Annotated in this window: 49 protein-coding genes, 1 pseudogene and 2 riboswitches (2 of these 52 cut by a window edge); of the genes and pseudogenes, 22 read left to right on the plus strand and 28 right to left on the minus strand. The window is 67.6% G+C overall.

What is annotated here, in order from left to right:
• The 6 genes and pseudogenes from siaA to CAL26_RS24040 form a co-directional block, all read right to left on the minus strand.
• Positions 1-1,733 carry the 5' portion of a biofilm regulation protein phosphatase SiaA gene (gene siaA, locus CAL26_RS24020; protein WP_094849182.1) on the minus strand. Its footprint begins 262 nt before the window's first position, so the window shows 1,733 of its 1,995 coding nt (coding positions 1-1,733); it begins with the start codon at positions 1,731-1,733; its stop codon lies off the left edge, out of view.
• 298 nt (positions 1,734-2,031) lie between these two features.
• The gene (locus CAL26_RS24025; protein ID WP_373454524.1) at positions 2,032-2,739 is read right to left on the minus strand and encodes an ABC transporter ATP-binding protein; all 708 of its coding nucleotides are present in this window, start codon (positions 2,737-2,739) and stop codon (positions 2,032-2,034) included.
• Positions 2,740-2,786: 47 nt separating this feature from the next.
• Positions 2,787-3,548, minus strand: coding sequence for an ABC transporter ATP-binding protein (locus tag CAL26_RS24030; protein ID WP_256988681.1), 762 nt, complete (start codon positions 3,546-3,548; stop codon positions 2,787-2,789).
• A gap of 114 nt (positions 3,549-3,662) precedes the next feature.
• A pseudogene (locus tag CAL26_RS28750) lies at positions 3,663-4,604 on the minus strand (branched-chain amino acid ABC transporter permease); the annotation flags it as partial.
• Positions 4,605-4,606: 2 nt separating this feature from the next.
• Entirely contained in the window at positions 4,607-5,527 is a 921-nt protein-coding gene (locus CAL26_RS24035) for a branched-chain amino acid ABC transporter permease (RefSeq protein ID WP_086067076.1), read from the minus strand.
• A gap of 7 nt (positions 5,528-5,534) precedes the next feature.
• Positions 5,535-6,698: an ABC transporter substrate-binding protein gene (locus CAL26_RS24040; RefSeq protein ID WP_094849183.1), complete on the minus strand. Its 1,164-nt coding sequence runs from the start codon at positions 6,696-6,698 to the stop codon at positions 5,535-5,537.
• Between the two features lie 162 nt (positions 6,699-6,860).
• On the opposite strand from CAL26_RS24040, the gene CAL26_RS24045 reads away from it, so the two are divergent.
• From CAL26_RS24045 to CAL26_RS24070, 6 genes are all read left to right on the plus strand, one after another.
• A complete protein-coding gene (locus tag CAL26_RS24045) occupies positions 6,861-7,814 on the plus strand; it encodes an alpha/beta hydrolase (RefSeq protein ID WP_094849184.1) in 954 nt (317 codons plus the stop codon).
• Positions 7,811-8,308: a MarR family winged helix-turn-helix transcriptional regulator gene (locus tag CAL26_RS24050; RefSeq protein ID WP_086067079.1), complete on the plus strand. Its 498-nt coding sequence runs from the start codon at positions 7,811-7,813 to the stop codon at positions 8,306-8,308. Before CAL26_RS24045 ends, CAL26_RS24050 begins: the two co-directional genes overlap by 4 nt.
• 27 nt (positions 8,309-8,335) lie before the next feature.
• Complete coding sequence (locus CAL26_RS24055; protein WP_094849185.1) at positions 8,336-9,379, plus strand: hypothetical protein; 1,044 nt, start codon at positions 8,336-8,338, stop codon at positions 9,377-9,379.
• 148 nt (positions 9,380-9,527) lie between these two features.
• Positions 9,528-10,754 (plus strand): bifunctional glutamate N-acetyltransferase/amino-acid acetyltransferase ArgJ, encoded by a 1,227-nt coding sequence (gene argJ, locus CAL26_RS24060; protein WP_094850061.1) that lies wholly within the window; start codon positions 9,528-9,530, stop codon positions 10,752-10,754.
• 23 nt (positions 10,755-10,777) lie between these two features.
• Positions 10,778-11,647, plus strand: a complete 870-nt coding sequence (locus tag CAL26_RS24065) for an ATP-binding protein (protein ID WP_094849186.1) — start codon at positions 10,778-10,780, stop codon at positions 11,645-11,647.
• On the plus strand, positions 11,640-12,614 hold the full coding sequence (locus CAL26_RS24070; RefSeq protein WP_094849187.1) for a Nudix family hydrolase: 975 nt from the start codon (positions 11,640-11,642) through the stop codon (positions 12,612-12,614). Before CAL26_RS24065 ends, CAL26_RS24070 begins: the two co-directional genes overlap by 8 nt.
• On the opposite strand, the gene CAL26_RS24075 is transcribed toward CAL26_RS24070, so the two are convergent.
• The 7 genes from CAL26_RS24075 to CAL26_RS24105 form a co-directional block, all read right to left on the minus strand.
• Positions 12,586-14,145: an efflux transporter outer membrane subunit gene (locus tag CAL26_RS24075; RefSeq protein WP_143277514.1), complete on the minus strand. Its 1,560-nt coding sequence runs from the start codon at positions 14,143-14,145 to the stop codon at positions 12,586-12,588. The genes CAL26_RS24070 and CAL26_RS24075 overlap by 29 nt on opposite strands.
• A gap of 122 nt (positions 14,146-14,267) precedes the next feature.
• Positions 14,268-17,435 (minus strand): efflux RND transporter permease subunit, encoded by a 3,168-nt coding sequence (locus CAL26_RS24080; protein WP_094849189.1) that lies wholly within the window; start codon positions 17,433-17,435, stop codon positions 14,268-14,270.
• Complete coding sequence (locus CAL26_RS24085; protein WP_094849190.1) at positions 17,432-20,611, minus strand: efflux RND transporter permease subunit; 3,180 nt, start codon at positions 20,609-20,611, stop codon at positions 17,432-17,434. Before CAL26_RS24085 ends, CAL26_RS24080 begins: the two co-directional genes overlap by 4 nt.
• Before the next feature lie 24 nt (positions 20,612-20,635).
• Entirely contained in the window at positions 20,636-21,973 is a 1,338-nt protein-coding gene (locus CAL26_RS24090; RefSeq protein WP_094849191.1) for an MdtA/MuxA family multidrug efflux RND transporter periplasmic adaptor subunit, read from the minus strand.
• A gap of 120 nt (positions 21,974-22,093) precedes the next feature.
• Positions 22,094-22,843, minus strand: coding sequence for a cell division protein ZapD (gene zapD / locus CAL26_RS24095; protein WP_094849192.1), 750 nt, complete (start codon positions 22,841-22,843; stop codon positions 22,094-22,096).
• A 73-nt stretch (positions 22,844-22,916) separates the two neighbouring features.
• A complete protein-coding gene (gene coaE, locus CAL26_RS24100; protein WP_094849193.1) occupies positions 22,917-23,555 on the minus strand; it encodes a dephospho-CoA kinase in 639 nt (212 codons plus the stop codon).
• Between the two features lie 19 nt (positions 23,556-23,574).
• Positions 23,575-24,456: a prepilin peptidase gene (locus tag CAL26_RS24105; protein WP_094849194.1), complete on the minus strand. Its 882-nt coding sequence runs from the start codon at positions 24,454-24,456 to the stop codon at positions 23,575-23,577.
• A 291-nt stretch (positions 24,457-24,747) separates the two neighbouring features.
• Here CAL26_RS24105 and CAL26_RS24110 point away from each other — a divergent pair, with 291 nt between their 5' ends.
• The gene (locus CAL26_RS24110) at positions 24,748-25,548 is read left to right on the plus strand and encodes a copper resistance protein NlpE N-terminal domain-containing protein (protein WP_094849195.1); all 801 of its coding nucleotides are present in this window, start codon (positions 24,748-24,750) and stop codon (positions 25,546-25,548) included.
• 22 nt (positions 25,549-25,570) lie between these two features.
• Here CAL26_RS24110 and CAL26_RS24115 read toward each other — a convergent pair whose 3' ends face one another.
• The 4 genes from CAL26_RS24115 to CAL26_RS24130 all read right to left on the minus strand — a co-directional run bounded on the left by CAL26_RS24115 (position 25,571) and on the right by CAL26_RS24130 (position 27,901).
• Positions 25,571-25,768 (minus strand): response regulator transcription factor, encoded by a 198-nt coding sequence (locus tag CAL26_RS24115; protein WP_232464632.1) that lies wholly within the window; start codon positions 25,766-25,768, stop codon positions 25,571-25,573.
• Between the two features lie 150 nt (positions 25,769-25,918).
• Positions 25,919-26,761, minus strand: a complete 843-nt coding sequence (panC, locus tag CAL26_RS24120; protein ID WP_094849196.1) for a pantoate--beta-alanine ligase — start codon at positions 26,759-26,761, stop codon at positions 25,919-25,921.
• Positions 26,762-26,804: 43 nt separating this feature from the next.
• Complete coding sequence (locus CAL26_RS24125; RefSeq protein ID WP_094849197.1) at positions 26,805-27,695, minus strand: segregation and condensation protein A; 891 nt, start codon at positions 27,693-27,695, stop codon at positions 26,805-26,807.
• A 17-nt stretch (positions 27,696-27,712) separates the two neighbouring features.
• Entirely contained in the window at positions 27,713-27,901 is a 189-nt protein-coding gene (locus tag CAL26_RS24130) for a DUF3460 family protein (protein WP_086067093.1), read from the minus strand.
• A gap of 167 nt (positions 27,902-28,068) precedes the next feature.
• Here CAL26_RS24130 and CAL26_RS24135 point away from each other — a divergent pair, with 167 nt between their 5' ends.
• The 3 genes from CAL26_RS24135 to CAL26_RS24145 are packed head-to-tail and all read left to right on the plus strand — an operon-like array spanning position 28,069 to position 31,895.
• The gene (locus tag CAL26_RS24135; RefSeq protein WP_094850062.1) at positions 28,069-29,451 is read left to right on the plus strand and encodes a DHA2 family efflux MFS transporter permease subunit; all 1,383 of its coding nucleotides are present in this window, start codon (positions 28,069-28,071) and stop codon (positions 29,449-29,451) included.
• Entirely contained in the window at positions 29,441-30,991 is a 1,551-nt protein-coding gene (glpK, locus tag CAL26_RS24140; RefSeq protein WP_094849198.1) for a glycerol kinase GlpK, read from the plus strand. The genes CAL26_RS24135 and glpK overlap by 11 nt, the downstream gene beginning before the upstream one ends.
• A gap of 7 nt (positions 30,992-30,998) precedes the next feature.
• Complete coding sequence (locus CAL26_RS24145; protein ID WP_094849199.1) at positions 30,999-31,895, plus strand: LysR family transcriptional regulator; 897 nt, start codon at positions 30,999-31,001, stop codon at positions 31,893-31,895.
• An 83-nt stretch (positions 31,896-31,978) separates the two neighbouring features.
• Here the strand turns inward: CAL26_RS24145 and CAL26_RS24150 are convergent, their stop codons facing one another.
• Positions 31,979-33,211: a D-amino acid dehydrogenase gene (locus CAL26_RS24150; protein ID WP_094849200.1), complete on the minus strand. Its 1,233-nt coding sequence runs from the start codon at positions 33,209-33,211 to the stop codon at positions 31,979-31,981.
• 53 nt (positions 33,212-33,264) lie between these two features.
• Positions 33,265-33,358, minus strand: a riboswitch (glycine riboswitch).
• Between the two features lie 2 nt (positions 33,359-33,360).
• A riboswitch (glycine riboswitch) is annotated at positions 33,361-33,450 on the minus strand.
• A 134-nt stretch (positions 33,451-33,584) separates the two neighbouring features.
• Here CAL26_RS24150 and CAL26_RS24155 point away from each other — a divergent pair.
• From CAL26_RS24155 to CAL26_RS24165, 3 genes are all read left to right on the plus strand, one after another.
• On the plus strand, positions 33,585-34,280 hold the full coding sequence (locus CAL26_RS24155; RefSeq protein ID WP_094849201.1) for a glutathione S-transferase N-terminal domain-containing protein: 696 nt from the start codon (positions 33,585-33,587) through the stop codon (positions 34,278-34,280).
• 164 nt (positions 34,281-34,444) lie between these two features.
• Positions 34,445-35,638, plus strand: coding sequence for a CaiB/BaiF CoA transferase family protein (locus tag CAL26_RS24160; RefSeq protein WP_094849202.1), 1,194 nt, complete (start codon positions 34,445-34,447; stop codon positions 35,636-35,638).
• 90 nt (positions 35,639-35,728) lie between these two features.
• Positions 35,729-36,721: a Bug family tripartite tricarboxylate transporter substrate binding protein gene (locus CAL26_RS24165; RefSeq protein ID WP_094849203.1), complete on the plus strand. Its 993-nt coding sequence runs from the start codon at positions 35,729-35,731 to the stop codon at positions 36,719-36,721.
• Positions 36,722-36,811: 90 nt separating this feature from the next.
• Here CAL26_RS24165 and CAL26_RS24170 read toward each other — a convergent pair whose 3' ends face one another.
• Positions 36,812-37,732 (minus strand): LysR family transcriptional regulator, encoded by a 921-nt coding sequence (locus CAL26_RS24170; protein ID WP_094849204.1) that lies wholly within the window; start codon positions 37,730-37,732, stop codon positions 36,812-36,814.
• A 182-nt stretch (positions 37,733-37,914) separates the two neighbouring features.
• On the opposite strand from CAL26_RS24170, the gene gtdA reads away from it, so the two are divergent.
• From gtdA to maiA, 5 genes are all read left to right on the plus strand, one after another.
• Positions 37,915-38,961: a gentisate 1,2-dioxygenase gene (gtdA, locus tag CAL26_RS24175; RefSeq protein ID WP_094849205.1), complete on the plus strand. Its 1,047-nt coding sequence runs from the start codon at positions 37,915-37,917 to the stop codon at positions 38,959-38,961.
• Positions 38,962-39,195: 234 nt separating this feature from the next.
• On the plus strand, positions 39,196-39,894 hold the full coding sequence (locus CAL26_RS24180; protein ID WP_094849206.1) for a fumarylacetoacetate hydrolase family protein: 699 nt from the start codon (positions 39,196-39,198) through the stop codon (positions 39,892-39,894).
• 3 nt (positions 39,895-39,897) lie between these two features.
• On the plus strand, positions 39,898-41,154 hold the full coding sequence (locus tag CAL26_RS24185; protein WP_094849207.1) for a flavin-dependent oxidoreductase: 1,257 nt from the start codon (positions 39,898-39,900) through the stop codon (positions 41,152-41,154).
• A gap of 59 nt (positions 41,155-41,213) precedes the next feature.
• Positions 41,214-42,179, plus strand: a complete 966-nt coding sequence (locus CAL26_RS24190; protein ID WP_094849208.1) for a tripartite tricarboxylate transporter substrate binding protein — start codon at positions 41,214-41,216, stop codon at positions 42,177-42,179.
• Between the two features lie 3 nt (positions 42,180-42,182).
• Positions 42,183-42,821: a maleylacetoacetate isomerase gene (maiA, locus tag CAL26_RS24195; protein ID WP_094849209.1), complete on the plus strand. Its 639-nt coding sequence runs from the start codon at positions 42,183-42,185 to the stop codon at positions 42,819-42,821.
• Between the two features lie 26 nt (positions 42,822-42,847).
• Here the strand turns inward: maiA and CAL26_RS24200 are convergent, their stop codons facing one another.
• From CAL26_RS24200 to CAL26_RS24215, 4 genes are all read right to left on the minus strand, one after another.
• Entirely contained in the window at positions 42,848-43,855 is a 1,008-nt protein-coding gene (locus tag CAL26_RS24200; protein WP_094849210.1) for a Bug family tripartite tricarboxylate transporter substrate binding protein, read from the minus strand.
• Positions 43,856-44,037: 182 nt separating this feature from the next.
• Positions 44,038-44,808, minus strand: coding sequence for an SDR family oxidoreductase (locus tag CAL26_RS24205; RefSeq protein WP_094849211.1), 771 nt, complete (start codon positions 44,806-44,808; stop codon positions 44,038-44,040).
• 23 nt (positions 44,809-44,831) lie between these two features.
• Complete coding sequence (locus CAL26_RS24210) at positions 44,832-45,806, minus strand: zinc-binding alcohol dehydrogenase family protein (RefSeq protein ID WP_094849212.1); 975 nt, start codon at positions 45,804-45,806, stop codon at positions 44,832-44,834.
• Between the two features lie 28 nt (positions 45,807-45,834).
• The gene (locus tag CAL26_RS24215) at positions 45,835-46,695 is read right to left on the minus strand and encodes an alpha/beta fold hydrolase (protein ID WP_094849213.1); all 861 of its coding nucleotides are present in this window, start codon (positions 46,693-46,695) and stop codon (positions 45,835-45,837) included.
• A gap of 180 nt (positions 46,696-46,875) precedes the next feature.
• Here CAL26_RS24215 and CAL26_RS24220 point away from each other — a divergent pair, with 180 nt between their 5' ends.
• Positions 46,876-47,499: a CGNR zinc finger domain-containing protein gene (locus CAL26_RS24220; protein WP_094849214.1), complete on the plus strand. Its 624-nt coding sequence runs from the start codon at positions 46,876-46,878 to the stop codon at positions 47,497-47,499.
• 85 nt (positions 47,500-47,584) lie between these two features.
• Here the strand turns inward: CAL26_RS24220 and CAL26_RS24225 are convergent, their stop codons facing one another.
• The 4 genes from CAL26_RS24225 to CAL26_RS24240 form a co-directional block, all read right to left on the minus strand.
• Complete coding sequence (locus CAL26_RS24225) at positions 47,585-48,325, minus strand: amino acid ABC transporter ATP-binding protein (protein ID WP_086067111.1); 741 nt, start codon at positions 48,323-48,325, stop codon at positions 47,585-47,587.
• Between the two features lie 24 nt (positions 48,326-48,349).
• Entirely contained in the window at positions 48,350-49,540 is a 1,191-nt protein-coding gene (locus tag CAL26_RS24230; RefSeq protein ID WP_094849215.1) for an amino acid ABC transporter permease, read from the minus strand.
• 1 nt (position 49,541) lies between these two features.
• Positions 49,542-50,732: an amino acid ABC transporter permease gene (locus CAL26_RS24235; protein ID WP_094849216.1), complete on the minus strand. Its 1,191-nt coding sequence runs from the start codon at positions 50,730-50,732 to the stop codon at positions 49,542-49,544.
• Between the two features lie 76 nt (positions 50,733-50,808).
• Positions 50,809-51,825 (minus strand): amino acid ABC transporter substrate-binding protein, encoded by a 1,017-nt coding sequence (locus tag CAL26_RS24240; RefSeq protein ID WP_094849217.1) that lies wholly within the window; start codon positions 51,823-51,825, stop codon positions 50,809-50,811.
• 249 nt (positions 51,826-52,074) lie between these two features.
• Here CAL26_RS24240 and CAL26_RS24245 point away from each other — a divergent pair, with 249 nt between their 5' ends.
• The 3 genes from CAL26_RS24245 to cheD all read left to right on the plus strand — a co-directional run bounded on the left by CAL26_RS24245 (position 52,075) and on the right by cheD (position 54,520).
• Positions 52,075-52,749 carry a cell division ATP-binding protein FtsE gene (locus tag CAL26_RS24245; protein WP_094849218.1) on the plus strand — a complete coding sequence of 225 codons (675 nt, stop codon included), beginning with the start codon at positions 52,075-52,077 and terminating at the stop codon, positions 52,747-52,749.
• Positions 52,746-53,654, plus strand: coding sequence for a cell division protein FtsX (locus CAL26_RS24250; RefSeq protein ID WP_094849219.1), 909 nt, complete (start codon positions 52,746-52,748; stop codon positions 53,652-53,654). The genes CAL26_RS24245 and CAL26_RS24250 overlap by 4 nt, the downstream gene beginning before the upstream one ends.
• Positions 53,655-53,878: 224 nt before the next feature.
• Entirely contained in the window at positions 53,879-54,520 is a 642-nt protein-coding gene (gene cheD / locus CAL26_RS24255; RefSeq protein ID WP_086067116.1) for a chemoreceptor glutamine deamidase CheD, read from the plus strand.
• A gap of 15 nt (positions 54,521-54,535) precedes the next feature.
• Here the strand turns inward: cheD and CAL26_RS24260 are convergent, their stop codons facing one another.
• Positions 54,536-57,369 carry the 3' portion of an indolepyruvate ferredoxin oxidoreductase family protein gene (locus CAL26_RS24260; RefSeq protein WP_094849220.1) on the minus strand. It continues 883 nt past the right edge of the window, so the window shows 2,834 of its 3,717 coding nt (coding positions 884-3,717); the start codon falls outside the window, past its right edge — the gene reads right to left on this strand; the stop codon is at positions 54,536-54,538.

Here is a 57,369-nt window from a genome sequence, read left to right on the forward strand (position 1 = left end):
TTGTCCCCCAGCGCGCGGCGCGCCCCGCGATATTCGCGGCACTCGACCCCGTCGCTTTCGTATAGCGAAATCTTGGCGCCGGAAAACAACACATGGCCGGCAGCGCGGTCAATATAAACGAGTCCGGCGTCGGTGTTGGTGGCCAGGGCGTTGGGCAGCTGCATATCGGCCAGCATGCCCCGGATGGCGGCGTCGGTGCGCGTCAGGATGCCGGCCGGGTCGGACGGCCCGGCTTCGGCGATCGCCACGTCCACGGCGGCCCGCACCAGCATGGTCATGAGCGCGCCCGGCACGCCGTGGCCGGCGCAATCCATGACGCCCAGCAGGCAGTTGTCGCCGTCGGCCTGGAAGACATAGAAATCCCCGCCCACCACGTCGCGCGGTTTCCACATGACGAAGTGGCGCGCGCCCAGGGACTGGGCCATCTGCCGCCGCGGCAGGATGGCCTGCTGGATCAGGCTGGCATAGTCGATGGAATCGCCGATCTTCTTGTTGGCGCTGGCCATGGCCTGGTTGGCGGCTTCCAGCGCCCGGGTGCGCTCGCGCACCTTGCTTTCCAGTTCCTGGGTATGGGTGCGGACCTTTTCGGCCATGACGCCGAACGCGCGGCTGAGGTCGCCGATCTCGTCGGCGCCTCCCGTCGGCAGGCGCACGTCGTAGCGTCCATCGGCGATGGCCCGCGCCGACTGCTGCAGGTTGCGGATGGGCCGCAGCACCAGGCGGTTGACGGCGTAACCGAAGGCGGCCAGCAGGCCGCCGATCAGGAGGACCAGCGCGGCCGCCGCGGGCCACAGCCCGGCGGTATCGACGATACGCGCGGCGTGCAGGTCGACGGCCGCCAGCACGTACCAGTGCAATTCGGGGACGTAGGAGACCGACATCAGCTGGCGCTTGCCCTGCATGCGCACCCAGATGTTCTGGGCGAGATCCGGCGTTTTCGGCGCGTCGCGCAGCGCCTGCTCCATCGCCGCCCGGCCGGCGTCATCCTGGATCAGGGTGAACACCCGGCCACGCTTTTCCGCGCCGCCGGCCGCCACCCCCGAATTGAAATCGATCAGCGTGGGGTCGGGGTGAGCCTGGATGTTGCCCTGCTCATCAATGATCATCGGGGTCACGCCAGGCTCGCCGCTGCCGACGAATTCCCGCAGGAACTCGCTCAGGTCCAGGCTGGCGCCGCCGATGGCCAGCGGCTGGCCGTCATGGCGCAGGATGACGTTGAACCAGACCCGCGTCAGCTTGAGCTTGGCGTCCGGATTGACGTTGATGTTGTAACCGGCCGGCGCCTTCAGGCTGTCGTAGAACCAGCGGTCTTCCGGATCGTTGGGCCGCAGCTGATAGCGCGGCGCGTCGGAAAACGGCTTGTCCGCTTCGTTGAAGTAGTACTTGCCGCTGGCGGCGTTGATCAGGAAATAGGCATGCGAACGCAAGGCGCCGCGATAGCCTTCGGCCTCCTTGAAGAAGCGCGCGCGCTTGGCGGCGTTGTCTTCGTCCAGCATCCACTCGGTGGTCAACTGCGAATCGACCAGCCGCTGCGACAGCGCCAGCTCGCGCGTGATCGGCGCCAGGATGCGCTGGCGGCTCAGCAAGGCGAAATTGTCGGCATAGGCCCGGCCGAAGTGCTCGCGCACCTGCTCCATGGCGTGCCAGCCCAGCAAAACGGTGGGGATCAGCGCCAGCAGGCATGCCAGCACCAGGGCGAGCAAGGACTTTGCTCGCAAACCTAACTTCGCCATGAACTTTTCCTTCCACCAGGCCGCTACTGCACGATGCATCGACACGGCTGTGGTGTCCGACCGGCGCCGCGCCCCCGCGGGGCCACGTACGGTCGAGTCTAAGTGTAGAGGGCCGATCCTTGCGGATTACCCCTGAAAAAAAGGCAATTATGGCCGCTCCAAGCGGCTTAGCGGGCGGACTTGTGTCGTGGCGGCGCAAAAGAGCGACCGTGTACGCCTTAATGTCGTTTCTTTACGTCGCCGGGAAAAAACGCCTGCGCGCCGCCCGGGGGCGAACCTGGCCAGGCGCGAAGGCGGATCACACCCCGAGGTAACGCGTCCACAGGCCGCGATCCGCGTCCAGCGCGCCGGAATCGCCGGTCCAGACGATGCGGCCGCGCTCCAGGATGACGTGGCGGTCGGCCAGGGCCAGCAACCTGTCCACGTATTTATCGATGACCAGGATGGTCTGGCCGGCCGCGCGCAGGCGCGCCAGGCAGGCCCAGATTTCCTCGCGCACCTTGGGGGCCAGGCCCTCCGTGGCCTCGTCGAGTATGAGCAGGCGCGGGTTGGTGACCAGCGCCCGCCCGATGGCCAGCATCTGCTGTTCGCCGCCGGACAACTGGTTGCCCATGTGGCCGGCGCGTTCGGCCAGTCGCGGAAACATGGCGCAGACCCGCTCGGGCGTCCAGCTCGCCGCATCGGCGGGCGCGGCAAGGCGGCCGCGCCGGGTAGCGAAGGCGGTCAGGTGTTCGCGCACGGTCAGGTTGGGAAAGCATTGCCGCCCTTCCGGCACGATGGCGATGCCGGCGCGGGCGATGCGGTCGGTGGCCCAGCCGCCGATCTCCTGGCCGCCGAAACCGATGCGGCCGGATTTCAGCGGCAGTTGCCCGTACAGCGTGCGCAGCAGCGTGGTCTTGCCCATGCCGTTGCGCCCCAGCAGCGTGACGACTTCGCCGGCGCCGATGGACAGGTCCACGCCGAACAGCACCTGGCTGGCGCCATAGCCGCTCTGCACGCCGTGCATTTCCAGCAGCGGCGCGCCGTCCGCCGGGCGGCGATCGGCGCCGGAGGTCATGCCGCGGCGAGCGGGCTTGCGTCCATCTCGTCTCCAAGGTAGGCCTGGCGCACGGCCGGATCGTTGCGGATCTGGTCCGGCGTTCCCGTGGCGATGATGCGGCCGTAGACCAGCACCGAAATGCGGTCGGCCAGGCGGAATACGGCTTCCATGTCGTGTTCGACCAGCAGCATGGCGGCGCGCCCGCGCATGGTTTCGATCAGGTCGGTCAGCCGGGCGGTTTCATCCGGCCCCATGCCGGCCATCGGCTCGTCCAGCAGCAGCACGCTGGGCCGCGCGGCCAGCGCCAAGGCGAATTCCAGCTTGCGCTGCTCGCCGTGCGGCAGGGTGCCGGCCACCCGGTCCAGCTGGCCCGGCTCCAGGCCGCATTCCCGCGCCAGCGCCTGCGCGGCGGCGTACAGGGCGCGGTCGTCCGCGCGCGGGCGCCAGCCGCCCAGGCCGCCGCCGTCATGGGCCTGGACGGCCAGCAGCAGATTGTCCCGGACCGGTAAGCGCTTGAAAACGTTGGTGATCTGGTAGGAACGCGACAGGCCGGCGGCCACGCGGCGATGCGCCGGCATGCGCGTGGTGTCCACGCCATTCAGCAGCAGCACGCCGGCATCCAGCGGCAGCGTGCCGGACAGCAGATGGATCAGGGTGGATTTGCCGGCGCCATTCGGGCCGATCACCGCGTGTATCTCGCCCGGCAACAGGGTCAGCGACAGGGAGTCGGTCGCCACCAGGGCGCCGAAGCGCTTCACCAGCCCCTGGGCCTGCAGCGCCGGGGTCGCGGCGTCGGCGGACGGGACCGCCGCGGTCGGCCTGCCCGCCGTGACATGGGTCGCGGGCGTGGGCGGCGCCGCGGCCCGCGGCGGCGCCTCGTCGGCATCCGGCGCATGGCCGCGCGCGCGGAACCATGGCGCCAACAGCCCCGCCAGGCCGCGCGGCGCGGCGAAGACCACCAGCAGCAGCACCAGCCCCAGCGGCAAATGCCAGTACTCCGTCCACATCCGCAGCACTTCTTCCAGCGTCAGCATCAGCGCCGCGCCGGCCAGGCCGCCATAGCGGTACCCCATGCCCCCCACCAGCACCATGATCAGCAGATTGGCCGACTGGGTCCAATGCATCAGGTTGGGCGATACGAACAGATTGTTGTTGGCGAGCAAGGCGCCGGCCAGGCCGGCGACCGCGCCGCCGATGACGAAGGCCGTCAGCTTGATGCGATAGACCGGGTAGCCCAGGGCCGCCATGCGAGACTCGTTTTCGCGCACGCCTTGCAGGGCGGCGCCGAAACGCGAAGCCACCAGCCGGTTCAGCAGCGCCGACAGCGCCACGAACAGCAGCAGCACCGTGTAGTAGAACGGCACGTCGGCGCCCAGGTCGACGCCCGGCAAGGCGACCGGCCCCGGCAGGTTCAGGCCATCCTCGCCGCCATACTGGCGCAACGAAATGAAGACGTAGAACAACATCTGCGCGAAGGCCAGCGTGATCATGATGAAGTACACGCCACGCGTGCGCAGCGAGATCGCGCCTATGATCCACGCCAGCAGGCCTGCCAGCGCGACGGCCGCCGGCCAGACCACAAAGGCGGAGCGCACGCCGGCCACGCCCAGCATCGCGGCCGCGTAGGCCCCCGCCCCGAAAAAGGCGGCATGCCCCAGGGCGACCATGCCGCCATAGCCCAGCACCAGATTCAAGCCCGCCACCGCCAGCGCGAAAATCAGCACGCGCCGGACGAAGGAAATATAGAAGTCCAGGCCCACCATCGGCGCCACCAGCGGGAACAAGGCCAGTACCGCCACACCCGCCACCGCCCACAGCCATGTATGCCGCATGATCAACCGCGCGCGGGAAACAGGCCGGCGGGCCGGAACACCAGGACCACCGCCATCAACAGGTAAATGGACAGCGCGGCCAGCGTCGGGCCGACGCTGCCGGCCACCGATGGCGCGAAGACCTGCCGCAACAGCAGCGGCAGAAAGGCGCGCCCGGCGGTATCCACCATGCCGACCAGCAAGGCGCCGACGAACGCGCCGCGTATGGAGCCGATGCCGCCGATCACGATGCACACCAGGACCAGGATCAGGATGTCTTCGCCCATGCCCACCTGGACGGCCGTCAGGGGCCCCAGCAGCGCGCCGGCCACCGCGGCCAGCATGGCGCCCAGGCAGAAAACGCCCAGGAAAAGCAGGGGCACACGCACGCCCATCAAGGTGGCCATCTGGCGATTGGACGCCCCCGCGCGCACCAGCACGCCGGCGCGGGTGCGGGTGACGAAGGCATACAGGCCCAGCGCCACCAGCAGTCCCACGGCGATGATCATCAGCCTGTAGGAGGAATACATCAGGTCGGGCAACAGCCGCACCGGCCCGCTCAGCGCGGCCGGCGTGGCCAGCATCACGGGCGCGGGCCCCCAGATCATCTTGACCAGGTCGCCGGCGATCAGGATCACCGCGTACGTGCCCAGCACCTGCGCCAGGTGGTCGCGCACCGCCAGCCGGCGTATCAGCACCAGTTCCAGCAGCGCGCCGATGATCCCTGTGGCCACCGCGGCCACGCACACGGCGGCCAGGAAAGAGCCGGTGCGCTGCATCGTTTCCGCGGCGACATAGGCGCCCGCCATGTAAAGCGAACCGTGGGCCAGGTTCAGGATGTCCATGATCCCGAACACCAGCGTCAGTCCGGCGGCGATCAGGAACAGCATCAACCCGAACTGCAGGCCGTTCAGCAGCTGCTCCAGAACCAGCGTGTATCCCATGGCGCCGTCAGAGCTTGCACTGGCCGACGTAGACGTCCTGGTAATGATCCACGGTCTTGCCCACCAGCTTGTTGGTCACGCGGCCGCTGCCGTCCTTGTCCACCACGCGCGTGTAGTACGCCTGGATGGGATAGTGGTTGACGCCGTAGGTGAACTTGCCGCGCACCGACGGGAAGTCCGCCTTGGCCAGCGCCGCGATGATGGCCTGGCGATCCGACGCCTTGCCGCCGCTCTGGCGCACCGCCGCGTCCATGGCCATGATCACGTCGTAGGCCTGCGCCGCGTACAGCGAGGGATAGCGGCCGTTGTATTCCTTGCGGAAGGCGGCGACGAAGTCCTTGTTGGCCGGCACGTCCAGGTCATGCGCCCATTGCGCGGTGTTGTACATGCCCACCATGTCGGCGCCCACGGCCTGGATCACGTCCTCGTCGGCGGAAAACCCCGGGCCGACCAGTGCGATACCGTTCTTCAGCCCCGCGCCGACGAACTGCTTGATGAAGTTGATGCCCATGCCGCCGGGCAGGAAGATGTAGACGGCATCCGGCTTGGCGGCGCGCACCTGCGCCAGTTCTGCGGCATAGTCCAGCTGGCCCAGCTTGGTGTAGATCTCGTCGGCCACCGGCGCCTTGTAGCCGCGCTTGAAGCCGGTCAAGGCATCGCGGCCCGCGGGGTAATCGGGCGCGATGATCAGCATCTTCTTGTAGCCGCGATCGGCCGCCATCTTGCCGGCGACCTCATGGAAGGCGTCGTTCTGGTAGGCCGTGCCGAACCAGTAGGCGTTGCATTGCTCGCCGGCATACTGGCTGGGACCGGGATTGTTGGACAGATAGGGCACCTTGGCGGCGAACAGCGCGGGGCCGACGGCCAGCGCCACGTTCGAGCCTATCGGCCCGGTGAAGAAATCGACCTTTTCACGCTGGATGTAGCGGGTCACCAGCTGGCGCGCCTGGTCCGGATTGCCGCCCATGTCGGTCTGCAGGAATTCGGCGGGCTGGCCGCCCAGCTTGCCGCCCAGTTGCTTGATGGCCAGGTTGAAGCCATCACGCGCTTCGGCGCCCAGGGCCGAGAACGGGCCGGAAATGTCATTGGCGATGCCGACCTTGATGGCGTCCGCGGAAGCGATGCCGGGCAGCAGCGCGATGGCCGCGAGTAGAGACGGGATGAAACGCATGCGATGCTCCTGGCGCGAGCCGCGCCGGCCGGTTCTTGAAAGTGTGGGATGCGATTCCAGAGACCGCCGGCGCTCGAAATTTCCCCCTGCGCGCTGGCGTCCGACATAGTTTAGGTTTAAAGTAATGTGCGGAACAAGTCTAGGGTTTTTACCAATACCCCCATGGCCACTCTCTATCGCGACTACGATCGCGCCGCGCTGGACGACCAGTACAACGCACGCGCCACGGTACCGGATTTCAGCGCCATCACGCGCCAGTATGCCGAAGAAAGCGCGCGGGCGCGCGCCACGCTGCCCTGCGTGCTGGACGTGGCCTATGGCGATCATCCGGACGAAACGCTGGATATCTTCCCCGCCGCCAACGCCGCCAACGGTGAAACCGCGTCCGGATGCCCGACGCCGGTCTTCGTCTTCCTGCACGGCGGCTATTGGCGCCTGCTGTCCAAGGACGATTCCAGCGGCATGGCGCCCGCCTTCACGCGCGCCGGCGCCATGCTGGTGGCGGTGAACTATTCGCTGGCGCCGGCGGTCACGCTGGACCATATCGTCGACCAGATACGCCGCGCCATGGCCTGGCTGCACCGCAACGTCGCCGCCCATGGCGGCGATCCCGCCCGCATCCACGTCGGCGGCAGTTCGGCCGGCGGCCACCTGACCGGCATGCTGCTGACCGACGACTGGCAGGCCCGCTATGGCGTGCCCGCCGATATCGTGCGTGGCGCCGCGCCGCTGTCCGGACTCTTCGACCTGACGCCGCTGGTGCATACGCACATCAATGACTGGATGCGCCTGACGCCGGAAGACGCCGCCCGCAACAGCCCGATGCTGCACCTGCCGGCCAGGCCCTGTCCGCTGGTCGCCAGCCATGGCGCGAACGAAACCGACGAGTTCAAGCGGCAGACCCGCGATTACGTGGACGCGCTGCGCGCCCGCGGGGGCGACGCCCGTTACGTGGCGACCCCGGGCAGCAACCACTTCGACATCGTGCTGCGCCTGAACGACCCGGACGCGCCGATCACCCGCGCCATCTTCGCCCAGATGGGATTGTCCGCGCCAGGCCCGGACGCGGCGGCGCAACCGGCCCGGCCGACCCACGGCGCCGCGCCGCAGCCATGACCCAGGCCCCCGACCTGGAGTCGCGCGCCGCGCCGGACGACCATCACGCGCTGCGCCTCTGGCTGCGCCTGCTGACCTGCGCCAATCTGGTGGAAGGCGAAATCCGCGGCCGCCTGCGCGCCGAGTTCGACACCACCCTGCCGCGCTTCGACCTGATGGCGCAACTGCAGCGCGCGCCCAAGGGCATGAAGATGGGCGAGCTGTCGCGCCACATGATGGTGACCAACGGCAATATCACCGGCATCACCGATCAGCTGGAAAAGGAAGGCCTGGTCATGCGCACCAAGGTGGCCTCCGACCGCCGCAGCTCGCTGATCAAGCTGACCCCCCTGGGACGCAGGACCTTCGCCCGCATGGCGCGGGCGCACGAGGCCTGGGTCAAGGATTTATTGTCGGGTTTACCGGAAAGCAGCCGCCACGCGCTCTTTCAGACGCTCGGAGAGCTTAAACTCCAGGTCGTGGCCAGCCGCGCCCGCGCGCGGCCGTCCACCTGACTTCCTCAACGATCCGTCAAAACCCCGATGATTCCGGTCGCGCTGCCCGGCGGCAACTTCTATCCCATGCTGGCCGTTTCGCTGGTCTGCCTGGCGACGTTGCTGACGTGGATCGCCGTGCTCTGCACCAACCGGCAGGCCCGGCTGCGCCTGCGCGCCCGGCCGCGCAGCAACGCGGTGGCGATGCTGGCCCTGGCCGTGATCGGCGGCATCTTCCCGGCGCGCCTCGCGCTGCACTGGATCGACGGCCGCGAGGCCGCCGCGGAAGAAGCCGCCCACACCATGGTCCTGGACGGCCCGCGCACGCTGGCGGGCATCGATATGCCGGCCGGCACGCGCCTGCTGGTGCGAGTGGCCGGACAAGCCGACACCTTCGAAATGGCGCGCTTTCCGCGCCCGGTGCCCGTCGCCGGCATGCCCGTGATCGGCCTGCAGCGCTACCTGGCCAAGGCCGGCGCGCGGGAATACCGCGCCACCGGCGCGTCCGGCACCTTGCCGGTGGACGAAGCCGCCGACGGCTGGCGCTGCACGCGCGGGCACAAGGTGGAATTCAAGCCGGGCGAAGACGGCGCCCTGCGCTTCAGCAGCTGCCACCTGGCGGCGGGCAACCAGCTGGATGGACAGCCCTTGCCGGCCGGCACCTGGGTCGCGCTGCGCCAGGGCGCCCGCCCGGCCAGCGACTTCCAGCATGTGGACGGCTGGCTGCTGCGTACCGATGGCAGCGAAGCTTCCTCGATCGCCGGCATGCCGCTGCTCAAGGCGGACCTGCGGCTGGACCGCGCGCGCAAGCTGGTGTGGTTCGAAGGCAGCCTGGCCCGGGAGTACGTGCTGGGACCGTTGACCTATCCCGCCGGCACGCGGGTGGCGACGGCCGGCGCGGCGGTGGCCGGCGCCAAGCCGGGCGACCTGGTCTTCAGCCCTTCGCGCGGCCGCTCCGCCGGACGCGACGACGGCGACGATGTGCCGTCGGGCAAATCGGTGCTGCAGGCGCCGGACGGCACGGTGCGCGGCGTGATGAGCAACCGCGCCGCCGGCGTGCTGGACGTCGCGGCCATCGGCACCACGCCTTAGCACGGGTTAACAGTCCTGGCGCAAAAGGCTGGGATAATAGGCGACTTTTCCGCCGCTTACGCGCGCCGTCGCGGGCATGCACGCCCGACGCAAGGGGCGGCGATTCGTCCACCGCCGGTCCGCCGCGACCGCCACAGAGACCGCATACATGGCCGTCAACCTGAAGATCCCTTCCGAATCCGAAATTTTTCCCGTGGCCGGCGTCGAGATCGGCGTCGCCGAAGCCGGCATCCGCAAGGCCGGACGGCGGGACCTGACCGTATTCCGCCTGGCCGGCGGCGCGACCGTGGCGGGGGTGTTCACGCGCAACCGCTTCCGCGCCGCGCCCGTTCAGGTGTGCGAAAGCCATCTGGCGAGCGGCGACGCCATCACTGCGCTGGTGATCAATACCGGCAATGCCAATGCGGGCACGGGGGCGGACGGCCTCGCCCGCACGCACGAAACCTGCAAGGCGCTGGCCGGCCTGCTGAACATCAAGCCGACCCAGGTCCTGCCCTTTTCCACCGGGGTGATCCTGGAGCCCCTGCCGGTCGACCGCCTGGTCGCCGGCCTGCCGCGCGCCATTGCGGCGCTGGGGCCGGACAACTGGATGAATGCCGCGCATGGCATCATGACCACCGACACCCTGCCCAAGATCGCCTCTTCGCGCAGGACCATCGGCGGCAAGACGGTCACCATCACGGGCATCAGCAAGGGCGCCGGCATGATTCGGCCGAATATGGCGACGATGCTGGGCTTCCTGGCGACCGACGCCGGCTTCGCGCGCCCCTTGCTGGAGAAGCTGACGCGCCAGATCGCCGATCGGTCCTTCAACCGCATCACCGTCGACGGCGATACCTCCACCAACGATTCCTTCATCGTGATCGCCACCGGCCAGTCGGGCCTGCGCGTGGACAGCGAAAACGATCCGCACTATGCGGAACTGGCCAAGGCCCTGGGCGACGCCGCCGCCGAACTGGCGCAGAAGATCGTGCGCGACGCCGAAGGCGCCACCAAGTTCATCACCATCCGCGTGGAAGAAGCCGGCACCACCGAAGAAGCGCTGAAGGTCGCCTACTCCGTGGCCCATTCGCCGCTGGTCAAGACGGCGTTCTATGCATCCGATCCCAACCTGGGCCGCATCCTGGCGGCGGTGGGCTATGCCGGCATCGACGATCTGGACGTCAGCCATCTGCGCCTGTGGCTGGACGACGTGCTGGTCGCCACGCAGGGCGGCCGCAACCCCGACTACCAGGAAGAAGACGGCCAGCGGGTGATGAAGCAGGCCGAGATCCTGGTGCGCATCGCGCTTGGCCGCGGCCAGGTCGCCGACACCGTGTACACCTGCGACTTCTCGCACGAGTACGTCAGCATCAACGCGGACTACCGGTCCTGATCGAAGCACTTGGAATCACGCTCGTGAACGCTGCTCCCGACTTCACCACCCTGATCGCCCGCGCCGAGCGCGTGCTGGCGCAACTCGAAGCCTATCTTCCCCCCGCGCCGCCGGAGATCGACTGGAACGCGCACGCCTTCCGCTGGCGCAAGCGCGGCTCGCGCGGCTGGCTGGACGCCGTGCGGCACGTCGCCCGCATCGATCTGGAAGACCTGCAGCACATCGAGCGCCAGAAGGCCATCATCGATCGCAATACCCAGCAGTTCCTGGACAGGAAGCCCGCCAACAACGTGCTGATGACCGGCGCGCGCGGCACCGGCAAGAGCTCCCTGGTCAAGGCCATGCTGGCCGCGTACGCGCCGCGCGGCCTGCGCCTGATCGAGGTCGACAAATCCGACCTGGGCGACCTGGCGGACATCGTCGAACTGGTCGATACGCGGCCGGAACGCTTCATCGTGTTCTGCGACGACCTGTCCTTCGAAGAAGGCGAAGCCGGCTACAAGGCGCTCAAGTCCGTGCTGGACGGCTCGGTGGCGGCGTCGGGCGACAACGTGCTGATCTACGCCACGTCCAACCGCCGGCACCTGATGCCGGAATACATGAGCGAAAACCTGCAGGCCAAGCACCAGCCTGACGGCGAGATCCATCCCGGCGAAACCGTGGAAGAAAAAATCTCGCTGTCCGAACGCTTCGGACTGTGGCTGTCCTTCTATCCCTTCCGCCAGGACGACTACCTGGACATCGTGCGCCACTGGCTGCGCGAACTGGGTTGCCCGGAAGAGCACATCGAGGAATCCCGCACCGAGGCGCTGCAGTGGACCATCGAGCGCGGCTCGCGGTCGGGCCGCGTGGCGTACCAGTTCGCGCGCGACTGGGCGGCGCGGCATGTCTGAACAGATACTCGACGTCGCGGCCGGCCTGATCCTGCGGCCGGATGGCAAGCTGCTGCTGGGGCAACGGCCGGAAGGCAAGCCCTGGGCGGGCTGGTGGGAATTGCCGGGCGGCAAGCTCGAGCCCGGCGAAAGCGTGCTGCAGGCGCTGGCGCGCGAGCTGGATGAAGAGCTGGGCATCCAGGTGACCGCGGCGACGCGCTGGGTCACCTACGTGCATGCCTATCCCCATACCACCGTGCGCCTGGCCTTCTGCCGGGTGACCGGCTGGCGGGGCGAGCCGCGCGGCCTGGAAAACCAGCAACTGGAATGGGTGGATCCGGCGCATGCGCAGAGTGTGGGGCAATTGCTGCCCGCGACCTTGCCGCCATTGCGCTGGCTGCGACTGCCGGATATCTACGGCATCAGCAACATCGGCGCTCCGGCGGGGCTGCCGGGCTTCATGGCGCGTCTGCGCCATGCCCTGGGGTGCGGGGTGCGGCTGGTACAGCTGCGCGAACCGGCTTGGCCGGACGGCCCCGCATCCGCCAGCCTGCACCAGGCCTTGCAGGAAGTCCTGCGCGCATGCCGGCAGGCCGGGGCGCGCGTGCTGGTGAACAGCGCGCATCCACGGGCCTGGTGGACGGAGGCCGATGGCGTGCACTTGCGCGCGGCGGATGCCGCGGCGCTGGCGCAGCGGCCGTTGGCGCGCGACGGCTACTGGGTGGGCGTATCGGTGCATGACGCCGCGCAGATGGCGCAGGCGCGGACGCTGGATGCGGATTTCGCGGTGGTGGGCCCGGTGGCCGAAACCGCCAGCCATCCGGGACAGGCGGGCCTGGGCTGGCAAGCCTTCATGGACATCAACCGGGATGCCGGCCTGCCCGCCTATGCGATCGGCGGACAGGGACCGGATACCCTCGCCGCGGCGCGAGAGCACGGCGCCCACGGCATCGCGGCGATCAGGGCCGTTTTTCCGGCGCAGGCATAGGCGCCTGCGTTGGCGACGGCGCCGGCGTCGGTGTTGGCGTTGGCGTTGGCGCCGGCGCTGGTGCCGGCGACGTTGGCGCTGACGTTGGCGCCGGCGTCCCCGTCGTCGCGGACGCCTGCGACATCACCGGCGCATCGACGTCGCCGTCCCAGCCGCCGCCCAGCGCGGCGATCAGCTGCACGCTGGCGACCAGCCGGTTGCCCATCAGCGAAATCGCCTGCCGTTCCGAACTCAAGGCGGTGTTTTCCAGCACCGCCACGCTCAGATAATCCACCAGCCCTTGCTGGTATTGATTCCGCGTCAGCTGCAGCGACTCGCGCGCCGCTTCCAGCGCCCGTTGCTGCACCTGCTGTTCGCGGTCGTAGACCCGCAGCTGGATCATGGTGTCTTCCACCTCGCGCAGCGCGCCCAGCACAACCTGCCGGTAGGCGGCCGCTTGCGCGTCGTACGCCGCCCGCGCCGATTCGACCTGCGACGCCCGCAAGCCGGCGTCGAACAGCGTCTGCGCCAGGGCCGGCCCGATCGACCAGAAGCGCGCCGGCGCGGTCAGCCACTGCGCGAACTGCCCGCTGCGAAAGCCGCCGTCGGCACTCAGCGTCAGGTCCGGGAACCAGGCCGCCTGCGCCACCCCGATCTGCGCATTGGCCTGCGCCGTGCGGCGTTCCGCGCCGGCGACGTCGGGTCGGCGCTCCAGCAACTGCGACGGCAGGCCGACCGGGATGGCCGGCACCTTCTGCGTGAAAGGCATGCGCGACAGCGACAGTTTCGACGGCGGCTGGCCGACCAGCACGGCGATGGCGTGCTCGAACTGCCCGCGCTGCCATTCCAGGTCCACCCACTGCGCGCGCGTGTTCTCCAGCTGCGTGCGGGCCACCGCCACGTCGGACTTGGCGGCCACGCCGGCGTTGTAGCGGTTCACGGTCAACTGCAGGGACTTCTCGTTGGTCTCCACGGTTTCGCGCAGCAGGCGGTCCTGCTCGTCCAGCACGCGCAGCTGGAAGTAGTTCTGCGCCAACGTGCTTTGCGCGCTGAGCCGCGCGGCCGCCAGGTCCGCGGCGCTGGCCTGCGCCCCGGCCCGGCTGGCTTCGACGGAGCGCCGCACCGATCCCCAGATATCGGCTTCCCAGCTGACCGACCCGGTCAGCGAATAGGTATTGCCCACGGTACCGCCACCGCCCGCGCCCGACGAACCCCCGCCGCCGCCCGAACGGGTCACGCCCGCGCCCACGCCCACGGTCGGGAACAAGGCCGAGCGCGCGCCGCGCACCAGCGCCTGGGCCTGGCGATAGTTGGCCTCCGCCTGCGCGATGTCCAGGTTGGCCGCGTCCAGCTGCCGCATCAGGTCGTCCAGGATGGGATCCTGATAGACCCGCCACCACGCGCCGCGATCCGCCAGTTCGTTGGGCTGCGCGGGCCTCCAGCCTGGCGTGTCTTCCTGGCCTTCCTTGAACTGCGTACCCACGTCCAGCGCCGGCCGTACGTAATCGGGGCCGACGGCGCAGGCGCCCAGGGCGCCGCACAGGCCCAGCATCGCGACCAGCCGCGCCAGCGTGGCGGGCGGCCGGCCGCCGGATGGACCCGGCCGGCGGCGGACCGGGAAACGATGCGACGAACGCTGCGACGATAGGGTCGACGGACGGGTCAACGAACGGCTCATGAATAATCCGTGGAAGGCGCGACGGCGCGCGCGGCGCGGCGGCGCCGCGCCCAGTGGCGCAAACGATCCAGATAGAGATAAACGACGGGCGTGGTGTACAGGGTCAGCACCTGGCTGACCACCAGCCCGCCGACGATGGTGATGCCCAGCGGCTGGCGGATCTCGGCGCCCGTGCCGGTCGCCACGACCAGGGGAATCGCGCCCATGATGGCCGCCAGGGTGGTCATCATGATGGGGCGGAAACGCGTCACGCAAGCCTGGAAGATGGCCTCGCGCGGCATCAGCCCCTGGCCGCGTTCGGCGGCCAGCGCGAAGTCCACCATCATGATGGCGTTCTTCTTGACGATCCCGATCAGCAGGAACACGCCGATCAGCGCGATCACCGTGAACTGGCTGCGCATCACCATCAGCGCCAGCAAGGCGCCGATGCCGGCCGACGGCAAGGTGGACAGGATCGTGAACGGGTGCACGAAGCTTTCGTAAAGGATGCCCAGCACGATATACATGGTGACCAGCGCCGCCAGTATCAGCAGGGGCTGCTGCTGCTGGGTCTGCTGGGCCGCCGCCGCGGTGCCCTGGAAGCTGGCCTGGATCTGGTCCGTCGGCAGGCCGATGCGCGCCACGGCGTTGTCGATGGCCTCGCTGGCCTGGCCCAGCGACACGCCCGGGGCCAGGCTGAACGAAATCGTGTCCGCCACGAACAAGCCCTGGTGCTGCACGCTCAGCGGCGCGCTACCCACCTCGAAGGACGCGAACGACGCCAGCGGCACGCGGGCGCCCGTGCTGGTCACCACGTCGACCTTGCGCAGCGACTGCGCGTCCTGCGCGAAACTTTGCGGCACGCCCAATATCACGTGATACTGGTTCAACGGCCCATACATGACCGACACCTGCCGCTGGCTGAAGGAGTTGTTCAGCACGGCCGAGATATCCGACATGCTGACCCCCAGCCGCGTCGCCGCTTCGCGGTCGATCACCAGGTTGACCTGCTGGCCCTTGTCCTCGACGTCCGTATCCACGTCCACCAGTTCCGGCAGCGTGGCCAGGGCCTGCTGCACGCGCGGCATCCAGGTGCGCAGCATCGACAGATCGCTGGCCATCAAGGCATAGTCGTACGAGCCGGTACTGCTGGCGCGTCCGCCGATCCGGATATCCTGCTGCGCCACCAGGAACATGCGCGCGCCGGGAATGCTCTGCAAGCGCCCGCGCAAACGTTCGATCACCACTTCCGCCGACACGCCGCGTTCGGACAGCGGCTTGAGCTGGATCTGCATGAAGCTGCTGTTGCTGCCGCCGCGCCCGCCGGCGTAGCCGGTCATGCTCTGCACGGCGGGATCCGACAGCACGACCTTGCGCATGTATTCCAGCTTGGGCACCGTCGCCTGGAACGAGGTCCCCTGGTCGACCCGGAAAAAACCCAGCAGCTGGCCCGTATCCTGGTTCGGGAAAAAGCCCTTGGGCACGATGACGTACAGGTACACGTTCAGGCACACAGTCAGCAGCAGCACCACCATGACCAGCGGCCCGTGGTTCAGCGTCCAGCCCAGCGAGCGCGCATAGCCGTCGCTCAGGCGCTGGAAGCCGCGCTCGGACCACTGGCCCATGCGCGTCAGCAGCGCGCGGACGCGGCCGGGACGGCGCTCGCCGTCTTCACCGGCGGCGCCGTCGCGCTCGCCTTCGGGGCGTTCGGCGCGCAGCAGCTTGCCGCACATCATGGGCGTGAGCGTCAGCGACGTCACCAGCGACACCAGGATGGACGCCGACAGCGTGACGGCGAATTCGCGGAAGAACCGCCCCACCACCCCGCCCATCAGCAAAATGGGAATGAACACGGCCACCAGCGACAGGCTCATCGACAACACCGTAAAGCCGACCTCGCGCGCGCCGCGCATGGCGGCGCGCACCGGCGGCATGCCTTTTTCGATGTAGCGCATGATGTTTTCCAGCACCACGATGGCATCGTCGACGACGAAGCCGGTGGCGACGATCAGCGCCATCAGCGAAATGGTGTTCAGCGTGTAGCCGCACAGGTACATGATGCTGAAGGTGCCGATCAACGACACCGGCACCGCCACGCTGGGGATCAGCGCCGCGCGCACCCGCCGCAGGAATACCAGCACCACGATCATCACCAGGCCGACGGCGATCGCCAGCGTCAGCTCCGCCTCGTGCAGCGACGCGCGGATACTGGGCGAACGGTCCTGCGCCACCCGGATCTCCACGTCGCCGGGCATCTGCGCCTGCAGCTGCGGCAGTTCTTCCCGCAGATCGTCGACGACCTTGATGATGTTGGCCGCGGCTTCGCGGCGCACGATCAGCAGGATGGCCTTGCGCTCGTTGTAGAAGCCGGTCTGGAACAGGTCCTCGACCGAATCCTCGACCGTGGCGACGTCGGACAGCCGCACCGGCGCGCCATCGCGCCAGGCCACGATCAGGGGCCGGTACTGCGCGGCCTTGCTCAGCTGGTCGCTGGCCATGATGGTCCACTGGTATTCACCGTTCTCGATGAATCCCTTGGGCCGGTTGGCGTTGGCATTCGACAGCGCGGTGCGCACGTCGTCCAGCGACACGCCGCGACTGGTCAGCGCGCCGGGCAGGACCTCGACCCGCACGGCCGGCAGCGAACTGCCGCCCACGGTCACGTCCCCGACGCCGTTCACCTGCGACAGCTTCTGCGCCACGATGGTCGACGCCAGGTCGTACAGCTCGCCCTGCGTATGCGTGCTGGACGTCAGCGCCAGCGTCATGATGGGCGCGGCCGACGGGTTCGCCTTGCGATAGGTGGGATTGCTTTTCAGGCCGCTGGGCAGCAGCGTGCGCGACGCATTGATGGCGGCCTGCACGTCGCGCGCGGCGCCGTCGATGTCGCGGCTCAGGTCGAACTGCAGCGTGATGCGCGTCGATCCCTGCGTGCTGCTGGACGTCATCTCGGTCACGCCGGCTATGGCGCCCAGCGCGCGCTCCAGCGGCGTCGCCACGCTGGACGCCATGGTTTCCGGACTGGCGCCGGGCAGGCTGGCCGTGACGGAGATCGTCGGGATATCCACTTCGGGCAGCGGCGCCACCGGCAGCAGGCGAAAGGCCAGCGTGCCCGCCAGCACGACCGCCAGCGCCAGCAGCGTGGTCGCCACCGGGCGCACGATGAAGGGCGCCGACAGGATCATCGCGGCGCCTCGGCGGTGCCCGTCCTCGACCGCTTGTTCCAGCGGCGCGCCAGGCGGTCGAACATCAGGTAGATGACCGGCGTGGTGAAGAGCGTGAGCACCTGGCTGACCAGCAGCCCGCCCACCATCACCAGGCCCAGCGGCTGGCGCAGCTCCGATCCCGTGCCGGTCGACAGCATCAGCGGCACCGCGCCGAACAGCGCGGCCAGCGTCGTCATCAGGATGGGCCGGAAGCGCAGCAGCGCCGCTTCGTGGATGGCTTCACGCGGCGCCAGGCCGCGCTTGCGCTCGGCTTCCAGCGCGAAGTCGATCATCATGATGGCGTTCTTCTTGACGATCCCGATCAGCAGGATGATGCCGATGATGCCTATCATGTCCAGCTCGGTGCGCGTCAGCAGCAGCGCCAGCAGCGCGCCCACCCCGGCCGATGGCAGGGTCGACAGGATGGTCACCGGGTGGATGAAGCTTTCGTACAGCACCCCCAGCACGATGTACATCGTGACGATCGCGGCCAGGATCAGCCACAGCGTGCTGGTCAGCGAATTCTGGAAGGCCTGGGCGGCTCCCTGGAAACGCGTCTCGATGCCGGCGGGCAGGCCCATGTCCTGCTCGGCGTCATGGATGGCCGCCACGGCGTCCGACAGCGATGCGCCCGGCGCCAGGTTGAACGACACCGTCACCATGGGGAACTGGTCCAGCCGGTTGATCGCCAGCACCGTGCTGGATTCGCTGATGTGCGCCACGCTGGTCAGCGGCACCTGCGTGCCGGCGGCCGTGGGCACGTAGATCTGCGCCAGCGCGTCGGGACCGCGGCTGAACTGCGGCTGCACCTCCAGCACGACCCGGTACTGCGCCGATTGCGTGAAGATGGTGGAAATCAGGCGCTGCCCGAAGGCGTTGTACAGGGCCTCGTCGATCACCGCCGCGGTAATGCCCAGGCGCGACGCCGCGTCGCGGTCGATATCGATATACGTCTCCAGGCCGCCGTCCTGCAGGTCGTCGGTGACGTCGGCCAGTTGCGGCAGCTGGCGCAGCCGCTCGACCACGCGCGGCGTCCAGGCGCTCAGCATCTGCAGGTCGGGATTGGACAGCGTCAGCTGGTACTGCGTGCGGGCGATGCGGTCCTCGATGGTCAGGTCCTGCACCGGCTGCATGTAGACCGTCATGCCCTGCACCTTGGCCAGCGACTGGCGCAGGCGCGCCAGGACTTCGGGCATGGAGCCTTCGCGCTGCTCGCGCGGCTTCAGCGAGATCTGGATGCGGCCGGCGCTCAGGGTGGCGTTGCTGCCGTCCACGCCGATGAAGGACGACACGGTCTGCACGTCCGGATCGGCCAGGATGACACGCGCGGCCTCCTGCTGGCGTTCCGCCATGGCCTGGAAGGAAATCGTCTGCGGCCCTTGCGTGATGGCCTGGATCAGGCCCGTGTCCTGCGGCGGGAAAAAGCCTTTCGGCACGACGGCATACAGCAGCACCGTCAGCGCGAAGGTCGCCAGCGCCACCAGCAGCGTCAAGGGCTGGTGGTTCAGCACCACCCGCAGCATGCGGTCATAGCCGGCGATCGTGCGATCGATGGCCGCGCCCGTCCATTGATGGAAGCGGCCATGGTGAACCACCGGCCGCGCGGGCTGGCCCGGCGCCGTGGGCACGCCGTCGTCCGGCAGCGGCCGGCCCGCGGCGTCGCGCGCGGGCTTGCCTTCGGGCTTGAGCAGCCGCGCGCACATCATCGGCGTCAAGGTCAGCGACACCAGCAGCGAGATCAGGATGGACACCGCCAGCGTGATGGCGAATTCGCGGAACAGGCGGCCCACCACCTCGGTCATGAACAGCAGGGGGATCAGCACCGCGATCAGCGAGAACGTCAGCGAGATCAGCGTGAAGCCGATCTGTCCCGCGCCCTTGAGGGCCGCCTGCAAGGGCGTTTCGCCTTCTTCCAGATGGCGCGCGATGTTCTCGATCATGACGATGGCATCATCCACCACGAAGCCCGTGGCGATGGTCAGTGCCATCAAGGTCAGGTTGTTGATGCTGAAGCCGGCCAGGTACATGATGCCGAACGTACCGATCAGCGACAGCGGCACCACCACGCTGGGGATCAGCGTGGCCGTCAGGCTGCGCAGGAACAGGAAGGTCACCATGACGACCAGCCCGATCGACAGCAGCATTTCGAAGCGCACGTCGTTGATCGAATCCCGGATGGTCTGGGTGCGGTCGGCCACGACGGTCACGTCCAGCGTGGCCGGCAGCGACGCCCGCAACTGCGGCAGCAGCGCATTGATGCGGTTCACCACGTCGATGACGTTGGCGCCCGGCTGCCGCTGCACGTTCAGCAGCACCGCCGGCTTGTCGCCGGCCCAGGCGGCCTGGCGCACGTCCTCCGCGCCCTGCACCGCCTTGGCCACGTCCGACAGCCGCAGCGGCGCATTGTTGCGGTAGGCGATGATCAGGTCGTTGTAGTCGGTGGGCGCCTTCAACTGGTCGTTGGCGTTGATGGTCGTCGACCGGCGCGGCCCGTCCAGGTTGCCCTTGGGCTGGTTGACGTTGGCGGCCACGATGGCGGTGCGCAGGTCCGACATCGCCAGCCCGTTGGCCGCCAGCGCCTGCGGATTCACCTGTATGCGCACGGCCGGCCGCTGGCCGCCGGCGATGCTGACCAGTCCCACGCCGGGAATCTGCGACAGCTTCTGCGCCATGCGCGTATCGATGAGGTCGCGCACCTGCGGCAGCGGCATGGTCGGCGACGTGATGCCCAGGGTCAGCACCGGCGCGTCGGCCGGGTTGACCTTGTTGTAGGTAGGCGGCAGCGGCAGGTCGGTCGGCAGCAGGTTGGACGCCGCATTGATGGCGGCCTGCACCTCCTGCTCCGCGACGTCCAGCGAGATGTCCAGCGTGAACTGCAGGGTGATGACGGATGCCCCACCCGAGCTGGTGGAAGACATCTGGTTCAGGCCGGGCATCTGGCCGAACTGCCGCTCCAGCGGCGAAGTCACCAGGGACGTCATCACGTCCGGGCTGGCGCCGGGATACAGCGTCACCACCTGGATGGTCGGGTAATCGACTTCCGGCAGCGCGGAGACCGGCAGCAGCCGGTAGGCGATCAGGCCGGCGATCAGTATCGCCACCATCGTCAATGTGGTGGCGACCGGCCGCAGGATGAAGACGCGAGAGGGGCTCATGGGCGGAAACTCACGGGCGCGGACTCACGGCGTGGTCCGCGGGGCCGTGCCGGGCGTGGTGGTGGCCGGTCCCGCCCCCAGCGACGCGCCCGGCGTGGGCGGCGTGACTTCCGCGGGATTGCTGACGACTTCCACCTTGGCGCCGGCGCGCAGCCGGTCGGTGCCTTCGGTCACCACCCGGTCGCCGGGCTTGAGCCCATCCGTGACCACCACCAGGTCGCCGCTGACCGGCCCCAGCTTCAGCTGCCGCACGGCCACCGTATTGTCCGGCTGGGCGACGAACACGAACGGCCCCTGCGAACCGCGCTGCACCGCGCCGTTGGGGATCACCGTCTGGCCCTTGAGGGTCTGCACCAGCAACTGGATGTTGACGAACTGGTTGGGGAAGAGCGCGTCGTCGGCATTTTCGAAACGCGCCTTCAGCTTGACCGTGCCCGTGGTCACGTCGATCTGGTTGTCCAGGGTTTCCAGCACGCCGGACGCCAGGCGCTTGGTGTTGGTGCGATCCCAGGCATCGACGCGCAACGTCCTGCCGGCCTGCATCTGCTCGCGCACGTCGGGCAGCTGCGTTTCCGGCAGCGTGAAGATCACCGCGATAGGCTGGGTCTGCGTGATCACCACCAGGCCGTTGGTGTCGCTCGACGACACCAGGTTGCCGGGGTCGACCTGGCGCAGGCCCAGGCGCCCATCGATCGGCGCGGTGATGCGGGCGAAGGTCAGCTGCAGCCGGGCATTGTCCACATTCGCCTGGTCGGTCTTCAGCGTGCCTTCGAACTGGCGCACCAGGGCGGCCTGGGTATCGACCTGCTGCCTGGCGATGGAATCCTGCTTGTACAGCGCCTGGTAGCGCGCCAGGTCGCGGCGGGCGTTCTCCAGCTGCGCCTGATCCTGCTGCTGGGAGCCCAGGGCCTGCTGCAATTGCACATTGAAGGGACGCGGGTCGATCTGCGCCAGCACATCGCCCGCCTTGACGCGCTGGCCTTCCTTGAAATTCACCTGCACCAGTTCGCCATCGACCCGGCTGCGTACAGTGACCGTGTTGTAGGCCGTCACCGTGCCCAGCGCCGGCAGCAGGATGTCGACGTCCTTGGTCGCGGCGGCATAGACGCGCACCGGTACCGCCGGCTCGGCCATGGGCGCGCCCGGTCCGCCCGCTCCTGGCCGATGCCGTCCGCCGCCACCCCCAGCGGCGGCGCCCGCGCGCTGCCCGGCCGCCCCCACCCGGGTGTGGCCGTTTTCCGCGACGGGCTTGGGGCGGAACACCAGCCAGGCGATGCCTGCCAGGACAAGAACCGCCACCACCCAGGCAATGGCGCGTCGGCGCGGCCGGGAGGACGGATTGATGCGAGGACGATCGGACATGAGGGCCAAAGGGGGACGCTACCGGGACCGCTATTGTCTACCAGACCAGTCCGGTTTTATAGCGACGGCCGGTGTTTTGAAATCGGCCGCAACAGGTATGCCACCCGGGGCCTCGGCGCCTCAGGCGCAGAGCGACATCTCGAAAGCGATGTTGCGCGCGACCTGCTGTGGCTTCAGCTCGCCGTCCTGGGTGGAAAACCTGATCCAGATCATGTACTTATTGGCACTGATCTCTGGGAAAATCCCGCTTTCGCCATCCACCCACACGCGCAGCAGCTGGTGCGCCTTGCCGGCCAGCATCTGCTGGTATGTGCCCTGCTCTGCCACGGCTTCGACCCGGCGGCCGGATTCGCGCAGCAGGCGCAGGCCGATCTGCAGGCCCTCATGCAAGGGCAGCAAAGGGTCGATCCAGGCTTTCAGATCGGCGCAACGCACGGCTTCCGGCTTCTGCTGCCAGGCGTAGTACGAAGGCATTTCGATCTGGGTGCCACCGCCCGGCACGGCCAGCCGGCCGCGCAGGCTGACCAGCCACTCGTTTTCCCGCAGCGGCTGCCCGGTCTTGCCCTGGGACACCAGCGAGGTGCTGGTTTTTTCCATATCCCGCAACATCGTTTCCAGCGCTTCCTGCGAAACGTCGGGATGGTCGCGCAGCGGGACCAGTTGCAGGCGTTGCCGCTCGATGTCCTGCAGCACCGAACTTTTGACGTCCGTGCGCTCGATGGCGTCGAGAATGTCAAAAATGGTGCCGACGGCGATCTGGTGATTCTTGGGATCACCCGGGCGTGCGAAGAAGAACAGCCGGTCGAAGAGGTATTCCAGGCGCAGATACGCCCGGATGCGCTCATTGAAGGGATATTCGTAAAGAATCACGCTCGATACAGACCCGTCGTAGAACCGGCCGCAACCGAAGTCGCGCCGATGTTGTCATGGATGCCTGCCGCGCTTACGCGGCGTGGCCCGAGGCCGACGCCAGGGCGCACCATCGGTCGTGCAGTGCTTTCGTCCGCGCGCACAGCGTGTCAGCGGACGTGGCGCCGTCATTCAATATAACGTCGTGCGCGGCGGCCAGACGGGTTTCCCGCGCGGCCTGTGCCGCCATAATACGCTCTATGGTGTCGGCCGTCAGCCCGCTGCGCGAGCGCACGCGGCGGATCTGGGTTTCGGGGTCGCAATCGACCACGCAGACCCGGTCGACCCGCTCGGCCCAGCGCCCCGATTCGATGAGCAGCGGCACCACGTAGACCACATAGCATCCCGCCGCGCGCGCGCCGGCATCCAGCGCGGTGCGCGATATCAAGGGGTGCAGGATGGCTTCCAGGCGGGCGCGGGCCTGCGGATCCTCGAACACGCGCGCCCGCATCCAGGCGCGGTCCATGGCGCCGTCGGCGGCCGCGGCTTCGGGCCCGAAAGCCCGCACGATTTCCGCCATCGCCGCCCCGCCGGCCGCCGTCAGGGACCGCGAAATCTCATCGGTATCGATGACCGTGGCGCCCCAGGACGCCAGCAGATCGGCCACCCGGCTCTTGCCCGAGCCGATGCCGCCGGTAAGCCCGATCTTCAAGGGCGTCCCCACATCGCGCATGTTTTCTCCCCATGCCGCCCTAGACCCAGGGCGGTCCCGCCATCAGAAGCCCAACGATACCAGCCAGGGCCAGGTAGGGGCCAAACGGCTGCGGTTGGTGGCGTCCCACGCGCCGCGCGAGGATCAGGCCCAGGCCCACCACGACGCCGGTCAGCGACGACACGATCAGCACCATGGGCAGCGCGGCCACCCCCAGCCAGGCGCCCAGCGCGGCCAGCAGCTTGAAATCGCCATAACCCATGCCTTCTCGGCCGGTCGTCCACAGGAATACGTGGTGCAGGCAGCGCAGGAACAGGTAGCCGAGCGCCGCGCCCAGGATGGCCTGGACCGGGGTCGTGAAAACCGACTGCGTATTGACCAGCAGGCCGGCCCACACCAGCGGCAGGGTGATGACGTCCGGCAGCAGCCCCGTCCGCGCATCGATCCACGCCAGCGCGATCAGTGCCGCGGCGAGCACCAGCGCGCACAGGGCCGCCAGGCTGGCGCCGTAGTGCCAGACGCACAGCGCATACAACGCGGCCGTCATCAGTTCGATGGCGGGATAGCGCCACGGGATACGCGCGCCGCAATCGCCGCAGCGACCGCGCAGGCCCAGCCAGCCCAGCACCGGAATGCGTCGCCAGCCGCGTATGGGGGCGGCGCAGGCGGGACATTGGCAGGCGGGACGGAACAGGCTGGGCCGCGTGCGCGCGGCGCCGTGGCCGGCGGCAGCGTGGAACGTATCACTGGCAATGTCATGGGCCGCGTCATATGACATATCCCGGGACGTTTCCCGGGACGTCTCGTCCCAGTCGTATTCCAGGATATGCGGCAGCCGGTGCACCACCGTCGTCAGCCAGCTGCCGACGGCCAGTCCGAACACGGCGGCGAGCACGACGGCCAGGTGGGGATCGATGTACACGTAAAGGTATCCAAAAAAAGGCCGTCCCGCGGCCCGGCGCCGGACGCGTCACGGCGCGTCGCGGCAAGTCACGTCAGGGCCAGTCACGTCAGGGCGCGGCGCGCCGGGCATGCAGCATGCTCGGCGACCGTTACGCCCGTTCGCGGACAGCGGGCGCCCGGCATTATTCCGACATGTCGTAATTTGTTCAATGCCGAACCCGATCCCGTATTCAACACGGGAGACGGCGCGCCGCGGCAGAGCATTCATGCGAGAATTGCGCGCATGTTTTGCAACTCTGGATACGCTTTCATGCCCGCCCTTCCCGCCATCGAAGAACGCCCGGTCCACTCCCTGCCATCCCGGCGCCTGCGGTCCGCCGCGGTCCTGGCGGCGATACTCGCGGGATCAGCCGGCGTGGCGGGCTGTGCCGAACAGCGGCAGGCGGGCTATTACGACCCGCCACGCGCCAGCACCGTCACCGATGCCCAGATCATGGGCACCGGCGCGGATTACCGCCCGGTGGTGCGCGCGCCTTCGCAATTGCAGATCGACCTGAAGGCGCCCACGCCCAGCCAGCAACAACAGCAGGAAGCGCAGCGCGCCCGCGCGATCCAGGAAGGCAACACCAGCGAAGACGGCCAACCGGTGCCGCCCGCCGGCACGGCGACGGCCGACGCAACCCCCGCGCCGGCCCCCGTACCCACCCCCAACGCCGCCGAGCGCAACCTGGTGCCGCAACCGCAGACCTATATGGGCACCCTGCCCTGCTTCGCGGCGGGCATGGAATGCCAGGCCCAGCGCATCACGCTGACGCTGGCGCCCAACGGCCGCTGGCGCGGCCGTTCCGCCTATCTGGACAATTCGCCCAAAAGCGAAAAACCCATCGCCGAACAAGGCTGCTGGCAGGTGACCGACGAAAAGCCGCCGCGCGTGTTCCTGATCGGGCCGGACAACAATACCCGCGCCGAATTCGTCGTGGCCGCCAATAACGTGCTGCGCCTGCGCGCCATCGGCGGCGTCACGCCCAACCTGAACTACACCCTGACGCGCCAGCCGGACCTGGATCCGATCAACGAACTGGCCAAGCAGACCCCGCCCAAGTGCCTGTGATCGCGGCGCGGCGCCAGCCGCGCTAGTCATTGCATCCGCTGTAGGGGCACATGCGGCACGCCAGTTCCATGGCATTGCGCACGCCCATTTTGCGGAAGATGCGGGCCCGGTGGGCCTCCGCCGTCCGCGAAGAAATATTCAGCTCGATGGCGATGTATTTGTTGGATTTGCCGGTGACGAGATACGTCGCGATATCGCGCTCCCGGGGCGTCAGCGCCACCGCTCGATTCCCTGCGCACCCCCGCGGGTGATTCATGCTGGCCTCCCTGATGGTGGGTAGGCAGGTAGTCTTGCATGGATGCCCGCGGGCCGAAAGCTGTCAGTTCTGACAGGGTGACGATTTTGTCACCCGACCAGTACAGATGGCGTCCTAGAGCTCCAGGTTGTCGATCAGGCGGGTCGCGCCCAGCTTGGCCGCGGCCAGCACCACCAGCGGTTCGCCCGCCGCCATATCGGCCGCGTCCGGCGCCTTGAGATCGCGGCGGCGGCGCACGGAGATGTAATCCACCTGCCAACCCCGCCCGGCCAGCGCGGCCACGGCGTCCGCTTCCAGGGCGGCGGCGTCGTGCTGGCCGGCGGCCAGTTGCCGTTGCACGTGCTGCAGCTGCTGGTACAGGGCCGGGGCTTCCGCGCGCTCGGCATCGGTCAGGTAGCGATTGCGCGAAGACAGCGCCAGGCCGTCGGCCGCGCGCACGGTCTCGTGCGCCAGGACGTCCACGGGCAGCTGGAATTGGCGGCACATGGCGCGCACGATCATCAACTGCTGGTAGTCTTTCTTGCCGAACACGGCCACGCGCGGCTGGACGCAGGAAAACAGCTTCAGGACCACCGTGCAGACGCCGGTGAAGAAGCCGGGCCGGAATTCGCCTTCCAGGATATCGCCCAGGTCGTCCGGCGGCCGCACCCGGTAACTCTGCGGCTCCGGATACATTTCGCGCTCGTCAGGCGCGAACAGCACATAGACATCGCGCTCGCGTTCCAGCTTTTCGACGTCCTCGGCCAGCGTGCGGGGATAGCGATCGAAGTCTTCCGCCGGCCCGAACTGCAGGCGATTGACGAAAATGCTGGCCACGACGGGATCACCGTGCTGGCGCGCCAGCTTCATCAGGGCCAGGTGGCCTTCGTGCAGATTGCCCATCGTGGGAACGAAGGACACCCGGTTCTGCCCGCGCAGGTGATCGCGCAGTTCCTGGATGGTGTGTACGACTTTCAAGAATGTCTCCGGGAATGGCTGCGCCGTGCGCGGCGCGCCGGTATCAGGCCGCTTCGGCCGCCACGCTGTTGTAGGCCAGGCGAACGTATATGGGCGCGTACGGCTCGGCTTGTGTGATTTCCAGCAAGGATTCGCGCGCCAGTTCGAGCATGGCGATGAAATGCACCACGACCACGGCGGCGGGCGCGCCTTCGTCGATGCGCTCCATGAACATTTCGCCGAACTCCATGAACCGCACGTCGCTCAGGCGGCGCAGGATGTGCGTCATGTGATCGCGCACGGACAGCTGCTCGCGCGTGATGTGGTGGTGCGCGTTCAGCCGCGCGCGCTTCATGATGTCGGCCCAGGCCTGGCGCAGGTCTCCCGGCGACACGTCGGGCATGGCGCGTTCGACGCTGAGGTCGGCGACGGCCTGCGCGCGCTGGAAGTCGCGGCCCAGTTGCGGCAGCGCGTCCAGTTTCTGCGCGGCCAGCTTCATCTGTTCGTATTCCAGCAGGCGCCGCACGAGTTCGGCGCGCGGGTCTTCGACTTCTTCGCCGGTATCGCTTTTCTTGACCGGCAGCAGCATGCGCGACTTGATCTCGATCAGCATGGCCGCCATCAGCAGATATTCGGCGGCCAGCTCCAGGTTGTGCAGGCGTATCTGTTCGACGTATGACAGGTACTGCCGGGTGACATCCGCCATGGGGATGTCCAGCACGTTGAAGTTCTGCTTGCGGATCAGGTAGAGCAGGAGGTCCAGGGGGCCTTCGAAGGCCTCCAGGAAGATTTCCAGCGCATCGGGCGGGATGTACAGGTCCTGCGGCAGCTGGAACAGCGGTTCGCCGTACAGCCGCGCGAACGCCACGCTATCGACCGTGTCGGGCGTGCTATCCACCGGCGGCTCCACGAGCGCGGCCAGGTCCTTGCCCGGTACCGAGGCGTTCTGCGACATGAGAGAGGGGCTGCCGCTCAGTCGTTTTGATAGACGTATGGCCTTTGCGGGACACGCGCGGCGCGGAAGCCTTCGAGCAGTTCCGGATCCTGGGGCTTGTCCCACAGCAGGCCACGGCCTTCGCGCTGCCGCTTTTCCACGTCGGGATGCTGCTTTTTGTAGTCCTTCAGGAAACGGGTGATTTCCGACTCGTAGTTGTTGGCCATGGAACCGTGCGTCAGGGAGTTGCGTCAGCCGCCAGTTTACTGCAAGGGCGGCCGAAAGCACGGCGTTACAATGGGCCGGCACCCCGCCGCTTCCCCCCGACATGTCCACGAAAACGCTGGCCTCCGTCCCTCCGCTCGCCGATCCCGCCGCCCTGCGGGCGGCAAAAATGATCCCCTTCATCGTTGGTTGCGCCCTGTTCATGCAGATGCTGGACGCGACCGTGGTCGCCACCGCCCTGCCGGCGATGGCGGCGTCCCTGGATTCAACGCCGGTCGCGCTGAACGTCGCGATCACGTCCTATCTGCTGGCCGCCGCGGTCTTCGTCCCGGTCAGCGGCTGGGCCGCCGACCGTTTCGGCGCCCGCCGCGTCTTCATCGCCGCCATCGCCCTGTTCACCCTGAGCTCGGTGGCCTGCGCCGTATCGCAGACGGTCACGCAGCTGGTCCTGTCGCGGGTGGCGCAGGGGGTGGCGGGCGCCATGATGGTGCCCGTGGGGCGGATCATCCTGCTGCGCACCGTGCCCAAGGAAGACCTGCTGAAGGCCATGTCCTTCCTGTCCATTCCCGCCCTGCTGGGCCCGGTCATCGGGCCGCCGCTGGGCGGTTTCCTGGTGACCTATGCCTCCTGGCACTGGATCTTCCTGATCAACGTGCCCATGGGGATACTGGGCATCGCGCTGATCATGCGCTATATCCAGGAAGTCCGCGAAGAAGGCGTGCCGCGCCTGGACTGGCTGGGCTTCCTGCTCAGCGGTATCAGCATGGCCACGCTGGTCAGCGGCTTCGAGGCCGCCGGCCGCGATGCGTCGATCGAGGCGCTGGGCGTGGTGGCCATCGGCCTGGTCAGCGGGTTCTGGTACGTGCACCATTCCCGCCGGGTCGCCCATCCCATCATCGACCTGTCGCTGATGCGCATCCCCACTTTCGCCATTTCGACGCTGGCCGGCAATCTCTGCCGCTTTTCGGTGGGGGCCACGCCCTTTCTGCTGGCCATGCTGCTGCAGGTGGGCTTCGGGCTGTCGCCCTTCGCGGCCGGCATGATCACCTTCGCCAGCGCGGCCGGCGCCCTGCTGATGAAATTCGTGGCCACGCCCATCGTGCGCCGTTTCGGCTTTCGCCAGGTGCTGACGGTGAACGCGCTGCTGACCGGCGCCTTCATCTGCGTCTGCGCGCTGTTCCAGCCCAGCACGCCGTCCTGGGTGATCATCCTGGTGCTGCTGATCGGCGGTTTTTTCCGCTCGCTGCAGTTCACCGGCGTCAATACGCTGACCTATGCCGACATCGGGCCCGACAAGATGAGCCGCGCCAGCAGCTTCGCCGCCATGGCGCAGCAACTGGGCGTCAGCCTGGGGGTGGGCGTGGCCGCGGTCACGCTGAACGTCAGCATGGCGCTGCGCGGTTCGGAGCGCGCCACCGTGACCGACATCGTGGCCGGCTTCCTGGTGATCGGGCTGCTGTGCGCCGCTTCCTTCTTCTCCTTCCGGCGGCTGGATCCGGCGGCGGGCAATCAACTGAACGGACGCAAGGTGCAGACCAGCGATGAAGAATGAATACATTCTTGCCCTGGACCAGGGCACGACCAGTTCGCGCGCCATCGTTTTCGATGGCGAAGGCCGCGCGCGCGGCGTGGGCCAGCGTGAATTCCGCCAGTATTACCCGCACCCCGGCTGGGTCGAGCACGACGCCAACGAGATCTGGCGCAGCCAGCTGGAAGTCGCCCGCGAAGCCCTGCACAACGCCGGGGCGACCGCGGCCGACATCGCGGCCATCGGCATTACCAACCAGCGCGAAACCACGCTGATCTGGGACCGCGCGACCGGCCGGCCGCTGGCCCACGCCATCGTCTGGCAGGACCGCCGCACGGCGGACGCCTGCGACCGCATGCGCGCGGAAGGCCGCGCCGACTTCCTGCAGGAACGCACGGGGCTGGTGCTGGACGCCTATTTCGCCGGCACCAAGCTGGCCTGGCTGCTGGACAACGTGCCGGGCGCGCGCGCCGCCGCCGAACGCGGCGAAGTGGCCTTCGGCACCGTCGATACGTGGTTGATCTGGCAGCTGACGGGCGGCAAGGTGCACAGCACCGATTGCACCAACGCGTCGCGCACGCTGCTGTTCGACATCCACAAGCAGGATTGGAGCGACGAGCTGCTGCAATGCCTGAATATTCCGCGTTCGGTGCTGCCCGGCGTGGCGCCCAGCAGCGCGGTAGTGGCCGAGACGCTGCCGCAATGGTTCGGCGGCGCGATACCGATCGCGGGCGTCGCCGGCGATCAGCAGGCCGCGACCTTCGGGCAGGCCTGCTTCAAGCCCGGCATGGCGAAGAATACCTACGGCACGGGCTGCTTCATGCTGATGAACGTCGGCGACAAGCCGGTCGTGTCGCGCCACCAGTTGCTGTCGACGGTGGGCTGGGGCCTGCCCCGCCCGGAAGAAGACACCGCCGACGCGCAGGTGTTCAGCGGCGGCGGGCCGGCATGGACGCCCACCTTCATGCTGGAAGGCGGCGTGTTCGTCGCCGGCGCGGCGGTGCAGTGGCTGCGCGACGGGCTGGGCATCATCCAGCGCTCGGAAGACGTGGAAGCGCTGGCCGGCAGCGTCGCCGATACGGACGACGTGTTCCTGGTACCGGCATTCGCGGGGCTGGGCGCGCCGCATTGGGATCCCTATGCGCGTGGCACCCTGGTGGGCCTGACGCGCGGCACGACGCGCGCCCACGTGGCGCGCGCGACGCTGGAAGCCATCGCCCTGCAAAGCGCCGAACTGATGACGGCGATGACGGCGGACAGCGGGATCGCGCTTTCCGAGCTGCGCGTCGATGGCGGCGCGGCGCGCAACGACCTGCTGATGCAGATGCAGGCGGATCTGCTGGGCGTGCCGGTGGTGCGGCCGCGCGTCTCCGAATCGACGGCGCGCGGCGCCGCGGGACTGGCGGGGCTGGCGGTCGGGTTCTGGAAGGATATGGACGCCTTCGCCGCCCAGTGGCAGGCGGAACGGCGCTTCGAACCCACCTGGTCGGCCGACCAGCGCGAAGCGCGCCTGCGGCGCTGGGGGCAGGCGGTGGAGCTATCCCGAAATTGGACCCGCGGCTGATGGCGCCATGAACCTGGCCCGTATCGATCTGGTTACGCTGGCGCTGTTCGTCTCGGTCGCGCGGCTGGGCAGCATATCGGCGGGCGCGCGGCAGGCGCGGTTGGCGGTGGGCGCGGCCAGCAAGCGGATTTCGGATCTGGAAGCCGCGCTGGGATCGCCGCTGCTGTTCCGCAAGGCGGCCGGCGTGGAGTTGACGGATGCGGGCCAGGCGTGCCTGGCGCACGCGACGCGCATCCTGCAGGAAGTCGACCAGATGGCGGGCACGCTGTCCGATTACGCCCAGGGCGTGCGCGGGCAGGTGCGGATCGCGGCCAATACGTCGTCGATCACGCAGTTCCTGCCTGACGACCTGTCGCGGTTCATGACGGAACATCCCGCCGTCCGCATCGACCTGGAAGAACAGAACAGCAGCGATATCGTCGCCGCCGTGGCCGAAAACCGCGCGGACATCGGCATCTTCGGCGAACGTACGCCGGAAGCGGGCCTGCAGGCCTTCCCCTATCGGCGCGACGAACTCATGCTCGTGGTGCCCGACAGCCACCCGCTGGCCACGCGCGCCAGCGTCGCGTTCGCCGAAACGCTGGAGTACGACTACGTCAGCCTGCCGCCCAGCACGTCGCTGGCCAGCCTGCTGGCGCAGGAATGCACGCGGCTGGACATGCCCATGAAGCTGCGCATCCAGGTCCGCAGCTTCGACGCGATCTGCCGCATGGTGGTCGCCACGCGCGGCATCGGCGTTCTGCCGCGCATCGCGGCCGAGCCGCATGCGCGCTCGATGCAGTTGAAGCTGATTCCCCTGACGGACGACTGGACGCGGCGCTGGCTGCTGCTGGCCGTGCGCGACGTGGAAACGCTCACGCAGGCCGCCCGCATGCTGCTGTCGCAGCTGCGCGCGGCGGACTAGCGCGGCCCCACGCAACGCAAGCCGCAGACGCGCGTAGCAGACGCGCCAGGCACGCGCGACTGGCGCGCGCCCGGCCGCGATCGTCAGCCGCGCGCCAGCGTCACCGCGTCGGCGACCGCCTCGGCCGTTGCCGCGCTCAGGGTCCATCCCAGGTGGCCGTGCCCCGTGTTGTAGAACACGCCCGGCGATCGGCCGCGCCCGACCCTGGGCAACATGCTGGGCAGCATGGGCCGCAGTCCCGCCCACGGAATCACCCGCGCCGTCGAAGCCCCGGGAAAATGCCGGCGTGTCCAATTCACCAACGGCGCGATCCGATCCGCCCGGATATCCCGGTTGTAGCCGTTCAACTCCGCGGTGCCGGCCACACGGAAGCGGTCCCGCCCCAGCCGGCTGGTGACGATCTTGGCGGCATCGTCGAGCAGGCTGACCCAGGGCGCGGACGCCTGGCTTTCCGCATCGTCCAGGCAGACGGTGATGGAATAGCCCTTGACCGGATAGATGTTCACTCGGTCGCCGGCCATGGCGGCGAACTGGCGGCTCGCGACGCCGGCGCACACCACGACGGCGTCGAAGGTTTCCGTGCCGGCCTCTTCGCCCTGGCGGACGTCCATGGCGATGCCAGCCGCGTCGCCAGCGCCCAGGCGACGGAGCGCGCTCACGGCCGTGTCGTAGCGGAACGCCACCCCCAGCCGCGCGCAGGCATCGGCCAGGCCCCGCGTGAACTTATGGATATCGCCGGTGGAATCGGATGGCGTGAAAAAGCCGCCATGGAAACGTCCCCGCAGCGCCGGCTCGATGGCCCGGATTTCTTCCGGCGTGACCGGATCGCGCTCCAGCCCGCCTTCCCGCAGCAGCGCGTTCGTCGCCGCCGCGCGCTCGAACTCCTCTTTGCTGCCGTAGACGTGCAGGATCCCGCGCCGTTCCAGATCGAAATCTATGCCTTCGCGCCTGGCGATCTCGAACAGATGCTCGCGCGCGGCGATCGCCAGCCGCACCGTTTCCAGCGTATTGGCGCGGTACCTGGGTATCTGCCGCAGGAATTCCGCGATCCAGGTGTATTTGTGCCAGCTGGGCAGCGGATTGAGCAGCAGCGGCGCGTCGCGCGTGAACATCCATCGCAAGCCCTTCAGGATGGTGGCGCGGCTGTTCCAGACTTCCGCGTTGCTGGCCGACAGCTGGCCGCCGTTGGCGAAGGAGGTGTCCATGGCGGCATAGCGGCCGCGCTCGAACACGGTAACGGCATGGCCGCGGCAGACAAGGGCGTAAGCGGTCGTGACGCCGGTAATTCCGGCGCCGATGATGGCGATGCGTGGCATGACATGGTCCAGTAGAGGTCGACATAGCCGGCCGGTTGGCCGGCGCCATGCCCCATCTGTCCATGTACCTGAGAGTTTGCGCCCGCGCCTGGCAATTCATGGCGGGGCTCCCCTTCGGTGGGCGCGATCAGCGCCTCTCTCCAGATGTTCCCCGTCGCACGGTCCTTTTGCCTGAGAGTTTCCGGGGCGGTTGCTCCGTCGGCGTCGTCGTGATGACCGATCTCTTCCGTGCCACGATCGAGAACGTCCGGACATTAGCACCAATGCGGCCCGCCGCACAAGATCGGCGTTGCCGGTGTCGCCGCGATGCGCGACGCGGCCTGCACGGATGCGAATATCATGCACGTGCGTCGACACACCCTGGAGGAACGCCGTGATGCCCGATCATCCGATATTCAAACGCTGGCCGGCAATGCACCCGGACCGGCTGCAGCTCTTTTCCCTGCCCACGCCCAACGGCGTGAAGGTCGGCATTATGCTGGAGGAAACGGGGCTGCCCTACGAGCCGCATCGCATCGACATCATGGCGAACGACAACCACGATCCGGCCTTTCTCTCGCTCAATCCCAATGGCAAGATTCCGGCTATCTACGATCCGGACGGCCCCGGCGGGCGGCCGCTGGCCCTGTTCGAATCGGGCGCCATCCTGATCTATCTTGCCGACAAGTCGGGGCAGTTTCTTTCCACCGATCCGCACACGCGCTACGAAACCATCCAGTGGCTGATGTGGCAGATGGGCGGCGTCGGGCCCATGTTCGGACAGCTCGGCTTCTTCCACAAGTTCGCCGGCAAGGCCTATGAGGACAAGCGGCCGCGCGACCGCTATGCGACCGAATCAGCGCGTCTGCTGGGCGTGCTGGACCAGCGGCTCGCGGGCCGCGACTGGGTGATGGGGGCGGACTACAGCATCGCCGATATTTCGTTGATAGGCTGGGTCCGCAACCTTGTCGGGTTCTATGAAGCCCGCGAGGTGGTCGGTTTCGATCGCTTCCAGAACGTCCAGGCGTGGCTGGACCGTGGACTCGCGCGCCCGGGCGTGCAGCGCGGGCTGGCGGTCACGGCGGCTTGAGCCTCCCGATGGTGGGACCCTGGGCTGGCTTTAGCCGCGGCCCTGGCGACCCCCATGCCGGCCTTTCGCGTTTCCGGAAACCCCCTTAGCCGGATGCGTCATCCCCCCCGCTGACCGGCCTGCGGCACACTGTCCGTCCCTGGCAGCCAACCGCAGGGGGAGACATGACACGACAAATACTCGCGGGCATCCGCGTGCTGGAACTGGGCCAGCTGATCGCCGGCCCCTTCGCCGCGAAAACCCTGGCCGACTTCGGCGCGCAGGTGATCAAGATCGAACCGCCGGGCGTCGGCGACCCGCTGCGCAAATGGCGCATGCTGCATGAAGGCACGTCCGTCTGGTGGGAAGCACAATCGCGCAACAAGCAATCCGTCTGCGTCGACCTGCGCCAGCCGCAGGGGCAGGACCTGGTGCGCACGCTGGCCGCCGAAGCCGACGTGCTGATCGAGAATTTCCGCCCGGGCACGATGGAGAAATGGGGCCTGTCGTGGGAAGCGCTGCATGCGCTGAACCCCCGGCTGATCATGCTGCGCATTTCAGGCTACGGCCAGACCGGCCCCAAGGCGGGCGAACCCGGCTTCGCCGCCATCGGCGAGGCCATGGCGGGCTTGCGCTACCTGAGCGGCGAACCGGGCCGCGCGCCCGTGCGCGCCGGCCTGTCGCTGGGCGACACCATCGCCGGCCTGCACGGCGCGCTGGGCGTGCTGCTGGCCTTGTATGAACGCGACGCGCGCGGCGGCACCGGACAGGTGATCGACGCGGCCTTGTACGAAAGCATCTTCAACCTGACCGAAAGCCTGCTGCCCGAATACTCGGTATTCGGTGCCGTGCGCGAACCCGCCGGCGCGGCGCTGCCCGGCATCGCGCCATCCAACGCCTATCCCTGCCAGGACGGCTACGTCCTGATCGCCGGCAACGGCGACGGCATCTATACGCGATTGATGTCGCGCATCGGCCGCGAGGACCTGGCGCGCGACCCGGCATTGGCCCGCAACGACGGGCGGGTCGCGCGCGTGGCCGAGATCGACCAGGCCATCGGCGCGTGGACGCAGGTCCGCACCATTGATCAGGTACTGGCGTCGATGCGCGAGGCGGGGGTGCCGGCGGGACGCATCTACAGCATCGCCGATATCGCCGAAGACCCGCATTACCGCGCCCGCAAGGCCATCGTCACCGTCGAGTCCGCCAGCGGTATCGCGGTCGAGATGCCGGCGGTGTTCCCGCTGCTCTCTGGCAATCCCGGAGAAGTCCGCGAGCGCGCGCCCACGCTGGGCGAGGACACCGACGTGGTGCTGCGCGAGATCGGCGTGGACGACCAGCGCCTGGCCGCGTTGCGCACCGCCGGCGTCATCGCCTGAGCGGAGGCGAGCCGGCTTCCAACACCCGCATTCATCAAGGCAAGGCAACACCTGCCCACCATCCGCATAACAACGAACGGAGACATGCCCATGACTAGCCCGACCCCTCTCAAGCCCCTGCGCCGCCTGCTGGCCGCCGCCGGACTCTGCGCGCTGGCCGTCGCCCCGCTGGCGGCGCACGCCGCCTATCCCGACCGGCCGATCACGCTGATCGTTTCCGCCGCGCCCGGCGGCACCACCGACATCGCGGCCCGCCTGATCGCGCAGCCGCTGGCCAAGGCCCTGGGACAATCGGTCGTCGTGGAAAACAAGCCCGGCGCCTCGGGCAGCATCGCGGCGCAGGCGGTCAGCCGCGCCGCGCCGGACGGCTACACCCTGCTGCTGCAGTATTCGGGCTACCAGGTCATCACGCCGCTGATCACCCAGGGCCTGAACTGGGATCCCATCAAGTCGTTCGCGCCCGTGGCGAACATCCTGTCGGCGCCGCAGGTGGTCGTGGTGCGGCCGACGTTGCCGATCAAGTCGATGAAAGAGCTGGTCGACTACGCCAAGGCCCACCCCGGCGAACTGAACTACGCGTCGTCGGGCAACGGTTCGCTGCAGCAGGTCGCCACCGAACTGCTGAACCAGATGGCGGGCATCAAGACGACCCACATTCCGTACAAGGGCACCGGCCCCGCGCTGGCCGATCTGCTCAGCGGTTCCGTCGACATGACCATCACGACGCCGCCGCCGCTGCTGGGCCAGATCGCCGCGGGCAAGCTGCAGCCGCTGGCGGTGACCGGCAAGTCGCGCCTCGAATCCCTGCCCAATGTCCCGACGGCGGCGGAAGCCGGCTACCCCGACCTGCTCGTGTCATCCTGGTTCGCCATGTACGCGCCCGCCGGCACGCCCAAGGACGTGATCGGCAAGCTGTCGGGTGAGATCGAGAAGATCATGAAGACCGACGAATTCCGCAAGAAGGCCGCGGAGCAAGGCGCCGAAGCCGACTTCATGGGTCCGGAACAGCTGGGCAAGTACACGCAGGATGAACTGGTCCGCTACAAGACCGTGGTGGAGAAGGCACACATCACGGCGAACTGAGTCGGCGCAACTGAGTCACTGCAACTGCGCCGACGCGGGTCCGCGACCCTCGCGCCGCGCCTATGACGCGCGGCGCGGCGTTCGCCGGCCTTATCCCTGGTGTTCCGCCACGACCGCACGCAGGCTGTCCAGCGCGGTTTCCACCGCCGCGGGCTGGAAGGTTTCCTGGCGCCAGTACATCGCGACGGCGCCGAAGCCCGACAGGCGCAACGGCAGTATGCGCATCGCATTCATCTGCGAGAACCGCAGCGCCGCGCGATGCGACGCCACGCCGATCAGGTCGCTGTTGCTGACCAGGGTCAGGTTGATGGTGACCGAATTCGATTCCACATGGTCGGCCGGCATGGCCTTGCCGGCGGCCGTCAATGCCGTGTCCAGCGCGTTGCGTATCGGCGTGCCCTTCGGCCATACGATCCAGCGATAGGCCATCAGGTCTTCCCACGTGATGCGCGACTTGCTGAACACCGGATGGCGCGGCCGCGCCACCATGTGCACGGGTTCCAGGTACAGGGATTCGGACAGGATGGCGGGATCGTGATGCTCGGGCGCTGAACGGCCGACGACGATGTCCAGCTCGCCCTGGGCCAGCTGCGTCAGCAGGTGGTCCATGGTGGATTCGACCAGCTTCACGCGCGCCTGCGGCATGCGCTCCAGCAGCCGCATGACCGCCAGCGGCACGGTGTCCGACGCCGATGCCCCCGACGCCCCTATCACCACGCGGCCGCCGCCGCCCTGCCGCAGCGCGGCCATGTCGCCGCTGGCGCGCTCCAGCTGCGCGTCGATGCGCTGGGCATGCGCGATCAGCGCCTCGCCATAAGGTGTCGGCCGCAGCCCGCGCGCATGGCGTTCGAATAGCGGCAGGCCGATGTCGTCTTCCAGGTCCTTGAGCCATTTCGACAGGCCGGGCTGGGTGGTGTTCAGCATGGCGGCCGAATGGCTGATATTGCGGGTCTGCGCCAGGCTCAACAGCATCTTCAGGTTGCGCAGGCGCAGGCGGTAGGTCCAGTCCATGTTGTCTCGGTGTTATTGCCGCACGCACGTCCACCACGAGGGCGCCGCCGCCCGGGGGCCGGGTCGGTGTGCCTGGGTGCCGGGGCAACCATATTATTTGTTGTATGGATAATAAGATAATTTCATTTCAGGAGGCATACCGGCGCTCTCATAATAAGCAAAAACCTGAAGGAGACAACACCATGGCCGAAGGAAGCTCCACGCGCGCCGACCGCGCCGCGTACTACGAACGGATCGCCCGCAAGAACATGGCGCCGTTGTGGGAGTCCTTGCATAACCTGGTGCCGCGCACGCCGCAGCCGCGCTGCGTACCCGCGATGTGGCGCTACAACGATGTCCGCGCCGACGTACTGGAAGCCGGCACGCTGATCACCGCGGAAGAAGCCGTGCGCCGCGTGCTGATCCTGGAAAATCCCGGCCTGCCCGGCCAGGCCAGCATCACGCAGACCCTGTATGCCGGCCTGCAACTGATCCTGCCGGGCGAGATCGCGCCCAGCCATCGCCATACGCAATCGGCGCTGCGCTTCATCGTCGAAGGATCGGGCGCCTACACGGCGGTCAATGGCGAGCGCACCACCATGCATCCGGGCGACTTCATCATCACGCCTTCGTGGACGTACCACGATCACGGCAATATCGAAGCGGCCGACGGCGGTGAGCCGGTGGTGTGGCTGGATGGCCTGGATATCCCGCTGCTACGCATGCTGGATGCCGGCTTCGCCGAAAACTACCCGGCCGCCACACAGCCGGTCACCCGCGCGGAAGGCGACAGCTTCGCGCGCTTCGGCAACAACATGGCGCCGGTGCGGCATGTGCCGGCCAATGGCAATTCACCCATCTTCAACTATCCCTACGACCGCAGCCGCGAGGCGCTGGACCAGCTTTACCGCTACGGCGAGCTGGACGCCTGGGATGGCGTGAAGCTGCGCTACGTCAATCCGGCCACGGGCGGTTATCCCATGCCCACGATGGCGACCTTCATGCAGTTGCTGCCGGCCGGGTTCCAGGGCAAGACGTATCGCAGCACGGACTCCACCGTCTATTCGGTGGTGGAGGGGCGCGGCACGGCCCGCGTCGGCGACCAGGAATTCCACTTCGGTCCGCGCGATCTGTTCGTCGCGCCGTCATGGCAGCCGGTGCAGTTGGCCGCCTTGGAAGACGCCATCCTGTTCAGCTATTCCGATCGCCCGGTGCAGGCCGCCCTGGGCCTGCTCCGCGAGGAGCGGTGACCCACCCCCCGAAGCGCTACGCGCTTCCCCCCTCAAGGGGGGCGACGCTGCGGACCGGAAGGAAGGTCCACCCCCAAGCGCTTCGCGCTTCCCCCTCCAGGGGGCGACGCTGGCGGACCGGGGGACCCGGATCCGCGGCGTCCCCGGTCGGGGGGCGCCTGGTGCTTGCGGGCGGTTGGTTGCTTCGATGTGGCGCACCGCGTTTTCTTTACTTTTCCAACAAGGTTCCCTGTCATGCCTTACGTCTTTGCTCCGCCGGCGACCGTCGCCGTGCCTGTTGCCGGAACCGGTGACAGCTTTCCCGTGCGCCGCGTGTATTGCGTCGGCCGCAACTACGCCGCGCATGCGCGCGAGATGGGCTTCGATCCCGACCGTGAGCCGCCCTTCTTCTTCTGCAAGCCGGCCGACGCGGTCATGCCGGTGGCCGAAGGTGAGACGCTGGACCTGCCCTACCCCACGGAAACCGCCAACTACCACTACGAGATCGAGCTGGTCGCCGCCATCGGCAAGGCCGGCGCGAACATCGCGGTGGAAGATGCGTTGAGCCATGTGCACAGCTATGCCGTCGGCCTGGACATGACGCGCCGCGACCTGCAGATGAAGATGCGCGAAGCCGGGCGGCCGTGGGAGCTGGGCAAGGCCTTCGACGACAGCGCGCCGATAGGTCCGTTGTACCCGGTCGGCGCCAAAGGCCATTTCGATAACGCCGCCATCTGGCTGAAGGTGAACGGCCAGGACAGGCAGCGCAGCGATACGTCCAAGCTGATCTGGTCGGTGGCCGAGACCATCAGCTATCTCTCGCGGTACTTCCGGCTGGAGCCGGGCGATCTGATCTACACCGGCACGCCCGAAGGCGTGGGGCCGGTGGTCAAGGGCGACCTCATGGAAGGCGGGGTCGATGGACTGGGTACCCTGCGCGCGAAGGTGATCTGAACCATGAAAGATACCGATGTCATCATCGTGGGCGCCGGCGTCGGCGGCCTGGTCCTGGCGCTGAGCCTGCATCAGGCCGGCATTGCCTGCCGCGTCTACGAAGCCGTTCCTGAGATCAAGCCGCTGGGTGTCGGCATCAACCTGCTCCCGCATGCCGCGCGCGAACTGGACGAACTGGGCATGCTGCCGGCGCTGGACAAGCTGGGCGTCCACACCAAGGAATCCATCTTCTTCACCCGCCACGGCCAGTTCATCTACAGCGAACCCGCCGGCAAGGCGGCCGGCTATGCCTGGCCGCAATACTCCATCCATCGCGGCGACCTGCAGATGGCGCTTCTGGATGCCGTGCGCCAGCGCCTGGGCGACGACAGCGTGCGCGTGGACCATCGCGCCGTGCGCGTCGAGCAGGATGACGACGGCGTCACCGTGCACATGGCGGACGGCGCCGGCAAGCCCCTGCCGTCCGTGCGCGGCGCCATCGTCGTCGGTTGCGACGGCATCCATTCGGCGCTGCGCAAGCAGCTCTATCCCGACGAAGGCGCGCCGCGCTATTCCGGTGTCAACATGTGGCGCGGCGTCACGCGCTGCAAGCCCTTCCTGAGCGGCGGCAGCATGGTACGCGCGGGCTGGCTGTCGATCGGCAAGATGGTGATCTATCCCATCCGCGACAACGTCGATGGCGAAGGCAACCAGCTCGTGAATTGGGTCGCCGAAATCGAATCCCCCGAGCCCGCCGTGCGCGACTGGACGCGCCAGGGCCGCCTGGAGGATTTCTTCCCCGCCTTCGCCGACTGGCATTTCGATTGGCTGGACGTCGCGGCGCTGATACGGAATGCGGACTCCGTGCTGGAGTATCCGATGGTCGACCAGGATCCGCTGCCCACCTGGACGCAGGGCCGCATGACCCTGCTGGGCGACGCCGCGCACCCCATGGTGCCGCGCGGTTCCAACGGCGCCGGCCAGGCCATCATCGACGCGCGCTTCCTGGCGGGCCAGCTGAAGAAGCAGGGCCTGACGCCGGCCGCGCTGCAGGAATACGACCGCGTGCGCGTGGCCGCCACCACCAAGGTGGTGCTGACCAATCGCAGCAATCCGCCGGACGCCATCCTGCGCGAGGCCTACGAACGTTCGCAGGACCAGCGCTTCGAGCGCATCGAGGACGTCATCAGCCGCGACGAGCTGCAGGCCATATCGGACCGCTACAAGCAGGTGGCCGGATTCGACCCCGAAACGCTGAAGTCACGCCCTTCCTTCATCTGACCATCGCAGCATCCAACCATCGGGCATAGGCGGAGACACCTGCCCGCAAGGAGAACAACATGCAGACCCTGTTTCGCGCCCTGGCCGCGCTGGCGCTTGCCCTGACGGCATCCGTCAGCCAGGCCGCATGGCCGGAACGCCCGATCACGCTGATCGTGCCGTTCACGCCCGCCACCGGCATCGACCTGGTGGCGCGCCAACTCGCCGCGACCCTGCCCAAGACGCTGGGCCAATCCGTCATCGTGGAAAACCTGGCCGGGGCCAGCGGCAACATCGGCACGGAAAAGGTCGCGCGCGCCGCGCCGGACGGCTACACCTTCCTGGTGACGGTGAACACCTTCGTCATGAACCAGCCGCTGTACAAGGAAAAGCTGCACTATGACCCGGTGAAGGATTTCGCGCCGGTCAGCCTCACGTCCTGGGGCACGCTGCTGCTGGTGACCCATCCGTCCAACCCCGTCAACACCGTCCAGCAGCTCGAGGACGCCGCGCGCAAGCAGCCCGGCAAGCTGACCTATGGCACGCCGGGCGTGGGAACGCCGCACCACCTGGCCATGGCGCTGCTGCTGGACCAGACCAAGGCGCAGATGCTGCACGTGCCGTACAAGGGCACGGCGGGCGCGGTGACCGACATGCTGGCCGGGCGCCTGGACTATATGTTCCTGCCCGTGCACGTGGCGCTGCCGCAGATCAAGGCCGGCAAGCTGAAGGCCATCGCCACCGGCAGCCCCAAGCGCATTCCGCAACTGCCCGACGTGCCCACGCTGACGGAGTCCGGCCTGAAAGGCGCCGACGTAGACATGTGGTACGGCGTGCTGGCGCCCAAGGGAACGCCGGCCGCCATCGTCGACAGCATGAACAAGCAGATCGCCGAAGCGCTGAAAGCGCCTTCCACCGCCACCGCCTTCGAAGCGCAGGGCATGGTGCCCGCGACATCCACGCCGGCGGAGTTCGCCGACCTGATCGCCAAGGACGCCAAGCGCTGGAGCGACGTCGTGACCCGCGCCGGCATCAAGGCGGATTGAACCATGCAACTCTACAGTTTCTTCAACAGCTCCACGTCCTACCGGGTCCGCATCGTCCTGGCCCTGAAGGGGCTGGACCACGATTACCAGGGCATCAATATCCGCAAACTGGAGCACCGCGCCGCGGATTACATGGCGCGCAATCCTTCCGGCAGCGTTCCGATGCTGCGCGACGGCGATATGGAACTGGGCCAGTCGATGGCCATCATCGATTACCTGGATGCCACCCATCCCGAGCCGCGCCTGATTCCGCGCGACACCCTGCAGCGGGCGCGTGTCCTGGAGCTGAGCGGCGTCATCGCCTGCGACATCCATCCGGTCAACAACCTGCGCATCCTGCGCTACCTGACCGAAGTGCTGGGCGTGACGGCCGAACAGAAGGATGCCTGGTACCGCCACTGGGTGCGGGATGGAATGCGGGCCGTGGAAGCGCTGCTGGAACGCCACGGCCACGGCCCCTATTGCTTCGGCGATGCGCCAACGCTGGCGGACGTCTGCCTGGTGCCGCAGATCGCCAACGCGCAACGCATGGGCTGCGATATGTCGGCCTATCCGCGCGCCATGGCCGTCTACGCGCATTGCAACACGATAGCGGCCTTCCAGCGTGCCGCGCCTTCCGAGCAGCCGGACTACACGGCCTAGCGGATTCCGGAGAATCCGCCAGGCAATCAATTCGTGCTGGCGCCCGAGACCTGCACGATTTCCTTGTACTTGTCCTTCTCCTGGCGCACGAAGCTGGCGAACTGCGCCGACGACATGGGCTTGATCTCCGAACCCATGGTCAGCAGGCGTTGGCGCACGTCCGGCTGCATCAGCGCGGCGCTGTAGGCCTTGTTCAGCTTGTCGACCACGGCTTCGGGCGTGCCGCCCGTCGTGAAGACGCCGAACCACGTGCCCAGATCGAAATCCTTGACGCCGGATTGCTCGACGGTCGGCACGTCAGGCAGCAGCGAGGAACGTTCCTTGGTCGTCACGGCCAGCGCCTTGACCTTGCCGTCCTTGATCAGCGGCGCCGAGGCGGCCAGGTTATCGAACATGAAATCCGATTGCCCCGACAGCAAGGCCAGCTGGGCGGGGGCCGCGCCCTGGTACGGGATATGTTCGATATTCACGCCCGCGCGCGCCTTCAGCAGTTCGCCGGACAGGTGGCCGGCGCTGCCGTTGCCGCCCGACCCGTAGTTCAGCTTGCCAGGGTTGGCCTTGGCATACGCGATCAGGTCGCCCAGATTGTTGATGTTGTTCTTCTTGGCGAAATCGACGTTCATGACCAGCACATTGGGCACGGACGCGACGATGGTCACCGGCGCGAAGTCCTTGATGGGGTCGTAAGGCAGGTTCTTGAACAGCCAGGGGTTGATGGCGTGCGTCGCGACGGCGCCCATCACCAGCGTATAGCCGTCGGCCGGCGCCTTGGCCGCCAGGTCGGCGCCGATGTTGCCGCCCGCGCCGGCGCGGTTTTCCACGATGACCGGCTGGCCCAGGTCGCCGCGCACCTTTTCCGCCAGCATGCGTGCCATCGTATCCAGCGGGCCGCCGGGCGGATACGGGACGATGAAGCGCAGCGGTTTGCTGGGATAGTTGTCGGCGGCGTGGCCGAGGCCGGGCGCCACGGCGGCCAGGGCGATCGCGCCGACGGCCACGGTGCGCGTCAGGCGCGCGAAGATATTAGGGGACATGTTCTCCTCCGTTCCCTCGATTTGAAACAGCCCGTAGCATAACTGAGGCAAGGTTTCGTTATCAGGGGAAAAAGGCCCCTCTTCACGCCTTGCACCGCCCCATGGCGCGGGGGTCCCGACCGTTGTCCCGGCGGGTGCCACGACAGACGCCTCGTCGCGTCCTCACGCCCGCGCGGCTGGCGTCACACCGCCTTGACCTCTCCGCCGTCCATCCGCAAGGCCGCGCCGGTCATCCATTGCGCCGCGGGAGACAGCAGGAACGCGATCAGCTCCGCGATTTCTTCGGCCTCGCCAAAGCGCGCGATACCCGCGTCCCGGGGAAACCGGGCCATGGCCTCGTCCATGGCGATGCCCTGCCTGGCCGCCCATTGTTCCAGGAAGGCCCGGCGGCGCCCCGTCATGACGGCGCCCGGCAGCACGCTATTGACCTGCACGCCATCGGCGATGCCACGGTCGGCAAAGGCCTTCGCGAGCGCCACGATGGCCGCGTTGATCACGCCCACCGCCGCGGCGGGCGCCTTGGGCTGTTCCGCCGAATTGCCGGACATCAACACCACCGCGCCTTTCGAGGACTTCAGGTGCGGCCACGCCGCGACGGTCAGGCGGCGGGCGCCATGCAGCTTCAGCGCCATGCCCTGGTCCCACTGGATATCGGACATCTCGAACAGGTCGATCTGCGGCACCGCGCCGGCGATATTCACCAGCGCGTCGATGCCGCCGAATGCCGTCATGGTGCCGTCGACGACGTCGGCCGCCGTCGAAGCGTCCGCCAGATCGGCGGCGATGACCAGCGGTTCCGCGCCCGCTTCGCGCACCGCCGCGGCGGTTTCGTCCAGTTGCCCGCGATTGCGCGCGACCAGCGCGATGGCATCGAAATCACGGGCCAGGCGGAGCGCCGCGGACCGGCCGATACCCTGGCTCGCGCCGGTGACGATGGCGACTTTCTTGTGCATGGTTTTCTCCAGTTGTATGCGGGTCAGCCGTGGACCACGACCATCTTGCCGCCGGCTTCGTTGGCTTCCATCACGCGATGCGCTTCATGGATGTCCTCGAAGCGGAACACCCGGCTGGGCTTCGCATCCAGCCGACCGGCCGCGACGTCGCGGGCAATCGCCTGCAAGGGCACGTCCGACAAGGGAAAGCCGGGCGTGCCGAAGACAAAGCTGCCGAAGAACGTCAGGTACACGCCGCTGGACATCTGCAGCAGCGGATTGAAATCGGCGATGGGCGCCAGGCCGCCGAGCCAGCCGGCCAGGCAGGCCTTGCCGCCACGCCGCAACATCGCCAGGGAATCGAGGATGGTGCTGTTGCCCACCAGGTCCAGGACGGCATCCAGCTGCCCGGCCTCGGCGATGCGCCTGGACAGGTCGGGACCTTCCACCTCCGCCCGCGCCACGCCCAGGGCACGCAGCATGTCGAAGCGCTCGGCGCTGCGCGTGGTCGCGATGACCTTCGCGCCGGCATTCACGGCGAGCTTCACCGCCGCCTGTCCGAACGCGGAGGTCGCGCCGCGTATCACCACCGTCTGCCCGGCCTGGAGATCCAGGTTGCGGAACAGAGTGGTCCAGGCCGTGGCATAGGTTTCCGGTATGGCGGCAAGGTCCGCCCAGGAAAGATCCGCGTCGATCAGGGCCACGTTGCTGACGGGGGCGCGGGTGTATTCCGCATAGCTGCCATTGATGGTCCGGCCCAGTCCTCCCATCAACGCGGCCACTTTGGCGCCCACGGGAAACTCGCCGCCCGGGCATGACTTGACGATGCCCACGCACTCTATCCCGCTGACGGGCGCCGCTTCGGCCCACTCGCCGCGCCGCATGTGCATCTCGGCATGGTTGACGCCGAAGGCCTTGACCTGGATGACCACATGGCCGGCCATCGGCTCGGGCTCGGGAATATCCTTGTAGACCAGGCTGTCAAGCCCGCCGAACTTCTCCAGAACGATCGCACGCATTTGCTTGTCTCCAACTCGGGAAGGGGATTCAGGACAGGGAATTCAGAAAACCGCGTATCTCGTGCGCGATCTCGGGGGCATGGGTTTCCAGCGCGAAATGGCCGGTGTCGAAGAAGCGCACCGTAGCCGCCGGAATATCGCGCTTGAACGCTTCGGCGCCCGCCGGCAGGAAGAAGGGATCGTTCCTGCCCCACACCGCCAGCAGCGGCGGTTGATGCGCCCGGAAGTAGGCCTGGAACCGCGGATACAGGGCGACGTTGCTCTTGTAATCGCCGAAGATGTCCAGCTGGACCTCGTCGGCGCCGGGGCGCGCCAGGTAATAGTCGTCGAGTCCGTAGCCATCGGGCGACACGGCAGCGGTGTCGCTGACGCCGTGCGTGTACTGCCAGATGGTCGATTCGCGCGTCAGCAAGGCACGCAGGGCGTCGCGGTTCGCCTGCGTGGGCTCGCGCCAGTAGGCCTGTATGGGATTCCAGCCTTCGCTCAGGCCTTCTTCGTAGGCATTGCCGTTCTGCGTGATGATGGCGCGGATACGTTCGGGGTGGCGCAAGGCCAGGCGAAACCCTGTGGGCGCGCCGTAATCGAACACGTACATGGCGTAGCGATCGAAACCCACGGCTTCCGTGAACGCCTCGATGACGCGGGCGAAGTTGTCGAAGGTGTAGTCGAACCGGTCGCGCGGCGGCATGTCCGTCTGCCCGAAGCCGGGCAGGTCCGGCGCGACGATATGGAAATCCTGCGCCAGCAGCGGGATCAGGTCCCGGAACATATGGCTGGCGCTCGGGAAGCCATGCAGCAGCAGCAACTTGGGGGCGCCGCGTGGGCCCGCCTCGCGATAGAACACATTCAGGCCGGCGGCCTGGATCCGGTGATAGGAAATTCTGGTCATGGCGTCTTCCTGTTCGGTCGTGGGGATCGGAGTGGCAGGCGGCGCCGGCGATCTCGCGCCGCTCTGGCGTAACCTTTTATTTATAGGTTGTGAGGTTACTTACCGTGATGGTAACCTGTCAACTTGTTTTTCACGGGTTACGCCGAATGGCGAGATCCACGCCATGCCGAAGGACAGCAGATGCACGACCACGATCACCCGCCCGCCATGTTCATCGCCGATTCCACGGCGCTGGATTTCCTGAATTCGATCGCGACGCCGGTCGACACGCCGGTCGACTGGCTCAAGGACGGCGCCGGCCTGCTCGCCTGGCTGGAGCAGGCCGGCCTGGTACCGCGCGAGGATCTGGCCGCGCTGGGCGCGCGCGCCATGCCGGGCGAACTGGACGGCGTCGCCGCCCAGGCCCGTGCGCTCAGGGAATGGTTCCGGGATTTCGTCCGCCAACACATGGGCAAGCCGCTCACGGCGGACGCTTTGCGGTCGCTGGAGCCATTGAACCGGTTACTTGAGCGGGATGAAAGCTACCAAGAGGTGGTCGCGGAGGGAACCGCCTTGCAGGTGCGCGCCAAGCGCCGCTGGCGCTCTCCGGAATCCCTGCTGCTGCCGATAGGCGCAACCCTGGCGGCGTTCGTCAGCGGCGAAGACCTGACCTACGTCAAGGCCTGCGAAGGCCCGCGTTGCACGCTGCTGTTCGCCGACCACACCCGCGGCCATCGCCGCAGATGGTGCAGCACCGCCGTATGCGGAAACCGCGCCAAGGTCGCCGCGCATCGCGAGCGGGCCAGGCAAGCCGCCGCCAGGTAGGCGGTAACGGTAACGGTGTCGGCGGCCTCCGATCGCGGAGCCGGATGATCGGCGTCAGGCAGGCTGACCCAGCACTGGCCCGACCTCAATGCAATATCTGGCTAAGGAACAGCCTGGTGCGCTCGTTCTGCGGATGATCGAAGAATTCGTCGGGCGTGTTCTGTTCGATGATCTCGCCGCGGTCCATGAAGATGACGCGGTCGGCGACCTTGCGGGCGAAGCCCATTTCATGGGTGACGCACAGCATGGTGACGCCGCTTTCTTCCGCGAGCTTGACCATCACGTCCAGCACTTCCTTGACCATTTCCGGGTCCAGGGCGGACGTCGGTTCGTCGAACAGCATGATCTTGGGGCTCATGCACAGCGAGCGCGCGATCGCCACGCGCTGCTGCTGGCCGCCCGACAGCTGGCCGGGAAACTTGTTGGCCTGCTCGGGGATGCGCACCCGCTCCAGGTACTTCAGCGCCGTCGCCTCGGCTTCGGCGCGCGGCTTCTTCAGCACCCACATGGGTCCCAGCGTCAGGTTCTCCAGCACCGTCAGATGCGGGAAAAGATTGAAGTGCTGGAACACCATGCCGACGTCGCGGCGGATCATCTCGATATGCTTGAGATCGTTGGTCAGCTCCGTGCCGTTGACGACGATCTGGCCCTGCTGGTGTTCTTCCAGCCGGTTGATGCAGCGGATCAGCGTGGACTTGCCCGATCCGGAAGGACCGCAGATGACGATACGTTCGCCGGTCGCGACATCCAGGTCGATATTGCGCAGCACGTGGAACTGGCCATACCACTTGTTCACGTCCTGCATACGAATAATTGCGTCGGCCATGCGGGCGCTCCCTTGATCGCCGTCCTATCGTCGATAGCCCTTGGCCAGCCGGCGCTCCAGCGCCTGGCTGTACTTGGACATCGAGAAGCAGAAAATAAAGTAGATGAATGCGATGAACAGATAGGCTTCGACCCCGAAGCCGCGCCACGCCGCATCCGATAGCGCCGCCTTGGCCGCCAGGGTCAGGTCGAAAATGCCGATGATGACCACCAGCGACGTGTCCTTGAACAGCGAAATGAAAATGCTGACCAGCGGCGGGATCACGATGCGCAAGGCCTGCGGCAGGATGATCTTGCGCATCTGCTGCCAGTACGTCAGGCCCAGCGAGGCCGCGCCTTCGTACTGCCCCTTGGGAATCGCCTGCAGGCCGCCGCGCACGGTTTCCGCGATATAGGCCGCGGCGAACATGATGATGGCGATCTGCGCACGCAGCAGCTTGTCGATGGTGAAGCCTTCGGGCAGGAACAGCGGCAGCATGACCGACGACATGAACAACAGGCTGATCAGCGGCACGCCGCGTATCAGTTCGATGTACACCACGCACAGCGCCTTGATCGCCGGCAGCCGCGACCGCCGTCCCAGCGCCAGCAGCACGCCGATGGGAAAGGCGAAGGCGATGCCGAAGGTCGCCAGTATCAGGGTCAGCGGCAGGCCGCCCCAGCGTTCGTTCTCGACATAGGTCATGCCGAACACGCCGCCCCACATCAGCACCGCCACCGCGGCCAGCCCGAACAGCCACAACAAGGCGAGCCTGGGCGTCCAGAACCGGCGGATGCCGCTGCAGACGATGACCGCGATCAGGACGATGGTCGCCAGCAGCGGGCGCCATTGTTCATCGTAGGGATAGGTGCCGAACAGGATCAGCCTGTGCTTCTCCCGGATGAAGGCCCAGCAGGCGCCGCCTGACGCGCGGCACTCCTGCGCGGTGGTGGCCGAGAAGTTCGCCTTGATCAGCAGCCACTCCACCAGCGCGGGAATGGCCAGCAGCAGCAGCCACGCGATCAGCACCGTCAGCAGGATGTTCAGCGGCGACGAAAACAGGCGCAGGCGCAGCCATCCCCACAGGCCGGTCTGGCTGCCCGGCGGCGGCAGGCCGTCCACGGCGGCCGACGCCGCGCCGGCCGGACCGCCCGGCTGCGTGATCGGCAAGCCGTCCGGCGTCGGTGCGACGGGAAGATCGGCGGAACCCGCGCGCGGCGGTTCGGGAGTATTCATCCTAGCGCTCTACCAGCGCTATGCGCTTGTTGTACCAGTTCATCAGCACCGAGATCGACAGGCTGACCGTCAGGTAGGCGGCCATGATGATGAGGATGCCTTCGATGGCCTGACCGGTCTGGTTCAAGGTCGTGTTGACCACCGACACGATGTCGGGAAAACCGATGGCCACGGCCAGCGAGCTGTTCTTGGTCAGGTTCAGGTACTGGCTGGTCATCGGCGGAATGATCACGCGCAGCGCCTGCGGCAGCACGACCAGCCTCAGCACCAGGCCGCGCCGCAGCCCCAGGGAACCGGCGGCCTCCCACTGCCCGATATTGACCGCCTGCACGCCGGAACGGACGACTTCGGCGATGAAGGCGGCGGTGTAGCTCACCAGCCCCGCCAGCAGCGCCGCGAATTCCGGCGTCAGCGTCATGCCGCCGGAAAAGTTGAAGCCGCGCAGCACCGGCACGTCCACCTTCAGCGGCGCGCCGCTGACCAGCCAGCCCAGCAGCGGCAATGCGACGATCAGGAGCAGCGCCCAGCGGGCCAGCGGAAAGATGCGCCCGGTGGCTTCGCGCCGCTTGTTGCCCCAATGGGCCAGGGCCAGGATGGCGACGATGGCCAGCGCCAGGCCGCCCAGCATCCAGTCCACCGCGCCGCCCTGCAGGCTCGGCAGCTTCAGGCCGCGATTCGAAATGAAAACGTCCGGCAAGGGTTGGTGCGCTTGCCGCGGCCCCGGCATGTTCTCGGTGATCAAGGCGTACCAGAAGAACAGCTGCAGGAGCAGCGGGACATTCCGCATGACCTCGACATAGACCGACGCCAGCTTGGCGATCAGCCAATTGCGCGACAGGCGCGCGATACCGATCAAGGTTCCGAGCAGAGTGGCCAGCACGATGCCGATGACCGCCGCGCGCAGCGTATTCAGCAGCCCGACGACGATGGCCCGTCCATAGGTATCCGCCGGCGTATAGCTGATCGGCGTTTCGCCGATCGCGAAACCCGCCTCGCGGCTCAGGAAGCCGAAGCCGGTGGAAATATTGCGCGACGCCAGGTTGTGCAGCGTGTTCGAAACCAGGAACCACGCCACCCAGGCCACCGCCGCCACGGCGACGACCTGATAGACGATGGCTCTTACGCCTGGATCGTTCCAGGATAGCTTGCGGACAGGCGCCGCCGCCGGCGGCGCTTTGGAGTCGGGCGTCATGTCACCACCATACACCATGCAATCCAAGCGGCCGCGGCGTCGCGCCCGCGGGCGCGCGCGGCCGGCTCACGAACCATCAACGAATCGGCCAGCCGTACATCAAGCCGCCCTGCTTCCATTGCGCGTTCAGGCCGCGCGGCAGTTTCATGGGGCTGCCGCTGCCCAGGTTGCGCTCGAAGCTTTCGCCGTAATTCCCTACCTGCTTGACGATGTTGTAGGCCCACTTGTCGTCCACGCCCAGGTTCTTGCCCATGCCCGGCGTCACGCCCAGGATGCGCTGCACACTGGGATTGGTGCTTTTCAGCATGGCTTCGACGTTCTCCGTCGTGACGCCGTATTCCTCGGCTTCCAGCATGGCGTTCAAGGCCCAGCGCACGACGTTGAACCACTGCACGTCGTCCTGGCGCACCATCGGCCCCAGCGGCTCCTTGGAGAAATCTTCCGGCAGGATGATGTACTTGTCCGGATTCTCCAGCGTGGTCCGCGTGGATGCCAGCTGGGACTTGTCGGTGGTGAAGGCGTCGCAGCGTCCCGCCGAGAAGGCCCGCACGATCTCGTCGTACTTTTCGATCACGACCGGCTTGAACTCGATCTTGTTGGCGCGGAACCAGTCCGCCAGGTTCAGTTCGGTGGTGGTACCGGGCTGCACACAGACGGTGGCCCCGTTCAATTCCTTGGCGCTCTTGACGCCCAGTTCCTTGGACACCATGACGCCCTGGCTGTCGTAGTAGTTCACGCCGGTGCCGATCAGCCCCAGGGTGGTGTCGCGCGTCAGGGTTTCGGTCGTATTGCGGGTCAGCACGTCGACTTCGCCCGACTGCAGCGCGGTGAAGCGCTGCTGCGTGTTCAAGGGGGTCACCTTGAACTTGCTGGCGTCATTGAACATGGTGGCGGCGATCGCGCGGCACATGTCGACGTCCAGCCCCTTCCATTCGCCCTTGCTGTCGGCGGCGGAAAAACCGGGCACGCCGGTCGACACGCCGCATTGGACGAAGCCCTTCTTTTTGACATTGTCGAAAGTCGCGCCGGCGAAGGCGCTGCCGCACAGTGTCAGCATCGCGGCGCCGACGGCAGCCTTTTTCCAGGTGTTCATGGTGGTCTCCATTGCGGAAGGGTACGTAAGGGAACGGAAGGGCAGGCAACGCCAGCCGGGACGGACCGCCTTTGATGCGGCGCATGGTAGCCCCCGACAAAAACCAGGGACATGGGGGAAATCCCTGCGACATGCTCGCGGAATACCGGGGACATATCATGCCACGAGACGGCTGCCGCCCGCCCTGCCCCCAATGGCGTAGGGCCGCGCGCTACACGGTACTATTGCGGCTTCATCCCCCTATCCGCCATGATCGAATTCCAGCACGTATTCAAATCGTACGGACGCGGCCGCAATATCCTGGCCGATATCAACTTCCGCATTACGGCGGGCGAATTCGTCTTTGTGTCGGGGCCGTCGGGCGCCGGCAAGTCGACTTTGCTCAAGCTGATCGGGGGCTTGGAACCGCCCAGCCGGGGTTCGATCCAGGTGAACGGCCAGCGGCTGGACAAACTGCCGCAGCGAGCCCGTCCCTATCTGCGCCGGGCCGTCGGGGTCATTCTGCAGGACACCCACCTGCTCTATGACCGCAACGCCTTCGAAAATGTCATGCTGCCCCTGGCGGTGACCGGCCAGCCCCGGGACTCCGCCGCGGCGCGGGCGCGCGCCGCGCTCGACAAGGTCGGCCTGTCCGGCAAGGAAACCCTGAACCCCATCGAACTGTCCGGCGGCGAACAGCAACGCCTGGCCATCGCCCGCGCCATCGTCAACCGGCCGGCCATCCTGATCGCCGACGAACCCACCGCCAACCTCGATCACGACAGCGCCCTGCGCATCATGAATGTGTTTCGCGACTTCAATCGTGTCGGCGTGACGACGCTGATCGCCTCCCACGACCAGGAACTGATGTCCCACTACGCCCAACGGGTGCTGCGCATCGACCCCGGCCGATTCGCCGACCTGTCCGCGGAGGCCCAGTCATGAACGCATGGCTGCGGCAACACCGCTACGCGCTGGGCATCACCTTGCGGCGCATGCTGGCGCAACCCTTTTCGTCGCTGGCGAACCTGCTGGTGATGGCGCTGGCGCTGGCGCTGCCCATACTCGGGGCGGCCATCCTGGTGTCGGTCCAGCCAGTGGCGCGCCAGTTGTCCGTGACGCCGGAACTGACCGTCTTCATGAAGATCGACGCCCCGGCGGGCGCCGCGCAGGCCGTGGCCGACCGCATACGCAAGGATTACGGCGACGAGGTGCGCGAAGTCCGCACCATCGGCCGCGACAGCGCGCTGGCCGCCCTGCGGCGCAATCCCACCTGGGCGGAGGCCCTGGCGGTGCTGCCAGGCAATCCGCTGCCCGACGCGGTGGTGGCAACCCTGCGCGACGGCGACGACCTGGCGGGCCGCGCGGCCAAGCTGGCCCAGGCCTGGAAAGGCCTGGACCAGGTCGAACAGGTGCAGCTGGACAGCGACTGGGTCCAGCGCATGGAAGCCATGCTGCGGTTCGCCCGCATCGGCCTGGTTTTCCTGGCGGCCTGCGTGGCCGTGGTCGTGCTGGCCACCGTGTTCAACACCGTACGGATGCAGGCCCTGACCCAGCGCGAGGAAATCGCCGTGGCGCGGCTGGTGGGCGCGACGGAGTCCTTCGTGCGGCGTCCCTTCCTGTACCTGGGCGCCCTGTCCGGCGCGGTATCGGCGCTGCTGGGCATCCTGATCGCGGGGTGGGCGCTGTCCCCGCTGAATGACGCGCTCGCCGCCGTGGCACGCAGCTACGGCGCCGATTTTGCCCTGCACCTGCCGGAAGCCTCCTGGCTGGCGGTGGCGGTCGCGGCCGCCGCGGTGCTGGCGGCCCTGTCGGCGCGCTGGTCAGTCACCCGCAGTACCCGTTTTTAGTCCGCTTAATCGGGCAAATCGCGCCGCGCGTTCCATGGGATAGTGGAAACGTGGCTGCGATGCCGATCGAATTCGCCGGGACCGGGGGCGCCATTTCCCCGTTCCAGGGCCTTCGACCATGGCAGAGCAGAAATAAATAGAAATTTCAGATAAATTTAGTAATATCGCTCACAATCCTGCCCACTCTCCCGTTTCGCCCCTGCCCTGGAAGCCCGCGACCCACCATGTCTGCCCGTGACGCCCGCGCGACGCGCCACTATTTTGATAGCGCCTTCAACTATCAGGCAGTCAAAGTGCTGCCCAACGAGTACTACGTCACGGGCGACGACCTGATGATCACGACCGTGCTGGGCTCGTGCGTGGCCGCCTGTATCCGCGACCCGCAGACCGGCGTGGGCGGCATGAACCACTTCATGCTGCCGGAAGGCGACAGCCAGTCGCCGGCATCGGCCACGATGCGCTACGGCGCCTTCGCCATGGAAGTGCTGATCAACGAAGTGCTGAAGGCGGGCGCCGCGCGCGAACGCCTGCAGGCCAAGGTCTTCGGCGGCGGCGCGGTGCTGGAAGCCATGCAGCAGATGAACATCGGCGAGCGCAACGGCCAGTTCGTGCTGAATTACCTGGCGATGGAAAACATCCCGGTGCTGGCACGCGACCTGGGCGACGTCTATGCCCGCCGCATCAGTTTCTTTCCGCGCGACGGGCGGGTCATGGTGCGCAAGATGACCACCAAGACCCGTGCGACGGAAATCATCGCCAAGCGCGAAGTCGCGGTGGTGGAGACGCTCAAGGAAAAGACCGTTTCCAAGCCGCGCGTGGAGCTGTTCAATATGCCGCCGCGCGCGCGGCGCGCGACGGCGACCTGACAGGGTCGGCCCCGGTTACGCCGCGCGGGCGCTGTCCCGCGCTTCGACGCGCGCGCCGCCTTCCAGTCGTTGCAGCAGTTCGCGCCGCCTGGCGTGGGCGCGCTCGATCGAGGCGTCCTTGATATGGCCATAGCCGCGTATGTCTTCCGGCAGGCTGGCCAGGGCCACCGCGATATCCAGGCTGCCCCGGTTCAGGCCAGGCAGCAAGGCGGCCACGGTGTCGCGATACTCCCGGATCAGCGCGCGCTCCGTACGCCGCTCCTGGGTATAGCCGAAGACATCGAGCGGCGTGCCGCGCAGGCGGCGCAGCCTGGCCAGCACGCCGAACGCCTTCATCATCCACGGCCCGTAGGCGCGCTTGACCAGGTGTCCTTCCGCATTGCGCCGAGAGAACGCCGGCGGGGCCAGGTGGAAGTTGAGCTTCCAGTCGCCCTCGAACTGCTCGGCCACGCGGCGCATGAATTCGCCATCGCTGTACAGGCGCGCGACTTCGTATTCGTCCTTGTACGCCAGCAGCTTGAAGTAGTTCTTCGCCACCGCCTGCGCCAGGCGTGTGGACCCGGTGGCCGCCTGTTCCGCGACCGCCACCTGGTCGACGAAGTCGGCATAGCGGCGCGCATAGGCCGGGCTCTGGTAATCCGTCAGGAAGCGTACCCGCCGCTCCACCAGCGTCGCCAGGTCGGCGGAGAGGCCGGAAAGGCCGGAAAGGCCGGACATTCGCCCCGACGCCGCGCCATCGGCGCCGCGCTGCGGCGCGCCCCGGCGCAGCTCGATGATTTCCGCGCCGCTGCCGATGGCGCCGCCCGCATTGCCGGCGAGCTCGGTCGCCTCCAGCGCCGCGGCTGTCCCCGGCGCGGCCGCCTTGCCGGCCGGCGCGATCAGCTGCTGGACCGACGCCAGGTCCCGCGCCGCGCGGCGGCCCCAGGCGAACGCGGCCTTGTTGTTGTCGACCTGGGTGCCATTCAATTCGATGGCCCGCAACAAGGCCTCGCGCCCCAGGGGAATCCAGCCCTTCTGGTAGGCGTAGCCCATCATCAGGGGATTGGCGTAGATGGCGTCGCCGAGCAGGCCCACGGCCAGTTCGGCGGCGTCGATGGCATCGACCTGCCCCGGCATGCAGGCGGTGTCGATGTCACGCTGCAGATTGCCGGCCGGCAGGCGCCAGTCCGGATTGGAAATAAAGGCCGCGGTAGGCGCCACATCGCTATTGAGCAACAGGCGTGTGCGGTCCGGACTCATGCGGGCGACGGCGTCGGGGCTGCTGGCCACCACCAGGTCGCCGGCCAGCACCAGGTCCGCCTCGGCCATCGCCACGCGCGTGTTCAGGAGATGCCCTGGCGATCGGGCCAGGATCACGTGCGAATGCACCGCGCCGCCCTTCTGCGCCAGGCCCGCCATGTCGAGCACCGAACAGCCCTTGCCTTCGATGTGCGCCGCCATGCCCAGGAGCTGGCCGATGGTGACGACGCCGGTTCCGCCCACGCCCGCGATGAACACGCCATAAGGCCGTTCCAGCGCCGGCAGATCCGGTTCGGGCAGGGTCGCGTCGATGGCTTCCTGGCTGCCGATGCCCTTGGGCTTGCGCAGCTTGCCGCCTTCGACCGTGACGAAGCTGGGGCAGAACCCGTTCAGGCAGGAGAAGTCCTTGTTGCAGCTGGATTGATTGATCGCGCGCTTGCGGCCGAACTCCGTTTCCAGCGGCTCGACCGAAAGGCAGTTCGACTTGTCGGAGCAATCGCCGCAGCCTTCGCACACGCGTTCGTTGATGACGACGCGCCGCGCGGGGTCCGGATACGCGTTGTGCTTGCGGCGGCGGCGTTTTTCGGTGGCGCAGGTCTGGTCGTAGATCAGGATGGAAACGCCGGGATACTCGCGCAGTTCGCGCTGCACCCGGTCCAGCTCGTCGCGATGGACGACCGGCACGCCGGGGGCCAGGTCCCGCACGTCCTTGTACTTGTGCGGTTCGTCGGTCACCACGACGATTTTCTCGATGCCTTCGGCCGCCAGTTGCCGGGTGATCATCGGCACGCTGATCGGGCCGTCCACCGGCTGGCCGCCGGTCATGGCCACGGCGTCGTTGAACAGGATCTTGTAGGTGATGGGCGTTTTGGCCGCGACCGCGGCGCGGATCGCCAGCAGTCCCGAATGGTAGTAGGTGCCGTCACCCAGGTTGGCGAACACATGCTTTTCGTCGGTGAACGGCGCATGCCCGATCCAGGGCACGCCTTCGCCGCCCATGTGGGTGAACAGGTCCGTCTGGCGGCCCATCCAGCGCACCATGTAATGGCAGCCGATGCCCGCCATGCCGCGCGACCCGTCGGGCACCCGCGTGGACGTGTTGTGCGGACAGCCGGAACAGAACCACGGTTTGCGCTCGGCCACGACGCGCGGCCGCGACAGCGCGCGCTCGCGCGCCTCGATGAAGGCCAGGCGGGCTTCGATGCCGGCGCGCACGTCGGCGGGCAGATCGAACTTCAGCAGGCGCGCGCCGATGGCCTTGGCGACGATGGCCGGCGAAAACTCGTAGTGCGCCGGCAGCAGCCAGTTGCCCTGAGGCACTGCCCACTCGCCGCCGTCCTTGTCGTCGAACTTGCCGACCACGCGCGGGATCTTCTTGCCGCTGCCTATCCAGCCGAACAGTTCTTCCTTCAACTGGTATTCCAGGACCTGCCGCTTTTCTTCCACCACCAGGATTTCGTCCAGGCCCTCGGCGAAGCGCTGCATGCCGGTGGCCTCCAGCGGCCATACCATGCCCACCTTGAACAGCCGCACGCCGATGCGGCGGCAGGTGTCGTCGTCCAGCCCCAGGTCGGAAAGCGCCTGGCGGGTGTCCAGGTAGGCCTTGCCGG

Origin of the sequence: Bordetella genomosp. 9 (assembly GCF_002261425.1) — a bacterium.
GTDB lineage: Bacteria > Pseudomonadota > Gammaproteobacteria > Burkholderiales > Burkholderiaceae_B > Bordetella_C.

Coding starts and splice junctions, on each gene's coding strand:
- CAL26_RS24080 (WP_094849189.1), bottom strand. CDS start 17,435: ATGATCCTGTCGGCGCCCTTCATCGTGCGCCCGGTGGCGACCACGCTG.
- CAL26_RS24215 (WP_094849213.1), bottom strand. CDS start 46,695: ATGACCAGAATTTCCTATCACCGGATCCAGGCCGCCGGCCTGAATGTG.
- CAL26_RS24250 (WP_094849219.1), top strand. CDS start 52,746: ATGAACGCATGGCTGCGGCAACACCGCTACGCGCTGGGCATCACCTTG.
- CAL26_RS24145 (WP_094849199.1), top strand. CDS start 30,999: ATGAACCTGGCCCGTATCGATCTGGTTACGCTGGCGCTGTTCGTCTCG.
- CAL26_RS24240 (WP_094849217.1), bottom strand. CDS start 51,825: ATGAACACCTGGAAAAAGGCTGCCGTCGGCGCCGCGATGCTGACACTG.
- CAL26_RS24110 (WP_094849195.1), top strand. CDS start 24,748: ATGCCCGCCCTTCCCGCCATCGAAGAACGCCCGGTCCACTCCCTGCCA.
- gtdA (WP_094849205.1), top strand. CDS start 37,915: ATGGCCGAAGGAAGCTCCACGCGCGCCGACCGCGCCGCGTACTACGAA.
- CAL26_RS24205 (WP_094849211.1), bottom strand. CDS start 44,808: ATGCACAAGAAAGTCGCCATCGTCACCGGCGCGAGCCAGGGTATCGGC.
- argJ (WP_094850061.1), top strand. CDS start 9,528: ATGGCCGTCAACCTGAAGATCCCTTCCGAATCCGAAATTTTTCCCGTG.
- CAL26_RS24090 (WP_094849191.1), bottom strand. CDS start 21,973: ATGTCCGATCGTCCTCGCATCAATCCGTCCTCCCGGCCGCGCCGACGC.
- coaE (WP_094849193.1), bottom strand. CDS start 23,555: ATGCGCGATGTGGGGACGCCCTTGAAGATCGGGCTTACCGGCGGCATC.
- CAL26_RS24025 (WP_373454524.1), bottom strand. CDS start 2,739: ATGCACGGCGTGCAGAGCGGCTATGGCGCCAGCCAGGTGCTGTTCGGC.
- CAL26_RS24045 (WP_094849184.1), top strand. CDS start 6,861: ATGGCCACTCTCTATCGCGACTACGATCGCGCCGCGCTGGACGACCAG.
- CAL26_RS24190 (WP_094849208.1), top strand. CDS start 41,214: ATGCAGACCCTGTTTCGCGCCCTGGCCGCGCTGGCGCTTGCCCTGACG.
- CAL26_RS24130 (WP_086067093.1), bottom strand. CDS start 27,901: ATGGCCAACAACTACGAGTCGGAAATCACCCGTTTCCTGAAGGACTAC.
- CAL26_RS24125 (WP_094849197.1), bottom strand. CDS start 27,695: ATGTCGCAGAACGCCTCGGTACCGGGCAAGGACCTGGCCGCGCTCGTG.
- CAL26_RS24070 (WP_094849187.1), top strand. CDS start 11,640: ATGTCTGAACAGATACTCGACGTCGCGGCCGGCCTGATCCTGCGGCCG.
- CAL26_RS24055 (WP_094849185.1), top strand. CDS start 8,336: ATGATTCCGGTCGCGCTGCCCGGCGGCAACTTCTATCCCATGCTGGCC.
- glpK (WP_094849198.1), top strand. CDS start 29,441: ATGAAGAATGAATACATTCTTGCCCTGGACCAGGGCACGACCAGTTCG.
- maiA (WP_094849209.1), top strand. CDS start 42,183: ATGCAACTCTACAGTTTCTTCAACAGCTCCACGTCCTACCGGGTCCGC.
- CAL26_RS24185 (WP_094849207.1), top strand. CDS start 39,898: ATGAAAGATACCGATGTCATCATCGTGGGCGCCGGCGTCGGCGGCCTG.
- CAL26_RS24230 (WP_094849215.1), bottom strand. CDS start 49,540: ATGAATACTCCCGAACCGCCGCGCGCGGGTTCCGCCGATCTTCCCGTC.
- CAL26_RS24135 (WP_094850062.1), top strand. CDS start 28,069: ATGATCCCCTTCATCGTTGGTTGCGCCCTGTTCATGCAGATGCTGGAC.
- CAL26_RS24170 (WP_094849204.1), bottom strand. CDS start 37,732: ATGGACTGGACCTACCGCCTGCGCCTGCGCAACCTGAAGATGCTGTTG.
- CAL26_RS24245 (WP_094849218.1), top strand. CDS start 52,075: ATGATCGAATTCCAGCACGTATTCAAATCGTACGGACGCGGCCGCAAT.
- CAL26_RS24035 (WP_086067076.1), bottom strand. CDS start 5,527: ATGGGATACACGCTGGTTCTGGAGCAGCTGCTGAACGGCCTGCAGTTC.
- CAL26_RS24050 (WP_086067079.1), top strand. CDS start 7,811: ATGACCCAGGCCCCCGACCTGGAGTCGCGCGCCGCGCCGGACGACCAT.
- CAL26_RS24200 (WP_094849210.1), bottom strand. CDS start 43,855: ATGTCCCCTAATATCTTCGCGCGCCTGACGCGCACCGTGGCCGTCGGC.
- CAL26_RS24235 (WP_094849216.1), bottom strand. CDS start 50,732: ATGACGCCCGACTCCAAAGCGCCGCCGGCGGCGGCGCCTGTCCGCAAG.
- cheD (WP_086067116.1), top strand. CDS start 53,879: ATGTCTGCCCGTGACGCCCGCGCGACGCGCCACTATTTTGATAGCGCC.
- CAL26_RS24220 (WP_094849214.1), top strand. CDS start 46,876: ATGCACGACCACGATCACCCGCCCGCCATGTTCATCGCCGATTCCACG.
- CAL26_RS24180 (WP_094849206.1), top strand. CDS start 39,196: ATGCCTTACGTCTTTGCTCCGCCGGCGACCGTCGCCGTGCCTGTTGCC.
- CAL26_RS24040 (WP_094849183.1), bottom strand. CDS start 6,698: ATGCGTTTCATCCCGTCTCTACTCGCGGCCATCGCGCTGCTGCCCGGC.
- CAL26_RS24150 (WP_094849200.1), bottom strand. CDS start 33,211: ATGCCACGCATCGCCATCATCGGCGCCGGAATTACCGGCGTCACGACC.
- CAL26_RS24160 (WP_094849202.1), top strand. CDS start 34,445: ATGACACGACAAATACTCGCGGGCATCCGCGTGCTGGAACTGGGCCAG.
- CAL26_RS24210 (WP_094849212.1), bottom strand. CDS start 45,806: ATGCGTGCGATCGTTCTGGAGAAGTTCGGCGGGCTTGACAGCCTGGTC.
- CAL26_RS24165 (WP_094849203.1), top strand. CDS start 35,729: ATGACTAGCCCGACCCCTCTCAAGCCCCTGCGCCGCCTGCTGGCCGCC.
- CAL26_RS24075 (WP_143277514.1), bottom strand. CDS start 14,145: ATGCTGGGCCTGTGCGGCGCCCTGGGCGCCTGCGCCGTCGGCCCCGAT.
- CAL26_RS24085 (WP_094849190.1), bottom strand. CDS start 20,611: ATGAGCCCCTCTCGCGTCTTCATCCTGCGGCCGGTCGCCACCACATTG.
- CAL26_RS24225 (WP_086067111.1), bottom strand. CDS start 48,325: ATGGCCGACGCAATTATTCGTATGCAGGACGTGAACAAGTGGTATGGC.